The 56,258-nt window shown below is 61.3% G+C and carries 54 protein-coding genes (2 of these 54 running past the window's edge); 34 read left to right on the top strand and 20 right to left on the bottom strand.

The features are described 5' to 3' along the window. The 11 genes from rpmD to bfr all read left to right on the top strand — a co-directional run. Positions 1–147: the 3' portion of a 50S ribosomal protein L30 gene (rpmD, locus tag NRB16_RS17270; protein ID WP_045484089.1), read on the top strand. 30 nt of this gene lie to the left of the window's left edge; the window shows 147 of its 177 coding nt (coding positions 31–177); its start codon lies off the left edge, out of view; it ends in the stop codon at positions 145–147. A 3-nt stretch (positions 148–150) separates the two neighbouring features. Beyond that, positions 151–585: a 50S ribosomal protein L15 gene (gene rplO, locus NRB16_RS17265; RefSeq protein WP_045484086.1), complete on the top strand. Its 435-nt coding sequence runs from the start codon at positions 151–153 to the stop codon at positions 583–585. Next, positions 586–1,917, top strand: coding sequence for a preprotein translocase subunit SecY (gene secY / locus NRB16_RS17260; RefSeq protein ID WP_045484083.1), 1,332 nt, complete (start codon positions 586–588; stop codon positions 1,915–1,917). It begins immediately after the preceding gene. A 28-nt stretch (positions 1,918–1,945) separates the two neighbouring features. After that, a complete protein-coding gene (gene rpmJ / locus NRB16_RS17255) occupies positions 1,946–2,062 on the top strand; it encodes a 50S ribosomal protein L36 (protein WP_002555468.1) in 117 nt (38 codons plus the stop codon). Positions 2,063–2,192: 130 nt separating this feature from the next. Beyond that, on the top strand, positions 2,193–2,549 hold the full coding sequence (gene rpsM, locus NRB16_RS17250) for a 30S ribosomal protein S13 (RefSeq protein WP_045484080.1): 357 nt from the start codon (positions 2,193–2,195) through the stop codon (positions 2,547–2,549). A gap of 30 nt (positions 2,550–2,579) precedes the next feature. Continuing rightward, a complete protein-coding gene (gene rpsK / locus NRB16_RS17245) occupies positions 2,580–2,969 on the top strand; it encodes a 30S ribosomal protein S11 (protein ID WP_002555466.1) in 390 nt (129 codons plus the stop codon). A gap of 18 nt (positions 2,970–2,987) precedes the next feature. Continuing rightward, a complete protein-coding gene (gene rpsD, locus NRB16_RS17240; protein WP_045484076.1) occupies positions 2,988–3,608 on the top strand; it encodes a 30S ribosomal protein S4 in 621 nt (206 codons plus the stop codon). Between the two features lie 22 nt (positions 3,609–3,630). Further along, on the top strand, positions 3,631–4,632 hold the full coding sequence (locus NRB16_RS17235) for a DNA-directed RNA polymerase subunit alpha (RefSeq protein WP_045484073.1): 1,002 nt from the start codon (positions 3,631–3,633) through the stop codon (positions 4,630–4,632). A gap of 41 nt (positions 4,633–4,673) precedes the next feature. After that, positions 4,674–5,060, top strand: coding sequence for a 50S ribosomal protein L17 (gene rplQ / locus NRB16_RS17230; protein ID WP_045484071.1), 387 nt, complete (start codon positions 4,674–4,676; stop codon positions 5,058–5,060). 173 nt (positions 5,061–5,233) lie between these two features. Beyond that, the gene (locus tag NRB16_RS17225) at positions 5,234–6,682 is read left to right on the top strand and encodes a catalase (protein ID WP_253117956.1); all 1,449 of its coding nucleotides are present in this window, start codon (positions 5,234–5,236) and stop codon (positions 6,680–6,682) included. A gap of 155 nt (positions 6,683–6,837) precedes the next feature. Further along, positions 6,838–7,302, top strand: coding sequence for a bacterioferritin (gene bfr / locus NRB16_RS17220; protein ID WP_045484066.1), 465 nt, complete (start codon positions 6,838–6,840; stop codon positions 7,300–7,302). Positions 7,303–7,444: 142 nt separating this feature from the next. Here the strand turns inward: bfr and uvrA are convergent, their stop codons facing one another. Continuing rightward, positions 7,445–10,279 (bottom strand): excinuclease ABC subunit UvrA, encoded by a 2,835-nt coding sequence (uvrA, locus tag NRB16_RS17215; RefSeq protein ID WP_257106564.1) that lies wholly within the window; start codon positions 10,277–10,279, stop codon positions 7,445–7,447. A gap of 128 nt (positions 10,280–10,407) precedes the next feature. On the opposite strand from uvrA, the gene NRB16_RS17210 reads away from it, so the two are divergent. From NRB16_RS17210 to NRB16_RS17200, 3 genes are all read left to right on the top strand, one after another. Further along, the gene (locus NRB16_RS17210; protein ID WP_045484063.1) at positions 10,408–11,805 is read left to right on the top strand and encodes an MFS transporter; all 1,398 of its coding nucleotides are present in this window, start codon (positions 10,408–10,410) and stop codon (positions 11,803–11,805) included. A gap of 9 nt (positions 11,806–11,814) precedes the next feature. Then, positions 11,815–12,390: a single-stranded DNA-binding protein gene (locus NRB16_RS17205; RefSeq protein ID WP_045484060.1), complete on the top strand. Its 576-nt coding sequence runs from the start codon at positions 11,815–11,817 to the stop codon at positions 12,388–12,390. Between the two features lie 79 nt (positions 12,391–12,469). Beyond that, positions 12,470–13,237: an HAD-IIA family hydrolase gene (locus NRB16_RS17200; RefSeq protein WP_257106563.1), complete on the top strand. Its 768-nt coding sequence runs from the start codon at positions 12,470–12,472 to the stop codon at positions 13,235–13,237. A gap of 22 nt (positions 13,238–13,259) precedes the next feature. On the opposite strand, the gene NRB16_RS17195 is transcribed toward NRB16_RS17200, so the two are convergent. From NRB16_RS17195 to NRB16_RS17185, 3 genes are read right to left on the bottom strand one after another with little or no spacing between them, the layout of a single operon-like run. Next, positions 13,260–13,661 carry a hypothetical protein gene (locus NRB16_RS17195; protein WP_045484053.1) on the bottom strand — a complete coding sequence of 134 codons (402 nt, stop codon included), beginning with the start codon at positions 13,659–13,661 and terminating at the stop codon, positions 13,260–13,262. 33 nt (positions 13,662–13,694) lie between these two features. After that, positions 13,695–14,948 (bottom strand): MFS transporter, encoded by a 1,254-nt coding sequence (locus tag NRB16_RS17190; protein ID WP_045484050.1) that lies wholly within the window; start codon positions 14,946–14,948, stop codon positions 13,695–13,697. After that, complete coding sequence (locus tag NRB16_RS17185) at positions 14,945–16,243, bottom strand: 3-keto-5-aminohexanoate cleavage protein (RefSeq protein ID WP_253141560.1); 1,299 nt, start codon at positions 16,241–16,243, stop codon at positions 14,945–14,947. Before NRB16_RS17185 ends, NRB16_RS17190 begins: the two co-directional genes overlap by 4 nt. A gap of 201 nt (positions 16,244–16,444) precedes the next feature. Here NRB16_RS17185 and NRB16_RS17180 point away from each other — a divergent pair, with 201 nt between their 5' ends. The 4 genes from NRB16_RS17180 to NRB16_RS17165 all read left to right on the top strand — a co-directional run bounded on the left by NRB16_RS17180 (position 16,445) and on the right by NRB16_RS17165 (position 21,698). Then, positions 16,445–17,428 (top strand): LysR family transcriptional regulator, encoded by a 984-nt coding sequence (locus NRB16_RS17180; protein ID WP_253117387.1) that lies wholly within the window; start codon positions 16,445–16,447, stop codon positions 17,426–17,428. Between the two features lie 162 nt (positions 17,429–17,590). After that, on the top strand, positions 17,591–19,783 hold the full coding sequence (locus NRB16_RS17175) for a mechanosensitive ion channel domain-containing protein (RefSeq protein WP_253141561.1): 2,193 nt from the start codon (positions 17,591–17,593) through the stop codon (positions 19,781–19,783). A 108-nt stretch (positions 19,784–19,891) separates the two neighbouring features. Further along, positions 19,892–20,776: a sugar nucleotide-binding protein gene (locus NRB16_RS17170; protein WP_253117389.1), complete on the top strand. Its 885-nt coding sequence runs from the start codon at positions 19,892–19,894 to the stop codon at positions 20,774–20,776. Then, a complete protein-coding gene (locus tag NRB16_RS17165) occupies positions 20,769–21,698 on the top strand; it encodes an NAD-dependent epimerase/dehydratase family protein (protein ID WP_045484035.1) in 930 nt (309 codons plus the stop codon). The genes NRB16_RS17170 and NRB16_RS17165 overlap by 8 nt, the downstream gene beginning before the upstream one ends. A 75-nt stretch (positions 21,699–21,773) precedes the next feature. On the opposite strand, the gene NRB16_RS17160 is transcribed toward NRB16_RS17165, so the two are convergent. From NRB16_RS17160 to NRB16_RS17140, 5 genes are all read right to left on the bottom strand, one after another. Beyond that, positions 21,774–22,460: an OmpW family protein gene (locus tag NRB16_RS17160; protein ID WP_257106562.1), complete on the bottom strand. Its 687-nt coding sequence runs from the start codon at positions 22,458–22,460 to the stop codon at positions 21,774–21,776. Between the two features lie 149 nt (positions 22,461–22,609). Further along, on the bottom strand, positions 22,610–23,131 hold the full coding sequence (locus NRB16_RS17155; protein ID WP_257106561.1) for a DUF3299 domain-containing protein: 522 nt from the start codon (positions 23,129–23,131) through the stop codon (positions 22,610–22,612). An 11-nt stretch (positions 23,132–23,142) separates the two neighbouring features. Next, the gene (locus tag NRB16_RS17150) at positions 23,143–24,408 is read right to left on the bottom strand and encodes an FtsX-like permease family protein (RefSeq protein WP_045484010.1); all 1,266 of its coding nucleotides are present in this window, start codon (positions 24,406–24,408) and stop codon (positions 23,143–23,145) included. A 1-nt stretch (position 24,409) separates the two neighbouring features. After that, positions 24,410–25,117, bottom strand: coding sequence for an ABC transporter ATP-binding protein (locus NRB16_RS17145; RefSeq protein WP_253117393.1), 708 nt, complete (start codon positions 25,115–25,117; stop codon positions 24,410–24,412). Positions 25,118–25,183: 66 nt separating this feature from the next. Next, positions 25,184–25,786 (bottom strand): DUF2796 domain-containing protein, encoded by a 603-nt coding sequence (locus tag NRB16_RS17140; RefSeq protein ID WP_045484004.1) that lies wholly within the window; start codon positions 25,784–25,786, stop codon positions 25,184–25,186. Positions 25,787–25,919: 133 nt separating this feature from the next. Between NRB16_RS17140 and NRB16_RS17135 the strand changes: the two genes are divergently transcribed. Beyond that, positions 25,920–26,294, top strand: coding sequence for a hypothetical protein (locus NRB16_RS17135; protein ID WP_045484001.1), 375 nt, complete (start codon positions 25,920–25,922; stop codon positions 26,292–26,294). Here the strand turns inward: NRB16_RS17135 and trxA are convergent. The 3 genes from trxA to NRB16_RS17120 are packed head-to-tail and all read right to left on the bottom strand — an operon-like array spanning position 26,288 to position 28,323. Further along, positions 26,288–27,163 carry a thioredoxin gene (gene trxA, locus NRB16_RS17130; RefSeq protein ID WP_045483998.1) on the bottom strand — a complete coding sequence of 292 codons (876 nt, stop codon included), beginning with the start codon at positions 27,161–27,163 and terminating at the stop codon, positions 26,288–26,290. The genes NRB16_RS17135 and trxA overlap by 7 nt on opposite strands. 39 nt (positions 27,164–27,202) lie before the next feature. Next, positions 27,203–27,877 (bottom strand): 50S ribosomal protein L11 methyltransferase, encoded by a 675-nt coding sequence (locus tag NRB16_RS17125; protein WP_257106560.1) that lies wholly within the window; start codon positions 27,875–27,877, stop codon positions 27,203–27,205. Continuing rightward, the gene (locus NRB16_RS17120) at positions 27,874–28,323 is read right to left on the bottom strand and encodes a YbaY family lipoprotein (protein WP_045483993.1); all 450 of its coding nucleotides are present in this window, start codon (positions 28,321–28,323) and stop codon (positions 27,874–27,876) included. The genes NRB16_RS17125 and NRB16_RS17120 overlap by 4 nt, the downstream gene beginning before the upstream one ends. Before the next feature lie 163 nt (positions 28,324–28,486). Between NRB16_RS17120 and nrdR the strand changes: the two genes are divergently transcribed. From nrdR to NRB16_RS17070, 10 genes are all read left to right on the top strand, one after another. Next, a complete protein-coding gene (gene nrdR, locus NRB16_RS17115; RefSeq protein WP_045493887.1) occupies positions 28,487–28,951 on the top strand; it encodes a transcriptional regulator NrdR in 465 nt (154 codons plus the stop codon). Beyond that, on the top strand, positions 28,948–30,084 hold the full coding sequence (ribD, locus tag NRB16_RS17110) for a bifunctional diaminohydroxyphosphoribosylaminopyrimidine deaminase/5-amino-6-(5-phosphoribosylamino)uracil reductase RibD (protein ID WP_257106559.1): 1,137 nt from the start codon (positions 28,948–28,950) through the stop codon (positions 30,082–30,084). Before nrdR ends, ribD begins: the two co-directional genes overlap by 4 nt. Positions 30,085–30,141: 57 nt before the next feature. Continuing rightward, entirely contained in the window at positions 30,142–30,804 is a 663-nt protein-coding gene (locus NRB16_RS17105; RefSeq protein WP_253141570.1) for a riboflavin synthase, read from the top strand. 16 nt (positions 30,805–30,820) lie between these two features. Beyond that, positions 30,821–31,912 carry a bifunctional 3,4-dihydroxy-2-butanone-4-phosphate synthase/GTP cyclohydrolase II gene (gene ribBA, locus NRB16_RS17100; RefSeq protein WP_045483984.1) on the top strand — a complete coding sequence of 364 codons (1,092 nt, stop codon included), beginning with the start codon at positions 30,821–30,823 and terminating at the stop codon, positions 31,910–31,912. A 273-nt stretch (positions 31,913–32,185) separates the two neighbouring features. Next, positions 32,186–32,662, top strand: coding sequence for a 6,7-dimethyl-8-ribityllumazine synthase (gene ribE, locus NRB16_RS17095; protein ID WP_045483981.1), 477 nt, complete (start codon positions 32,186–32,188; stop codon positions 32,660–32,662). Beyond that, positions 32,659–33,156, top strand: coding sequence for a transcription antitermination factor NusB (gene nusB / locus NRB16_RS17090; RefSeq protein ID WP_045483978.1), 498 nt, complete (start codon positions 32,659–32,661; stop codon positions 33,154–33,156). The genes ribE and nusB overlap by 4 nt, the downstream gene beginning before the upstream one ends. A 26-nt stretch (positions 33,157–33,182) precedes the next feature. Continuing rightward, positions 33,183–34,148, top strand: a complete 966-nt coding sequence (gene thiL, locus NRB16_RS17085) for a thiamine-phosphate kinase (RefSeq protein ID WP_253141574.1) — start codon at positions 33,183–33,185, stop codon at positions 34,146–34,148. Further along, complete coding sequence (locus NRB16_RS17080) at positions 34,145–34,654, top strand: phosphatidylglycerophosphatase A (RefSeq protein WP_257106558.1); 510 nt, start codon at positions 34,145–34,147, stop codon at positions 34,652–34,654. The genes thiL and NRB16_RS17080 overlap by 4 nt, the downstream gene beginning before the upstream one ends. A 95-nt stretch (positions 34,655–34,749) precedes the next feature. Further along, the gene (ribA, locus tag NRB16_RS17075) at positions 34,750–35,367 is read left to right on the top strand and encodes a GTP cyclohydrolase II (RefSeq protein ID WP_045483968.1); all 618 of its coding nucleotides are present in this window, start codon (positions 34,750–34,752) and stop codon (positions 35,365–35,367) included. Then, positions 35,364–35,792, top strand: coding sequence for an MFS transporter (locus tag NRB16_RS17070; RefSeq protein WP_253141578.1), 429 nt, complete (start codon positions 35,364–35,366; stop codon positions 35,790–35,792). The genes ribA and NRB16_RS17070 overlap by 4 nt, the downstream gene beginning before the upstream one ends. 111 nt (positions 35,793–35,903) lie before the next feature. On the opposite strand, the gene dxs is transcribed toward NRB16_RS17070, so the two are convergent. The 4 genes from dxs to metC form a co-directional block, all read right to left on the bottom strand. After that, positions 35,904–37,802: a 1-deoxy-D-xylulose-5-phosphate synthase gene (dxs, locus tag NRB16_RS17065; protein ID WP_257106557.1), complete on the bottom strand. Its 1,899-nt coding sequence runs from the start codon at positions 37,800–37,802 to the stop codon at positions 35,904–35,906. Between the two features lie 155 nt (positions 37,803–37,957). After that, positions 37,958–38,845 carry a (2E,6E)-farnesyl diphosphate synthase gene (ispA, locus tag NRB16_RS17060; RefSeq protein ID WP_045483960.1) on the bottom strand — a complete coding sequence of 296 codons (888 nt, stop codon included), beginning with the start codon at positions 38,843–38,845 and terminating at the stop codon, positions 37,958–37,960. Beyond that, entirely contained in the window at positions 38,842–39,099 is a 258-nt protein-coding gene (locus tag NRB16_RS17055; protein WP_045483958.1) for an exodeoxyribonuclease VII small subunit, read from the bottom strand. Before NRB16_RS17055 ends, ispA begins: the two co-directional genes overlap by 4 nt. A gap of 169 nt (positions 39,100–39,268) precedes the next feature. Continuing rightward, positions 39,269–40,432 carry a cystathionine beta-lyase gene (metC, locus tag NRB16_RS17050; RefSeq protein ID WP_045483956.1) on the bottom strand — a complete coding sequence of 388 codons (1,164 nt, stop codon included), beginning with the start codon at positions 40,430–40,432 and terminating at the stop codon, positions 39,269–39,271. 191 nt (positions 40,433–40,623) lie between these two features. Between metC and NRB16_RS17045 the strand changes: the two genes are divergently transcribed. After that, positions 40,624–42,018 carry a contractile injection system protein, VgrG/Pvc8 family gene (locus NRB16_RS17045; RefSeq protein WP_257106556.1) on the top strand — a complete coding sequence of 465 codons (1,395 nt, stop codon included), beginning with the start codon at positions 40,624–40,626 and terminating at the stop codon, positions 42,016–42,018. Here NRB16_RS17045 and NRB16_RS17040 read toward each other — a convergent pair. After that, positions 41,920–43,260 carry an MATE family efflux transporter gene (locus tag NRB16_RS17040; protein WP_257106555.1) on the bottom strand — a complete coding sequence of 447 codons (1,341 nt, stop codon included), beginning with the start codon at positions 43,258–43,260 and terminating at the stop codon, positions 41,920–41,922. The two genes, NRB16_RS17045 and NRB16_RS17040, sit on opposite strands and share 99 nt — an antisense overlap. A gap of 395 nt (positions 43,261–43,655) precedes the next feature. On the opposite strand from NRB16_RS17040, the gene NRB16_RS17035 reads away from it, so the two are divergent. Further along, entirely contained in the window at positions 43,656–48,614 is a 4,959-nt protein-coding gene (locus NRB16_RS17035; RefSeq protein ID WP_257106554.1) for an alpha-2-macroglobulin, read from the top strand. A 95-nt stretch (positions 48,615–48,709) separates the two neighbouring features. On the opposite strand, the gene NRB16_RS17030 is transcribed toward NRB16_RS17035, so the two are convergent. Beyond that, complete coding sequence (locus tag NRB16_RS17030) at positions 48,710–49,003, bottom strand: hypothetical protein (RefSeq protein ID WP_045483941.1); 294 nt, start codon at positions 49,001–49,003, stop codon at positions 48,710–48,712. A 111-nt stretch (positions 49,004–49,114) separates the two neighbouring features. Here NRB16_RS17030 and pbpC point away from each other — a divergent pair, with 111 nt between their 5' ends. The 3 genes from pbpC (at position 49,115) to NRB16_RS17015 (ending at position 55,522) form a co-directional block, all read left to right on the top strand. Next, positions 49,115–51,451: a peptidoglycan glycosyltransferase PbpC gene (gene pbpC / locus NRB16_RS17025; protein WP_290447375.1), complete on the top strand. Its 2,337-nt coding sequence runs from the start codon at positions 49,115–49,117 to the stop codon at positions 51,449–51,451. A 526-nt stretch (positions 51,452–51,977) separates the two neighbouring features. Next, entirely contained in the window at positions 51,978–53,711 is a 1,734-nt protein-coding gene (locus tag NRB16_RS17020; RefSeq protein ID WP_257106553.1) for a collagen-like triple helix repeat-containing protein, read from the top strand. A gap of 128 nt (positions 53,712–53,839) precedes the next feature. Next, positions 53,840–55,522: a ShlB/FhaC/HecB family hemolysin secretion/activation protein gene (locus tag NRB16_RS17015; protein WP_045483932.1), complete on the top strand. Its 1,683-nt coding sequence runs from the start codon at positions 53,840–53,842 to the stop codon at positions 55,520–55,522. Between the two features lie 60 nt (positions 55,523–55,582). Here NRB16_RS17015 and NRB16_RS17010 read toward each other — a convergent pair whose 3' ends face one another. Then, positions 55,583–55,993, bottom strand: a complete 411-nt coding sequence (locus NRB16_RS17010) for a response regulator (protein ID WP_045483930.1) — start codon at positions 55,991–55,993, stop codon at positions 55,583–55,585. Between the two features lie 90 nt (positions 55,994–56,083). Continuing rightward, positions 56,084–56,258, bottom strand: the 3' portion of a protein-coding gene (locus tag NRB16_RS17005) for a Flp family type IVb pilin (protein WP_045483927.1). 20 nt of this gene lie beyond the right edge of the window; only the last 175 of its 195 coding nucleotides appear in the window; its start codon lies beyond the right edge, outside the window — the gene reads right to left on this strand; its stop codon occupies positions 56,084–56,086.

Here is a 56,258-nt window from a genome sequence, read left to right as displayed (position 1 = left end):
AGCGTCGCTGGCCGTCTGCCTAACCACAAACTGTGCGTTAAGGGTCTGGGTCTGCGTCGCATCGGTCACACCGTAGAAGTCCAGGATACTCCCGAGAATCGCGGGATGATCAACAAGGCTTACTACCTGCTGCGCGTCGAGGGTTAATCGATGAAACTCAATGATCTGAGTCCAGCTCCGGGTTCCCGTCCCGTGAAGCATCGTCCAGGCCGTGGTATCGGTAGTGGCCTGGGCAAGACCGGTGGCCGTGGTCACAAAGGTCAGACTTCCCGTTCCGGTGGCACCATTGCCCCTGGTTTCGAGGGTGGTCAACAGCCTCTGCATCGCCGTCTGCCCAAGTTCGGTTTCGTTTCCCTGAAAGCCATGGACCGCGCAGAAGTGCGTCTGTCCGAGCTGGCCAAAGTGGAAGGCGACGTCGTAACTGTACAGACCCTGAAAGATGCCAACGTGATCAACCAGAACGTTCAGCGTGTGAAAATCATGCTGTCGGGCGAAGTTACTCGCGCTGTCACTATCAAGGGAATCGCCGTCACCAAAGGTGCACGTGCGGCTATCGAAGCAGCTGGCGGCAAGTTCGAGGAATAAATGGCTAAGCAAGGTGCTCTCTCAGCGCTCAGCAAAGGCGGACTGTCCGAGCTCTGGGCTCGACTGCGTTTTCTGTTCCTGGCGATTATCGTCTATCGGATCGGTGCGCATATCCCAGTGCCTGGTATCAATCCGGACCGGCTGGCGGAACTGTTTCGACAGAATGAGGGGACCATTCTTAGCTTGTTCAACATGTTCTCCGGTGGCGCACTGGAGCGGATGAGCATCTTTGCATTGGGGATCATGCCGTACATTTCGGCATCGATCATCATGCAGCTGATGACCGCCGTCAGTCCGCAGCTGGAGCAGTTGAAGAAGGAAGGTGAAGCTGGCCGTCGCAAGATCAGCCAGTACACCCGCTATCTCACCGTCATCCTGGCTCTGGTTCAAGCTGTCGGCATGTCCGTCGGCCTGGCCGGTCAGGGTGTGGCGTTCGCTGCAGACTTCGGCTTCCACTTCGTGGCCGTTACCACCTTCGTGGCTGGTGCGATGTTCATGATGTGGCTGGGTGAGCAGATTACCGAGCGTGGTGTTGGTAACGGTATCTCGATGTTGATCTTCGCAGGTATCGTTGCTGGTCTTCCGAGGGCAATCGGGCAGTCTTTCGAGTCTGCACGTCAGGGCGATATCAACATTTTCGCGCTGGTTGCCATCGGTTTGCTGGCGGTAGCGATCATCGGTTTCGTGGTGTTCATTGAGCGTGGCCAGCGTCGTATTGCTGTGCACTACGCCAAGCGTCAGCAGGGCCGCAAGGTCTTCGCTGCACAGACCAGCCACTTGCCGCTGAAAGTGAACATGGCTGGTGTGATCCCGGCCATTTTTGCAAGCAGCATTCTGCTGTTCCCGGCTTCGCTGGGTTCCTGGTTCGGTCAGTCTGAAGGTTTGGGCTGGTTGCAGGACCTTTCGCAGTCGATCGCTCCTGGTCAGCCGTTGAACATTCTGCTGTTTAGTGCAGGGATCATTTTCTTCTGCTTCTTCTATACGGCGTTGATGTTCAATCCGAAAGACGTAGCGGAAAACCTGAAAAAGTCCGGTGCCTTTATTCCGGGCATTCGTCCAGGCGAGCAGTCGGCGCGCTACATTGATGGCGTTTTGACCCGTTTGACCCTGTTCGGTGCTCTTTATATGACGGCCGTTTGCTTGCTTCCCCAGTTCCTGGTGGTGGCTGCCAACGTTCCGTTCTACCTTGGCGGGACCTCGTTGCTGATCGTGGTCGTGGTTGTGATGGACTTCATGTCGCAAGTACAATCGCACCTCGTTTCGCACCAGTATGAATCCCTGATGAAGAAAGCCAACCTGAAGGGCTACGGCGGCAGCGGCATGCTGCGCTGAGAGACCCATAAGGTTCGAGGAGTTGGTGATGAAAGTTCGTGCATCGGTGAAAAAGCTGTGCCGTAACTGCAAAATTATTCGCCGCGAAGGTGTTGTTCGAGTAATTTGCAGCGCGGAACCACGTCATAAGCAGCGCCAAGGCTGATTGTGAGCTGTGCTTAAGCCCAGCAGCTAGTGTGCTGCTGGGTTGATTAATTGTTACTACAGCGATATTATCTCGCGCCCTATTTCTTGGCTTCCGGGGCGTAGGTAGCTGTCAACTGGAGTCCCACTGAATGGCCCGTATTGCAGGCGTTAACATTCCAGATAACAAGCATACTGTTATCTCGCTGACCTACATCTATGGTGTTGGTCGCACTACTGCACAGAAAATCTGTGCAGATGCCGGCGTAAACCCGGCTGTAAAAATCAAGGATCTGAGCGACGAGCAGATCGAACAGCTGCGTGGCGAAGTGGCGAAGATCACCACTGAAGGTGACCTGCGTCGCGAAATCAACATGAAAATCAAGCGCTTGATGGACTTGGGCTGCTACCGCGGTCTGCGTCACCGTCGCGGTCTGCCAGTACGCGGTCAGCGTACCAAGACCAACGCACGTACTCGCAAAGGTCCGCGTAAGCCGATCCGCAAGTAATCGCTCCAGCGTTTCGACAGGAAATTAGTCATGGCAAAACCTGCTGCTCGTCCTCGTAAAAAAGTTAAAAAGACAGTGGTTGATGGCATCGCCCACATCCATGCGTCTTTTAACAACACCATCGTCACCATTACCGATCGTCAAGGTAACGCCCTGTCCTGGGCTACCTCCGGCGGTTCGGGTTTCCGTGGTTCGCGTAAGTCCACCCCGTTCGCTGCTCAGGTAGCTGCCGAGCGTGCTGGTCAAGCCGCGCTGGAATACGGTCTCAAGAACCTCGACGTCAACGTCAAGGGTCCAGGCCCAGGTCGTGAGTCCGCTGTTCGCGCTCTGAACGGCTGTGGCTATAAGATCGCCAGCATCACCGACGTGACACCAATCCCGCACAACGGGTGCCGTCCGCCGAAGAAGCGCCGCGTGTAATCCAGGAGACTGTAAGAAATGGCTCGTTACATTGGTCCAAAATGCAAACTTGCTCGTCGTGAAGGCACTGACCTTTTCCTGAAGAGCGGTGTGCGCGCACTCGAATCCAAGTGCAACATCGAAGCAGCCCCAGGTATCCACGGCCAGCGCCGTGGCCGTCAGTCCGACTACGGCACCCAGCTGCGTGAAAAGCAAAAAGTACGTCGTATCTACGGTGTTCTCGAGCGTCAGTTCAGCGGCTACTACAAGCAAGCCGCTAGCAAGAAAGGTGCAACCGGTGAAAACCTGCTGCAACTGCTCGAATGCCGTCTGGACAACGTTGTATACCGCATGGGCTTCGGCTCGACTCGTGCTGAATCCCGTCAACTGGTTTCGCACAAGTCGATCAGCGTCAATGGTCAGACTGTAAACATTCCTTCGTACCAAGTACGTGCCGGCGACGTTGTTGCTGTCCGTGAAAAGGCGAAGAACCAGCTGCGTATTGGCCAGGCTCTTGAACTGTGTGCCCAACGTGGCCGCGTAGAATGGGTAGACGTAGACACTGAGAAGAAGTCGGGCGTTTTCAAAAGCGTTCCTGCTCGCAGTGATCTATCCGCCGACATCAACGAAAGCCTGATTGTCGAGCTCTACTCCAAGTAAGGGCTAGAAAATAGGTGCATCCATGCAGATTTCGGTAAATGAGTTTCTGACACCACGTCACATCGACGTTCAGGTTGTCAGTCCAACCCGCGCCAAGATTACGCTCGAGCCTCTCGAGCGTGGTTTCGGCCATACCCTGGGCAATGCGTTGCGTCGCATCTTGTTGTCCTCCATGCCCGGCTGTGCAGTAGTCGAGGCCGAGATCGACGGTGTACTCCACGAGTACAGCGCGATCGAAGGTGTACAGGAAGACGTCATTGAAATCCTGTTGAACCTCAAAGGCCTGGCTATCAAGCTGCACGGTCGAGACGAAGTTACGCTGACCTTGTCGAAAAAGGGTTCGGGGGTGGTTACCGCTGCCGATATTCAGCTGGATCATGATGTCGAGATCGTTAACCCCGATCACGTAATCGCTAACCTGGCGTCCAACGGCGTCCTGAACATGAAGCTCACCGTAGCTCGTGGTCGTGGTTATGAGCCGGCCGACTCGCGTCAGAGCGATGAAGACGAAAGCCGTAGCATTGGCCGTCTTCAGCTGGACGCTTCGTTCAGCCCGGTCCGTCGTATCGCATACGTGGTGGAAAACGCCCGTGTCGAACAGCGTACCAACCTGGACAAGCTGGTTATTGATCTGGAAACCAACGGTACTCTGGATCCTGAAGAGGCTATCCGCCGTGCTGCAACCATTCTGCAACAGCAGTTGGCTGCGTTCGTCGACCTCAAAGGTGACAGTGAGCCTGTTGTAATCGAACAGGAAGACGAGATCGATCCGATCCTGCTTCGTCCGGTTGACGATTTGGAACTGACCGTGCGTTCGGCCAACTGCCTGAAGGCGGAGAACATCTACTACATCGGTGATCTGATTCAGCGCACCGAAGTAGAGCTGTTGAAAACTCCGAACCTGGGCAAGAAGTCCCTGACTGAAATCAAGGACGTTTTGGCCTCCCGCGGTTTGTCACTCGGCATGCGCCTCGACAACTGGCCGCCGGCAAGTCTTAAGAAGGACGACAAGGCCACGGCCTGATCGTCGTAATCACCGAACGCGAGTTTGGTAAGGAATGAACCATGCGTCATCGTAAAAGTGGTCGTCACCTGAGCCGCACCAGCGCGCACCGCAAGGCCATGTTTCAAAACATGGCAGTGTCGCTGTTCGAGCACGAGCTGATCAAAACTACCCTGCCAAAAGCCAAAGAACTGCGCCGCGTTGCCGAGCCGCTGATCACTCTGGCCAAGGAAGACAGCGTTGCCAACCGTCGTCTGGCTTTCGACCGTACTCGTTCGAAGTCCGCTGTAGGCAAACTGTTCAACGATCTGGGCAAGCGCTATGCAACCCGTCCGGGTGGCTACCTGCGTATCCTGAAGTGCGGTTTCCGCGCTGGCGACAACGCGCCAATGGCGTACGTCGAGCTGGTTGATCGTCCAGTCGGTGCTGCTGCTGTAGATGCCGAGTAAGACGTCAGTCTGATCACAAGAAACCGGGCCTAGTGCCCGGTTTTTTGTTGTCTGTAGATTGGTAATTGCTATCAACGTTTAACAAGCAATCAATTTACCCTTGTAACGAATATGGACAATACTCTTCCTCAAGCCGTTTAAACGGATGCTTCAATGCCTGAGGAGGATTACCGATGAGCCAGACCAAGACCCTTACCACCGCAAGCGGCGCACCTGTTGCTGACAACCAGAACTCTCGCTCGGCAGGCCCTCGCGGCCCATTGTTGCTCGATGACTTCCACCTGATCGAGAAGCTCGCGCATTTCAACCGTGAGAACATCCCTGAGCGCCGTGTACACGCCAAAGGCTCGGGCGCGCATGGCACCTTTACGGTTACCCGCGACATCACTCAGTACACCAGCGCCAAGCTGTTCGAGGCGGTGGGCAAGCAGACCCCGATTTTCCTGCGTTTTTCTACTGTCGGTGGCGAGCGTGGCTCGGCCGACACAGAGCGTGACCCACGCGGCTTTGCGCTGAAGTTCTACACCGAAGAAGGCAACTGGGACATCGTCGGCAACAATACGCCGGTGTTCTTCATTCGTGACCCGCTCAAATTCCCGGACTTTATCCACACTCAGAAGCGCTTGCCGCAAAGTAACCTGAAAAGCGCGCAGATGATGTGGGACTTCTGGTCGCATTCGCCTGAGGCGCTGCACCAGGTCACTATTCTGTTTTCCGATCGCGGCATCCCGGATGGCTACCGCCATATGCACGGCTTCGGCAGCCATACCTACAGCCTGATCAGCGCTGCCGGTGAGCGGCATTGGGTGAAATGGCACTACAAGACCAGACAAGGCATCAAGAACCTTGCGCCGGCCGATGCTGCACGCATTGCCGGTACCGATCCTGACTACGCACAGCGCGATCTGTTCGAAGCCATTGAGCGCGGTGATTTCCCGAAATGGCAGGTCTGCATCCAGATCATGACCGAACAACAGGCCAATCAGCATCACGAGAACCCGTTCGACGTGACCAAGACCTGGTCGCAGAAGGAGTTCCCGCTGATCGAGGTCGGTGAGCTGGAGCTGAACCGCAACCCGCTGAACTATTTTGCCGAGGTCGAGCAGGCGGCATTTGGACCGAGCAACATGGTTCCAGGCGTTGGTCTGTCGCCAGACCGTATGCTGCAGGGCCGCGTGTTTGCCTATGCCGACGCGCATCGCTACCGGGTAGGCACCAACCATCAGCACCTGCCCATCAATGCGGCCAAGAGCCCAGTGAACACCTATCAGCGCGATGGCGCCATGGCCTATGGTGACAACGGTGGCGCCGCTCCGAATTACGAGCCCAACAGCTATGGCGATGCCCCTAAGCAGGCGCCGCGTTACGCAGAGCCGGCGCTGGCGCTCAGTGGCGCTGCGGACCGTCATGATCACCGTGAGGACACTGACTACTACAGCCAGGCCGGCAAGCTGTTCAACCTGATGAATGATGAGCAGAAAGCGTTGCTGATCAACAACATTGCCGGCGCCATGGCCGGGGTCAGCAGCGACGTTGTGCAGCGCCAGCTACAGCACTTCTACAAGGCTGACCAGGCTTATGGTGAAGGCATTGCCAAGGCGTTGGGTGTAACCGTTAGCTAAGTAATAGTGATAAACAGAACCGCCCTCATTTGGGCGGTTTTTCGCTTCTTGATAACCGATTTTCACTGCTTTTTATCGTTTTATTGCGCGAATGGCCGTGACCTCAAGAGAGGCTTGGTTCAAACTACAGCCTTTCTGTAGGGAGTAGTTTGGCGATGCAAGGCCATCCAGACGTCATTGATTACCTCAATACTTTGCTCACCGGCGAACTTGCTGCGCGTGACCAGTATTTCATTCACTCGCGCATGTACGAAGACTGGGGCTTCACCAAGCTCTACGAGCGCATCAATCATGAGATGGAAGAGGAGGCGCAGCACGCCGATGCGTTGATGCGCCGGATTCTCATGCTTGAAGGCACTCCGCGCATGCGCCCGGACGATCTGGATGTCGGTACGACTGTACCGGAGATGCTGGCCAGCGACCTGCGCCTGGAATACAAAGTGCGTGCTGCGCTGTGTAAAGGCATTGAGCTGTGCGAAAAGCACGGTGACTACATCAGCCGCGACATCCTGCGCCTGCAACTGGCCGATACCGAGGAAGATCACACCTACTGGCTGGAAAAACAGCAAGGCCTGATCAAATCCATCGGCCTGCAGAACTACCTGCAGTCGCAGTTCTGACAGGCAGTAAATCATTAAAAAGCCCCTGCACATTGCTGTGACAGGGGCTTTTTTATTGGACTGCAAGCTATAAGCGGCAAGCTGCAAGAAAGTGCGGTGTTGCTTCTGCTTGCAGCTTATAACTTGAAGCTTGTAGCTGCCCTTAGGCGCGATCACGCTCCAGCAACGGCTTGAGATAGTGGCCGGTATGCGATTGCTCCATGGCCGCCACGTCTTCCGGCGTACCGGTGGCGATGATCTGGCCACCGCGTGATCCACCTTCAGGTCCCAGGTCGACCAGCCAGTCTGCGGTCTTGACCACATCCAGGTTATGCTCGATTACCACCACGGTGTTGCCGTGGTCGCGCAGACGATGCAGCACGTCGAGCAACTGCTGGATATCGGCAAAGTGCAGGCCGGTGGTTGGTTCATCAAGGATATACAAGGTCTTGCCCGTGTCGCGCTTGGACAGCTCGCGTGACAGCTTGACCCGTTGTGCTTCGCCGCCGGACAGCGTGGTTGCTGACTGACCCAGCTTGATATACGACAGGCCGACGTCCATCAGGGTTTGCAGCTTGCGCGCCAGAGCAGGTACGGCATCAAAGAACTCGCGGGCATCCTCGATGGTCATTTCCAGCACCTCGTGAATGTTCTTGCCCTTGTACTTGATCTCCAGGGTTTCGCGGTTGTAGCGCTTGCTCTTGCACACATCGCAGGGCACGTAGATGTCCGGCAGAAAGTGCATCTCTACCTTGATCAGGCCGTCACCCTGACAGGCCTCGCAGCGTCCGCCCTTGACGTTGAACGAGAAGCGGCCGGGGCCATAACCCCGCGAGCGCGACTCCGGTACCCCGGCGAACAATTCGCGAATCGGCGTAAACAGCCCGGTATAGGTCGCCGGGTTGGAGCGCGGTGTGCGGCCGATCGGGCTCTGGTCGATATCCACTACCTTATCCAGATGCTGCAGGCCGTTGATGCTGTCGTGAGCAGAGGCTTCCAGCGTGGTGGCACCGTTGAGTGCAGTGGCGGCGAGGGGGAACAGCGTATTGTTGATCAGCGTCGACTTGCCCGAGCCGGATACGCCGGTCACACAGGTCAGCAGGCCGATCGGAATTTCCAGATTCACGTTACGCAGGTTGTTGCCGCGTGCGCCTTTTAGGGTCAGCAACAGCTTCTTGTTGCGCGCTGTGCGTTTGGCCGGGACTTCGATCTTCACTCGGCCTGACAGATATTTACCGGTCAGCGAGTCGGGATGCGCCATGACTTCGGCAGGCGTGCCTTCGGCAACGATCTGCCCGCCATGTACGCCGGCGCCAGGACCGATATCCACCACGTAATCGGCCAGGCGGATCGCATCCTCGTCGTGCTCGACCACGATCACTGTGTTGCCGATATCGCGCAGATGCTTGAGGGTTGCCAGCAGTCGGTCGTTATCGCGCTGGTGCAGGCCGATCGACGGCTCGTCGAGGATGTACATGACCCCGACCAGGCCGGCGCCGATCTGGCTGGCCAGACGAATACGCTGCGCCTCGCCACCCGACAGTGTGTCGGCGCTGCGGTCCAGGGTCAGGTAGTCCAGGCCGACGTTGACCAGAAATTGCAGACGCTCGCAGATTTCCTTGAGAATTTTCGCGGCGATCTCACCGCGCCGGCCTGTCATGGTCAGCCCGGCGAAATACTCGGCAGCGTCGCCAATCGGCATATTGGTCACGGCGGGCAGGGTCCGCTCACCGACCCACACATGCCGGGCTTCGCGGCGCAGGCGGGTACCACGACAGTCCGGGCAGGATTGGGTGCTGAGCAACTTGGCCAGCTCTTCGCGTACGGTGGCCGATTCGGTCTCCCGATAACGACGCTCCAGATTCGGCACGATGCCTTCGAACGGGTGGGCGCGCTTGACGATATCGCCGCGGTCATTGAGGTAGCGGAAATCGACACTCTGCGTGCCACTGCCATTGAGCAGCACCTTCTGGATATCGGCTTTCAACTCCTTGAACGGCACCTCCAGGCTGAACTTGTAGTGCTGGGCCAGTGAGCCAAGCATCTGGAAGTAGTAGACGTTACGTCGGTCCCAGCCGCGTATCGCCCCCTCGGCCAGGGTCAACTCGGCATTGACCAGGCGCTTGACGTCGAAGAACTGTTTGACGCCCAGGCCGTCGCAGCTCGGGCAGGCGCCGGCCGGATTGTTGAAGGAAAACAGCTTGGGCTCCAGCTCGCTGATCGCATGACCGCAGATCGGGCAGGCGAAGCGCGCCGAAAAGATCATCTCTTCGCCTGGCTCGTCATCCATCGGTGCGACCAAGGCGATGCCATCGGCCAGTTGCAGGGCGGTCTCGAAAGATTCGGCCAGGCGCTGCTGGAGGTCGCCACGCACCTTGAAGCGGTCGACCACCACATCAATGGAGTGCTTCTTCTGTTTGTCGAGTTTGGGGACTTCATCGAGCTCATACAGGGTGCCGTCGACCCGGGCGCGGACGAACCCTTGAGCACGCAGCTCTTCGAACACCGACAGGTGCTCGCCTTTGCGCTCGCGCACCACCGGGGCCAGCAGCATCAGTTTGCGGCCTTCAGGTTCGGCCAGTACCAGATCGACCATCTGGCTGACGGTCTGGGCCTCCAGTGGGATATCGTGGTCCGGGCAGCGCGGCTGGCCGACCCGCGCATACAAAAGGCGCAGGTAGTCGTAGATTTCGGTGATGGTGCCGACGGTCGAGCGCGGGTTGTGTGAGGTGGATTTCTGCTCGATGGAGATGGCGGGCGACAGACCTTCAATGGTGTCGACATCGGGCTTTTCCATCATCGACAGGAACTGCCGGGCATAGGCCGACAGCGATTCGACATAACGGCGCTGGCCTTCGGCATATAGCGTGTCGAACGCCAGCGAAGACTTGCCGGAGCCTGACAGCCCGGTGATAACGATCAGCTTGTCGCGAGGAAGGGTCAGGTCGATGTTCTTCAGGTTGTGGGTCCGAGCCCCACGAATCAGGATTTTATCCACTGCGGCCTCGCTGGCGGGCATAAACGACGGAGTATACGGCTCCACGCCATTACGCGGCAAAGCGCCGCGTATGTGCCGTACCTCGTTGGGACTGGTAGAATCGCCGCCGGTTCACACGAGGTTTTTCCATGCAAGACTCCCATAGCGAACGCATGAGTGGTGCCGAGACCCGCGCGGCGGGCGGGCTGGCGCTGGTGTTCGCCTTTCGCATGCTCGGCATGTTCATGGTCCTGCCGGTGTTGTCCACCTATGGCATGGACCTGGCGGGCGCTACGCCAGCACTGATCGGCCTGGCCATCGGCGCCTATGGCCTGACCCAGGCCATTTTGCAGATCCCGCTGGGCTTTATCTCCGACCGCATCGGCCGACGCCCGGTGATTTACCTGGGGTTGCTGGTATTCGCACTCGGCAGCCTGGTGGCCGCGGGTGCCGATTCCATCGAAGGGGTGATTGCCGGTCGTGTGTTGCAAGGTGCCGGGGCAATTTCAGCCGCCGTCATGGCCTTGCTCTCGGACCTGACCCGGGAACAGCACCGCACCAAGGCCATGGCCATGATTGGCATGACCATCGGCCTGTCGTTTGCCATTGCCATGGTGATCGGCCCGGTGCTGACCAGTGCATTCGGCCTGTCCGGTCTGTTTCTTGCCACCGGCGCCATGGCGCTGCTGGGGATCCTGATCGTGGCGTTCATGGTGCCCAGGTCTTCGGGGCCGTTGATGCATCGAGAGTCCGGGGTCGACAAGGCAGCCCTGGGCGCGACCTTGCGCCATCCAGACCTGCTGCGTCTGGACCTGGGAATCTTCGTCCTGCATGCCATGCTGATGTCCAGTTTCGTGGCCTTGCCGCTGGCGCTGGTGGAAAAGGCCGGCCTGCCCAAGGAAGAGCATTGGTGGGTGTATCTCACGGCGCTGCTGGTGTCGTTCTTCGCCATGCTGCCGTTCATCATTTATGGCGAAAAGAAGCGCCGCATGAAGGCCGTGCTGATTGGCGCTGTTACGGTGCTGATGCTCTCTGAAATATTCTTCTGGGCTTTTGGCGACACGCTGCGAACGCTGGTGATCGGCAGCGTGGTATTCTTCACCGCGTTCAACCTGCTGGAGGCCACACTGCCATCGCTGATCAGCAAGGTTTCGCCGGCAGGCGGCAAAGGCACGGCCATGGGGGTGTATTCCACCAGCCAGTTCCTCGGCTCTGCGGTCGGCGGAATCATGGGCGGCTGGCTATTTCAGCAGGGCGGGCTGGACGTGGTGTTTCTGGGCTGCGCAGCGCTGGCGGCCATCTGGCTGATCGTTGCCATGAGCATGCGAGAGCCGCCTTACGTGACCAGCCTGCGCCTGCCGCTGTCGCCTGAGGCACAGCGAGAAACAGGCCTGGCACAACGCCTGAAGTCCGTACCGGGCGTAACAGATGCCGTGGTGGTTGCCGAAGAGGCGGCCATCTATATCAAACTTGATACAAAACTATTGGATCGCGCGTCGCTCGAAAAGCTGGTCAACAGTCCAGCCACTCAAACGTGTGAAGTCTAGGAGAACGTTATGGCCCGTGGGGTTAACAAAGTCATATTGGTCGGTACATGCGGCCAGGATCCCGAAGTCCGTTACCTGCCTAACGGCAACGCCGTGACCAACCTGAGTCTGGCTACCAGTGAACAATGGACCGACAAGCAGAGCGGCCAGAAGGTCGAGCGTACCGAATGGCACCGCGTCTCGCTGTTCGGCAAGGTCGCGGAAATTGCCGGCGAGTACCTGCGCAAAGGCTCGCAGGTCTACATCGAAGGCAAGCTGCAGACTCGCGAATGGGAAAAAGACGGCATCAAGCGTTATACCACTGAAATCGTCGTCGACATGCAGGGCACCATGCAACTGCTCGGTGGCCGTCCGCAGCAGGGCGACAACCAAGGTGGTGGCAACTACGGCCAGTCGCGCCCGCAGCAGTCACGTCCGGCTCCGGCGCCACAGCAGTCCTACGATCAGTCGCCGCAGCATCAGTCTTACGACCAGTCGCCACAACAGTCGTACAGCCAGCCGCAGCGTGAGTCGCGACCAGCGCCAAAACCGGCTCCGCAGCCGGCGGCCGACTTCGACAGCTTCGATGACGATATTCCGTTCTGACAAGCAACTGACTGCAAGCTGCCCTACAGTGAAAGCCCCCGCCCAGCGGGGGCTTTCGCATTGTGTAGAGGATATAAAGATGAACTGCAAAGGACTGCTACTCGATATCGAAGGCACGCTGACCCATCAGGGGGCGCTGATTGCCGGCGCGGCCGAGTCACTGGCCTGGCTGCATGAGCAAGGGCTCGACTATCGCCTGCTGACCAATATCACGGCACGCTCGCCTGCAACCATCAGTGCCGAACTCGCCGCGCTGGGTCTTGCCGTACCGGCGCAGCATATCCAGACTGCCACCACCGCTTGTGTGGCCTGGTTGCGGGCCCGGCAAGGGTGTAGCAGCTATCTGCTGGTGCCCGATCCGGTTCGGCCGCTGTTCGATGGACTGCTCATCAATGAGCGCAACCCCGACTATGTGGTGATCGGCGATATCGGTCAGGCCTTTTGCTACGACAACCTGAATCGGGTGTTTCGCCTGCTGCGCGGCGGCGCACGGTTGATTGCCCTGCAAAAGAATCCGTTCTGGCTTGCGGCAGATGGCCCGAGCCTGGATTACGGCGCCTTCGTGGCGGCGCTGGAGTACGCCAGTGGGCAAACTGCGCAGCTTGCGGGCAAGCCCTCGTCATTGTTCTTTGAGATGGCCCTGCAGTCGATCGGTTGCCAGGCCCGCGAGGTGTTGGTGATTGGCGATGATCCAGGCACCGATATGGCGGGCGCGTCAGGCATCGGGGCGCGCAGTGTGCGGGTACTGACCGGCAAGTCCGCTGGGCTGCAGCGCGATGACAGTGGTTTGGCGAGTTACTGCCTGGCATCGATTGCCGGCCTGCCGCAACTGCTCGTGCAGCTCTGACTGTAATCTGGCAGACGGCTGATCAGGCTGGCAAAGGTGCATCCACGATCAGCGCCGGGTCCAGATAGCGAATCCTCGGTTCAATGTGATAAGCCCCGCTTTCCGAATAGCGCAGGTAGCAGCGCCCGCACAACAGACATTCAGACACCTTGCAGCGGTTGTAGGGGTAGTAACGGGGCGCAATGGGGGCCTGCGTTGACCAGTAATGGGTGCCTGACGGGTGATACTCGTTGATGGTCAGATCTTCCTCGTCGGCGTTGCTCAGCGTGCCGATGTCCAGTAGATGATGGGCATTGGACGAAACCAGTGGACTTTCCCAGCCGGTAAGGACCTTGGTATTACATCGGCAACTGACTTCGATATTGCTGGCGCGCTGTGCCCGTTCCAGCAATTCAGGGAAATCAATGTAGCGAAGGGCAGTCATTGCCAGTCTTCCTTTGAATGGTTACGCATCGGGTTATTTGCGTCCCCAGGCCAGCCTGGGAAAGCTCAAGGCATTGCGTGCGGAGATGACCAGCGCCACCAGCGTCATAACGATCAACAGGCTCCAGCCGGGAATGTAGCTGTGCGTCAGGTCTTTGAGTAAGCCCAGCGCAGGTGGCATGAGCACAATAGCGACCTGATTACAGGCCATGGCCAGTCCCAGTGCAAAACCGGTTTTGCTCGCCGGGGCGGACTCCGCGACATAGGCGACCCAGGGACCGTACCAGCCAAACCCGAAAAAGCCGAGCCAGCCTGCCAGCAGCGCCAGCAGGACGAAGGTATGCATAGGCATCCAGATCAGGGTCAACAGGCCAACGATAATGGCCAGCATGCAAGTCATAACGGGAAAGTAGCGCCCTGACTGACACCGGTCACTCCATGCCGCCAGGATGATCCGGCCCATTACCCCGGCCCCTTGGGCGATAAAGAGCAATGAGGCCGCCGCCGTGATGCTCAAGTCCAGTCGGTCGTACAGATACAGTGCGGTGAAAATCAGGATGCCGTATTGCACCGAGATCAGGCTGATCCCGGAGATCATGATCTGCTTCATCGCCGGCTCCTTCAGCATCGAGAAGCGCGATGCCAGGGTTGCCTTGAGATCCTGCGCAGCAGCTCGCGCCGGGCCTTGCTCGCCTGGGGCCGGGTTGGCGCTGCGGTAAAACAGCAGGAAGATCACGGCACCGGCAAGGGCCACCAGCCCGCCGGCCAGAAACGACCATTGCCAGCCCCAGCGGGTGGCAATATACGGCAGCATCGCGGCCGACAACGCGCCCCCCAGTGGCAGCCCGGCTTGGCGGATGCCCATCGCAAAGCCGCGCTGGTGCCTGGAGAACCAACTGGAAACCGATTTGCTGCCGCCTGGCTGAGCGGTGCTATAGCCGGCACCGACGATGATCAGAAACAGCAACAACATAAGGTAGCTGTTGGCGAACATCGCCGCACAGAGCGCCGCTGCCACAAGCAAGGTGCCGATACCGACAACCCAGCGCTCATCGAAACGATCCAGTAACTCACCCGCCACCAGCAGCCCCACTATCGGAATCAGCTGCGCGGCAGACACTAACAGGCCAATCTGCAAGACCGACAGGTGCCAGTCCTGTTGAATGAAAATCGCAATTGCGCCAATCCCTTGAACGAAGAAGCACGCACTGGCTTGGGCAATGGTGGCGATCAAGAGGATGACCCAGCGATAGTTTGATTGCTGGCGCGGGTTGTCTGTAGCGCTCATAGAACAGTTTCCTGATACAAGGAGGTCGGTCCACAGTCGCCCAGTGGCGTCTGGCGTTGGGTGGCCAGGTATTCCGTCCTGACCAGATCCAGCCCCATTCGATGAATGATGCTTTCCGGAGCCGTTTCTATGCTCGCGCCGTTGGCCGTGACCTGTTCAAGGGCGATATGCAGCAGTTGCAGATTATCGCCCATATGCACACGTCCCTCGTTATCCACGCTGTACGGCGTGTCCTCCATGCCCACACGAAGAATATCGACCTTGCTGTCGGGTTGCGCGGCATAGGTGGCCAGACGTCTGAGCGCACACATTGGCGTGCCTTTCTGTGGCCCTACATCGACAGGCTGGTAGTGCAGCTCGGCATGTTGTGGCATGACCGCAGCGCCAACAGTGATGGTCACCTTGCGCTTTATTTCGTTCGGGTTGGCCAGGTCGTATTCAAGGCTCTTGGCAATGTCGACGATATTGCAGAACTCTTCGTAGGTCTGAGGAAACGGCAGGCGACTCGAAAAACCGAACAGCAGGATGATATTCAACTGCCCCGAACTGCCCAGGCGCAGGGCCGGGTGTTCGACGGCAAATCGCGTCATGCCGTAACTGCGCGTCAGTTGCACCCATTCCACTTCATGGAACAAGCCCAGTTGTTGGCGTGCGGCAATGGCGTTGCGGTAGATCTGGAACTGGATCAACGGCGAGGTGCTGCCGTAATCGGCGCCTTTACTTGTAGAGTTTGTTTCCATGGTGGCTTTCACCACGCGGTCAGAGGGCGTGTAGCTGTTGATGTCCTGAGCAAACTGAGCGCTGGACAGGTACTCGATGTCAAACTTCCTCAGCTTTCTTTCCATGTCACAGATGACTTGCAGCTCGATGGCAGCCTGAATCGTCACGAAGTGGGCACCACCAAAGTGCAAAGGCAAGGCACACTGGCTGACGCGCTCCCATTCGCCGAATTTCTTGATGTTGTCTTGTACTTCACGACCATTGCGGCTGGCGCCAAAACTGAGCAGGGTGTCTTTGCAGGCGCGCTGAATGGTGCGGCTGACCGACTGATAAATCTCATTGTCGGTGGTCTGTTCCCGGGTCAGCGGGTTACGAGCGTGGTAGTGATAGTAGCGGCAGCCTGATTCATAGAGTTCGATCGCTTCGTCGACGATCGCTTGTTCGCTGGCATGAATGGTTGCCCCGGTGCAAATAGAGTCCAGCAGTTGATCACCCGTGATGTAATGATTGCGCGGCGTGAACTTGGCGCCCGTGGAAGCGCACCCGAGGATCAATGTCTTGTGTGGCGTACTCATCTGCACTTCCTTGTAAAAGTCATTCCATCTGACTGCCATCCGGGCAGCGTCCGCTTTTTAGCAGTACCGCTGACAGATGCCATTGCGGTTTTGGCAAGAGGCGTTGCAACAATGGCGGCGTCGGATGAGTGCGCAGCGCTTTGCCGCGCTGAATCGGTCATGCCATGATGCGGCGTCAACGGATATGGCGAGATTCGCAAGATGAGCGATCTTCGGACTTTGAAAGATTTCCTGGTGCTGGCGCGTATTCTCAGTTTTTCTCAGGCCGCTGAACGTTGCAATGTGACGACCTCAGGGTTGAGCCGACGCATAAACAGTCTTGAAGAGTGGTTGGGCGCACCGGTTTTTGATCGGTCCCGACACCGGCTTGAGCTGACCGATGCAGGCGAACAGTTACAGGCCGCTGCGCTTGAGGCGGTTGCGTTGCTGGACAACGCCAAAGCCGCAGTCGCCCGCGCCAGAGAGCACAAGCGCTTGCATATTTCCCTGGCAGCCCCGCATATCATGTCCAGGGCCTTCTTCCCTGACTGGCTGCCCAGAGTGCGCAATCAGTCGAGCGCTACACGGTTTTCGATTGACTTCGCCAACTTGCCTGGCTGTTTTCGCGCGTTATCTGATCGAAAGGCAGACTTCGTCGTCGCCTTTAGCGATGAGGGCAACGGTATCCGTGATTGTTTGTCAGGCGCCGTCGACTTTCAGCAGTTCGACATCCTGACGCTGGGCCATGAGCGCCTAGTCCCGGTCAGTGCCCCTGACATGCTGGGGGCGGCACTGAACAGTCTTGAGCCGGCGAGCGGTGAGGTATCTTATTTGCGCTATCAGCCTGAGTGCTCTCTGGGCTGGGCGCTGGAAAGAAAGCTCGATATCGCAAAAAACCTGCCGGTGCTCACTGCCATTCATGACAGCTCGCTGGCCGATGGCTTGCATTCCATGGCGCTTATGGGACTTGGCGTGGCTTGGTTGCCATGGGCAATTGTCATCCAGGACATGGAACGAAAAAGGCTGGTTCGAGCGGGCGGGGAAGAGCATGACATCACCTTGAGTATCGAGCTGATTCGCCTTAAGCAGCCTCTGGAGACTCAGGCAGAGAAGTTCTGGCAGCATCTTTGTGAGATGGACCCGTCAATCAAAAAAAGCCGTCAGGTTCTCAGGGAGGCAGTGCACAGATCTGCGGTAAGCGTCTGATGGGCGCATGCCTAACGGCAACCTCCCGCTGTTGTCCTTGAAATGTCCTGCATCGCAATATCAGCCAATTTCTTGCCCACTCAGGCGAACTTTGCGGGTCGCGCAGGGATCAGTTCCTTGGGGATAAGCCCCATCGGATATCTGGATGGAGGAGAGTGCAGCGTGGCGGTTCAGTTAAAGACCCTGATTCTGTTAGTGGTGCTTTCGTTTGCGGGCAACCTGACCGTGCACGCTGCTGAAGTCCCGGCCCTGCCGCTCGGCGCTGCTGCTGCCGACAAGCCCGATGACAAGGCCGCCTCCGGGCCTGCCGAGAAAGCTCCGGTCGAGGAGAAAAAGGAGCCTGAAACCGACAAACCCGCCGAGGCGGAACCGCCAGCCGCTGAAATCCTTGTCGAGGGCGGCCTGCTGGGGGCTCTGAGCAGCAGCATCGACGATGTTCAGCGAGCGCTGAATCTCAACGGTGACCTGGTCGATACCTGGCGGCTGCGTGCAGACCGGGCCGCCACAGAGCTCGACAAGCTGGTCAACAAGCCTTCGCAACGCAGCGCCTGGCAGATGGTGGGCGACTTTCTGGTGCTGTCGGTGGTCTGGATCGGTACATTTGTGCTGCTCCATGGTCTGGGGCGCTTTATTGCCAAACGCTTGAACCGGCGAGCCTTCATGAGGACCCGAACGCGCAGTCAGGCGCTGCTCAAGTACGTATTGCCGTTCACGGTTCCAGCGCTGATCTGCCTGCCCTTGACCCTGTATGTCAGCCAATTTCTACCGTCTTCGATTGGCCGGGCGCTGGCTTTGTGTTTTGCCTACGCCACCAGCAGCGGTGTGTTTTCGACCTCGGTACTGCTGTGCGTGATTGTCATGTTCAATGCCGGGCACAAGCGTACGGCGGTGAAGATCCTGCGTCGTTACACGCCGACGCCGCTGTTCGTCATCGGCTTTCTGGCGGCGCTCAGCGATGCCCTGACCAGCCCGCAGATCGCGCGGCAGATTGGCAGCAACGTCACGACCAGCATCGCGGTGTTCACTGGCCTGTTTGCCTCTGCGGTGTTCTGTGTGTTGGTTATCCGCATGCGCCGCCCGGTGGCACACCTGATTCGCAACCGGGCGCTGAGCAGCCGTATGCGCCAGCCAGCGCTGCAACAGTCGCTGAAGATCTTCTCCAACCTGTGGAATCTGCCGATTCTGTTGATGATCATGGTCTCGGCAATCAATCTGATCGGCGCTGGTGAGGACAGCCAAGAGACCCTGCGCTGCGCGCTGTTCACAACCTTGTTGCTGATTGCCACGGTGTTTCTCAGTACCGTGTTCCAGCACTTCTTCAAGCAGCCCTCGGACCCTGCGGTACGCACCGGCCATGCTTATAAAGCGCGCTTGCTCAGCCTGGTGTATGCCTGCCTGCGCATCGTGCTGGCGGTGACCTTCATTGAGGTGTTGGGGCGTATATGGGGCTTTTCGCTGTTCGAGTTCGCCCAGCGCAACAGCCTCGGCAGGGCGATCAGCGATTCGCTGAGCAGTATTGGCCTGATTTTCCTGGTGACCTGGCTGCTCTGGGTGGTCCTTGATACGGCGATTCAGGAAGCGCTCAAGCCGCCGGTCAACCATCGCTCCGGCCGCCAGCCCAGCACCCGGGTCAAGACCATTTTGCCGCTGCTGCGTAATGCGATAAAAATCATCCTCGTGGTGATCTGCGCCATTACCACCATGGCCAATTTGGGCATCAACGTTGCGCCATTGCTGGCGGGTGCCGGTGTCGTGGGCCTGGCAATCGGTTTCGGCTCGCAGCAACTGGTGCAAGATGTGATCACCGGCCTGTTCATCATCATCGAAGACACCTTTTCGGTCGGCGACTGGGTGGTGCTCAGCACCGGCCATTCAGGTACGGTCGAAAGCCTGACGATCCGCACGGTGCGCCTGCGTGACGGCAAAGGCTTTGTGCACTCGGTGCCGTTCGGCCAGATCAAGGCAGTCACTAACCAGTCGCGGCAGTTTGCCTATGCGTTCTTCTCGGTGCAGTTCACTTATGACACCGATATTGACGAGGCGCTGGCGCTGATCCGCGAGACCGGTCATTCGATCACTGAAGACATCCTGCTCAAGAACAACCTGCAAGGTCCGTTGGAGGTCTTCGGTGTCGACCGTATGGACCTCAACGGCGTGGTGCTGACCGCGCAGTTCCGCACCTCTTCAGGCGGGCAATACAGCGTTGGCCGAGCCTTTAACGAACGGCTCAAAAAGCGCGTTGACCAGCATCCGAAGGTCCACTTCGCCCAGACTTACCCGCAGATGGTCATGAACCCCGGAGCCGCGCACCGCCCGCCGGCGCTAGAAGGGCCACCAGCCCCTGCTGGCGCATGACGGCAAGGGCAGCGCACAACTGTTGGGCACCGGCGGGCAACGTGTTATGTTTGCAGGCGTTTTGAACCTGATGATTTGATAAAAACCGAGACCGAGCCTGCTGACTCTATGCGAATGCGCCTTATGCTGTTGGGCGGCGGGAATGCCCTCGGGCAGGCGCTGATACGACTGGGTGCCGAGGAAGATATCGCGTTCCTCGCACCGCGTCCGCCGCAAGACGGCTGGGACGCAGCCAGCCTCACGCAACTGCTCGACGACACCCGCCCCGACGCCCTGATCAACCTGGCCTATTACTACGACTGGTTCCAGGCCGAAACTGTCAACGAAGCGCGCCTGGACGCCCAGGAACGCTCCGTAGAGCGCTTGGCCGAACTGTGCCAGCATCACGGTATTACCTTGCTGCAACCGTCCAGCTACCGGGTCTTCGACGGCTCGCGAGCGACTGCCTACAGCGAAAAGGACGAGCCGGTGCCGCTGGGCCTGCGCGGCCAGGCACTCTGGCGGATCGAGCAGAGCGTTCGCGCCGCGTGTCCGCAGCATGTGCTGGTACGCTTTGGCTGGCTGCTCGACGACAGCCCGGATGGCGTGCTCGGGCGTTTTCTGAGCCGCGCCAAGGACGCTGAAGAGTTGTTGCTGGCCGATGACCGACGCGGTAATCCGACGCCCGTCGATGACGCCGCGCGGGTCCTGCTCTCGGTGCTCAAGCAGCTCGACTGCGAGGCACCTCTGTGGGGCACCTATCACTACGCCGGCCACGAAGCCACCACGCCGATTGCCCTGGGCCAGGCGATTCTTACCGAGGCGCGGCTGTTGCACCCGCTGGCCATCGAAGCACCGACCGCACAGGCTCACGCGGCGCGGCCCGATGCAGCTGAAGAGCCGCAGCACGCGGTGCTGGCCTGCAAGAAAATCCTTCATACCTTCGGGATCAAGCCACGCGCCTGGCGCGCCGGGTTGCCCGTTCTGCTAGACCGGTATTATCGGCATGTCTGACGCTCCTATCCTGATTACCGGCGGTGCCGGTTTCATCGGCTCACATCTGGCCGACGCCCTGTTGGCCAAAGGTTACCCGGTCAGGATTCTCGACGACCTGTCCACCGGCAAGCGCAGCAACCTGCCGCTGGATAACCCCAACGTCGAACTGATCGAAGGTGATGTGGCTGACGCGGCACTGGTCGCACGTGCTGCCGTGGGTTGTCAGGCGGTAGTGCATCTGGCCGCTGTGGCTTCGGTACAGGCTTCGGTGGACGACCCGGTAAAGACGCACCAGAGCAACTTCATCGGGACCCTGAACGTCTGTGAGGCCATGCGCGAGGCGGGCATCAAGCGGGTGGTGTTCGCCTCCAGTGCTGCTGTGTACGGTAACAATGGCGAAGGCGAGCCGATCAGCGAAGACACCCCCAAGGCGCCGCTGACTCCCTATGCCAGCGACAAACTGTCCAGCGAGCATTACCTGGATTTCTATCGCCGTCAGCATGCGCTGGAGCCGGTGGTGTTCCGCTTCTTCAACATCTTCGGGCCACGCCAGGACCCGTCCTCGCCGTACTCGGGGGTGATCAGCATCTTCGCCGAGCGCGCCACCCAGGGTAAGCCGATCAGTGTGTTCGGCGATGGCGAGCAGACCCGCGATTTCTTCTACATTGGCGATCTGGTCAAGCTACTGGTCCAGGCACTGGAGCAGCCGACAGTTGAAGAGGGCGCGATCAACGTCGGCCTGAACCAGACCACCTCGCTCAATCAGTTGCTGGCGGCTCTGAAGGATGTGGTTGGCAGCCTGCCAGAGGTGAGCTATCAGCAGGCGCGCCCTGGTGATATCCGCCATTCCCGGGCCAATAACCAGCGCCTGTTGCAGCGTTTCACCCTCGAAACGCCGATGCCGCTGACTGACGGCCTGGCCAGGCTGTTGGGGCGCTGAATAGCGCTTGATGCAACGCTACAAAAAAGGCACTTCATCACTGAAGTGCCTTTTTTATTTATCCGGTGTGCCGGCTCAGAACTTGTAACCCACACCCACCATGTAAACCCACGGGTCGATATCCACATCCACCTTGGTCTTGCCAACACTCAGCGCTGACGGACCGTCGACGCTGGCCTTGGTGTCGATGTCCACGTACCACACCGAGGCGTTGAGCATGACGTGATCGGTCAGTTGGTAATCCACGCCCACCTGACCGGCCAGGCCCACCGAGTCCTTGAGCTTAAGGTTGCTGAAGCCCTGGTCCTTGCGGTTACCCGCCAGGTCGGTATCGAAGAATTTGGTGTAGTTGATGCCCACGCCGACATACGGCTGGAAGGCAGACGAGGCGGCCATTGGGTAGTACTGCAGCGACAGGGTTGGTGGCAGTTGCTTGATATCGGCCAGCTTGCCATCCAGACCTGGGCCGAGGCCATGAACCGAGACGGTGTGGCTGAACGGTGTAGCGGCCAGCAACTCGATACCGACATGCTCGCTCAGCATGTAGGCAAAGGTCAGGCCCAGTTGGTTTTCGCCATCAACCGAGGCTTTGGTGCCGGAAACCTTGCTGCCATCCAGACGCACTTCACCGCTGTCTTCATGCGGGTCGACGTGGGCAACGCCGGCACGCACGATGAAATCACCGGCCTGGTGAGCATGGGCAACCAGCGGGGCGGCGAGGGCGAGTGCACAAAGGGATGCGCACAGCAGGGACTTGTTCATCAAAGGCTCCAGAGCGGTTAAAAAGTCTGGAGCCATGTTAAAAAAGCGTCTGCGTCGCGGTTTTGACTCAGCTCAATGAAAGTGTGATGACACTCAGAGGGTGTCTACAAAATGGCTGCACTCGGCAACACTGCGTTGAAATCGACCTTTCAGGAATCCGACAGTTCGTAGACAAAAATCTTGTCTGCCACCATCTGGTAGCCGGCCTCGGCCAGTTCGCTGCTGGTATGTTTGGCCTGCATCGGTCCTTCGATCCAGTACGGCTGGTACAGCTCTTCGACCTTCACGCCCAGCTCGCTGGTGACATGCACGATCTGATTGGCCGGTGGTGGTGGTACGTGGATGCAGGCGCCAAAGAACGGCACCAGCAGAAACTCGGTCACCCGGCCTTCCTCGCTGACTTCCAGTGGCACGATATAACCCGGCAGGCGCACCAGTTTGCCGTCCAGCGCTTTGACCACCGGCGCGTCGGGGGCTTGCTGGTGGGCGGCGGGGGCTGATTCCATGCTCAGCGCGTCGGCCATTTTCGACAGGTCATGGATCGGCTGGGTGATTGGCGTCACCGGCGGCGCGTCTGCTGGAATCATGTCGTTCCAGGTCAGCACGCGGGGCTCGGCCGCCCAGGACGACAGGGGGGCCGAAAGCAACAGGGCAAGCAGCAGGCGCCGCATGATCAACATCCTCATAAACGAATCGAAAGCCCGTCGGCCAGTGACTGGCGATAGGCACGCCAGGCTGGCACCACACCCATCACCAGCGCAGCGCCCAGAATGCCAGCAAGCAGGCTCCATTCATATTGGCTGGGCGAGGAAAGCGGCAGATACAGACCGTATTCGGACTGGACGTAACCTTGCGCGGCGGCGATGCCGGTGTACAACAGCGCAAGCCCAGCCAATACGCCAATCAGGGCCAAGGCAAAGGCTTCCAGAATCAGCAGGCTGGCGACATGCCAGGGGCGTGCGCCCACCGAGCGCAGGATCGCCATTTCCCGGCGCCGCTCGTTGAGGCTGGTCAGGATGGCCGTAAGCATGCCGATCAGCCCGGTCAGCACCACGAACAGCGAGATCACGAACAGCGCTTTCTCAGCCGTGCCCATCAGGCTCCACAGCTCCTGCAAGGCCACGCCCGGCAGGATCGCCAGCAGCGGTTCACCCCGGTACTCGTTGACTTCACGCTGCAGGGTAAAGGTCGAAATCTTGCTGTTCAGGCCGAGCATCATGGCGGTGATCGCCGTGGGCGTCAGGTCCATATTGCGCGCCTGGTCGGCGGAGATTTGTTGGTTGCCGCGCGCGGGTACGCCGTTGTGCCAGTCGATGTGAATCGCCTCCATGCCGCCGAGGCTGATGTGCAGGGTGCGGTCCACCGGCGTGCCGGTGCGCTTGAGAATGCCCACCACGGTAAAGGGCTTGTCGTCGTGCTTGACCAGGCTGATGGTGGCCACACCATGGGCCAGCACCAGTTTGTCGCCCAACTGGTAATGCAGCGCCTCGGCCACCTCGGCGCCCAGCACCACCTCGAAAGGGTCGGTCTGGAATGCGCGGCCCTGGGCCAGTTCCAGCGGTTGCTGGCGGCCGTAGCGGTAGTGCTCGAAGTACGCCTCGCTGGTGCCCATCACCCGATAGCCACGGTGCGAGTCGCCCAGGGAAATCGGAATTGCCCACTTTACCTGACGATGCTGGGCGAAGTGTTCGAAGCTCTCCCAACGAATATTGTTGGTCGCGTTGCCAATGCGGAACACCGAGTACAGCAGCAGGTTGACCGAGCCGGAGCGGGCGCCAACGATCAGATCAGTACCGCTGACGGTGCTGGCGAAGCTGCTGCGGGTCTCGGTGCGTACCCGTTCCACGGCCAGCAGCAGGCACACCGACAAGGCGATGGCGAAGGCGGTCAGGAATGCGGTGAAGCGGCGGTTGGCCAGGCTGGCCATGGCCAGGCGAAACAGATACATCTCAATTCTCCACGGCGGCGGCGCGATTGAGTTCGGCCAGCGACAGGCTGCGGTCGAACAGCGGCGCCAGGCTCTGGTCATGGCTGACGAACAACAGGCTGGAGCCGGCGGCACGGCACTCGGCGAACAGCAGTTGCAGGAAGGCCTCGCGGGCGTCGGCGTCCAGCGCCGAGGTCGGCTCGTCGGCGATTACCAGCTCCGGCTGGCCAATCAATGCGCGGGCGGCGGCGACCCGCTGTTGCTGGCCGATCGACAGCGAGTCGGCGCGACGTTCCTGCAAGGTCGCATCGTGCAGGCCCAGATGGCTCAGCAGCTCGCTGGCTGCCTTGGCCACTGACCCATGACGCTGGCTGGCGCGACCTGCACGGACTTTGGAAAAGTGGCAGGGCAGTTCGACGTTCTCCCGTACCGACAGAAACGGCAGCAGGTTGAACTGCTGAAAAATATACCCGGTGTGGTCGACCCGGAAGCGGTCGCGAGCGGCGGCTGACAGCCCGGTCAGCTCTTGCCCCAACAGCCGGACACTGCCGCTGACCGGCGTCTGCACACCGCCCAGCAGGCCCAGCAGAGTGGTTTTGCCGCTGCCACTGGGGCCTTTGAGAAACAGTGTTTCGCCAGCCTCCAGACGAAAAGCCGGGATGTCCAGCAACTGTGGTTGGCCGGGCCAGTTAAAGCCCAGTTCGCTCAGCTCGATAAGTGCCTGGTTCATGCCCTGACTCTCAAATGGGGAAAACGAAACGACCGGGCAAGCCCGGTCGCTGATACAGCCACAGACTCAGAACTTGACGCTCGGATTGGCTGCGATGACCTCGGCACCGGACTGGCCGCCAGGAGAAATCAGCTGCACCTGGAGCTTCTTGGTGTCAGGGAAGGTCTTGAAGACCTGGCTCAGGTCGAGTTTCTTCAGAATGGCCGGTGCATCGCAAGTGAAGATGTAGTTGGCGTGGATTTCACTGTGTTCGTGCTCGCCGCTCTCGGCCGGTTTCGCGTGATCGTGATCCTTGGCGTGGTCATGTTCATCTGGCTTGTCGCCAAACAGCGGGCTTTCCAGCTTCACCGAACGGGCCGAGCAATGGGCGGCTTCAGAGATGCTGAACAGCGCGTTGGGCTTGAGCAGATATTCGCGGGCCTTGGCGACTTTGGCTTTGTCTTCAGCGCTGCTCGGGGCGTGCTCGAAGCCGACAATGTTCATCGCCGGGCTTTCGAATTGCACTTGCAGCGTCTTGCCTTCAAGTACCACATCCAGGCGACCGACACCGTGTTCATGGGCGCCCAGGCTGCCGTGGTCGTGCTCATGGTCATGATCGTGCTCCGCTGCGGCCTGGGCGAAAGCCAGCGGCAGCAGGGCGAAGGGCAGGGCGAGCAACAGACGGCGCATAACGGACTCCGGCGGGATGACTTGAAATGTAATGTAATCTTATAACAGAGGTCGGCAATGATAGCGGTTTTTTTTGCCGCTGCCGAGGGCAGCTGTGGGAGCATGCGTATCTGATTGTTGGAAGGGGCAGACCATGCTGCGGATTCGCGGAAGCATCGGCCAGTGGCCGGTGGACCTTGAGATTGAAATGGATGAAGGCGATTGGGCGAGGTTGTTTGCCGGGTTCGGCACCGCGCAGCCAGGCAATGGCCAGCAGGCTGCGACGTCCGAGGACGCCCGGCCTACGGCGACCAGCCAGCCGCTCAACCAGGACGACCGGCTGTGGCAACACGCCCAACAGCTGCTGCAACAAGCCGGTGCATTGAGCGGCCCGGACCTGCTCGGGCAACTTGAAAGCCTGGCCGGCAGCGCCGCAGCGGCCAAGCGCTTGCTGGTGCGGCTACGCCACAACGCCCAGGTCAAGGTCGAAAGCGGCGCTGATGCGCCGCTGTACAGCTGGGTTCAATAAAGTGCGGCGAACAGCTTGCGACGGTAGGTCGTGACCAGAGGGTGGTCATTGCCGAGCAGATCGAACACTTGCAGCAAGGTCTTGTGCGGCAGGCCTTCGCTGTAACCACGGTTGCGGACAAACAGCTTGAGCAGGCCTTCGAGTGCCGCCTCGTACTGCTGGCGCGCCAGTTGCTGGACGGCCAGCTGGTAAGCGGCTTCGTCGTCCTGCGGGTTCTGCGCCAGGCGGCTCTTGAGCTCAGCGCTTTGCGGCAGTTGCGCGGCCTGGCCGAGGAAGGTCAATTGCGCTTTGGCACCGGCCAGTTCGGCCTTGTGTGCATCGTCGCTGTTGACCGCATCCAGTACGGTGCGTGCCTCGCCCAGTTCACCGCGCTCAGCCAGGCAGCGTGCATACAGGATCAGACCCTTGGCGTTGCTGTTGTCTTCACTGAGCAGCACCTTGAGCTGCGCTTCGGCTTCGGCAAACCGGCTTTCGGCAAACAGTTGCCCGGCCAGTTGCAACGGGTCGGCAGCCGCCGGTGCCGGCAGTTGCACGTGTGGCTCCAGGAATTTGCGGATTTCCGACTCCGGTTGCGCACCGGCAAATCCGTCGACCGGCTGGCCGTCCTTGAACAGCACGATGGTCGGCAGGCTGCGGATGCCGAAGCGGCCGACGATTTCCTGTTCGATGTCGCAGTTGACCTTGGCCAGTATCAGATTGCCCTGATAGCCCTCGGTGATCTGTGCCAGCAGCGGCATCAGTACCTTGCATGGCGCGCACCACTCGGCCCAGAAATCGACCAGTACCGGTTGCTGGAAGGACTTCTCGATGACCTGTTGATCGAAGGTGGCGACGGTTACGTCGTAGATATAAGGCGTGTCCTGGCTCATTGCGCGTCTCGCATCTCGGGATGCTGCCAACTATAAAGGTCACAAGGCATTGCTGAAAGCTGTGTGCTCCGAGCGGCTGGCGTGATACAGGCTGACATGGCGAAATTCATGGGGCTCGGCCAGGTCCGGCAAGGTCAGCGCCTGCAGGTTGGCCAGGCGCTGGTAGGACCGATGCTGGAAGTCGCGCACCCGTGAGTCGGCCACCAGTGCCTGATGGCCGCGGCTGAGAAAATGATCCAGCAGTGGCAGGTTGGCGCGGTCGTAGAGCACGTCAGCGACCAGAATCAGGTCGAAGCGGTCGGCCTCGGCAAAGAAGTCTGTCGAGTAACTGAGCTTCACGTCATTGAGTGCGGCGTTGGCTCGGCAGGCATGAAGGGCCAGCGGGTCAAGGTCGCAAGCCACCACCTCCAGTGCCCCGGCCTTGGCCGCAGCAATGGCCGCCACTCCGGAGCCAGAGCCGAAATCCAGCACCCGCTTGCCAGCCACCCAGTGCGGCTGCTCGGCCACAAAGCGCGCCAGTGCCAGGCCGCTGGCCCAGCAGAAACCCCAATAGGGCGGTTGTTCGAGAATGCGCCGGGTTTCTTCCGGGCTGAATGCCCGGTCCATGTTCTGCTCGTCGATCAGCCACAGGCTCAGGTCGGTGCCCGGCAGCGGCGTGACCACCAGCCGGGCATCGCCAAGTAATTGGCTTAATGCGTGCTGCAGGACTTTCACGGCGCCTTGACGAGTTGCAGCGGGCCGAGTGCCTGGGTATTGGGCTGCTCGATGCGCAGCGCAGGCAGATGCAGGATCAACTGGCCGGACTGGCTGGCACGCCCGCGCAGCTCGACCCGCGCGCCGGCCGGGAACGCCTCGGGGTTGAAGCGCACCTGGAACGGCAGCGACTGGCCGTTGCCCTGGAGTTTGGTACTGGCCAGCAGCTTCTGCGGCCGACCGCGCTCGTCGATCACCAGAATCGCCAGTTCGACTTCCGCGCCTGCCGGGATGCCCAGCAACTGGCCGCTCAATTCACGCTGATGTGGCAATAGCGGGCCTGGACCTTCCGGCTTCTTGACGACGGCTTGCGCCGGGCGGGCCGGGGTCGGCTCCGGTGCTTCATTGCTGCTGCAGGCGCCCAGCAGTGCAACCAGGCCTAGCACGGCGAAATGTCTTGGTGACATGAATACTCCAGCTAAAACAGTGGAGGAGCACGCATCGGCTCCGGCATCGGGTAAACGTGACGGCAGTTTCATATTGCCGTGGCGCTGTGTCCAGCGCTCTGAGTCTTGTCTTGGCGACGAGATGCGCTACCATGGCGCTCCCCTTTTTCAGTGGCTTGCCACCATGCACTGTCCCTTCTGCGCTGCCAATGACACCAAAGTCATCGACTCGCGCCTGGTTGCCGAAGGCGAGCAGGTCCGTCGCCGTCGCGAGTGTCTGGCCTGCGGCGAGCGTTTTACCACCTTCGAGACCGCCGAACTGGTCATGCCGCGGCTGATCAAGCAGGACGGCAGACGTCAGCCTTTCGATGAAGAAAAACTGCGGGCCGGCATGCAGCGGGCGCTGGAAAAGCGTCCTGTCAGTGTTGAACGCCTGGAAGCGGCGCTGGTGCATATCAAGCACAAGCTGCGAGCGACCGGCGAGCGTGAGCTCAAGTCGCTGGTGGTGGGTGAGCTGGTCATGGGCGAGTTGCAAAAGCTCGATGAGATTGCCTACATCCGCTTTGCTTCGGTGTATCGGCGCTTTCAGGACCTCAACGAATTTCGCGAAGAGATCGAGCGCCTGGCTCGTGAGCCGGGCAAGGAATGAGCGCGCAGCAAGCGGTACTCGACGCCGGTTACATGGCTCGCGCGCTGGAGCTGGCACGCAAGGGGCGTTACTCCACCCATCCCAACCCGCGGGTCGGTTGCGTGATCGTGCGCGATGCTCAGGTGGTGGGCGAAGGCTGGCATGTACGGGCCGGTGAGCCGCATGCCGAAGTGCATGCCCTGCGTCAGGCCGGTGAACAGGCCCGTGGGGCCACCGCCTATGTCACTCTTGAACCGTGCAGCCATCATGGCCGCACCCCACCGTGCGCTGACGCATTGGTCAAGGCAGGCGTGGGGCGGGTGGTGGCGGCGATGCAGGACCCCAATCCGCAAGTGGCCGGGCGTGGCTTGCAGCGCCTGCACGACGCTGGCATCGAAGTCCACAGCGGTGTGCTGCAAGCCGAGGCGCGTAAGCTGAACAAAGGCTTTATCAAACGTATGGAAAGCGGCCTGCCTTATGTGCGGGTCAAGCTGGCCATGAGCCTGGACGGGCGCACGGCGATGGCCAGCGGCGAAAGCCAATGGATCACAGGTCCCGAGGCGCGTGCCGCCGTCCAGCGTTTGCGCGCCCAATCGAGCGTAGTGCTCAGCGGTGCCGACACGGTACTCACCGACAACGCACGGCTGACAGTGCGCCCCGAACAACTGGCTCTGGACCCAGAGCAGACCGCTCTGGCCGCCAGCCGGGCACCATTGCGGGTCCTGGTCGATGGCCGCTTGCGAGTGCCTCTGGACACCGCTTTCTTCCAGGCTGGCCCGGCGCTGGTGGCGGCTTGTGCGGGCGCCGATGCCGTGGCGCATTACCAGGCGCAGGGCCATGAATTGCTCAGCCTGCCCGGTGCGCAGGGGCATGTCGATTTACGCGCTTTGCTGCTTGAGCTGGGCGCGCGCGGTGCCAATGACGTGTTGGTCGAGGCCGGCCCACGACTGGCCGGGGCCTTCGCTCAGCTTGGCCTGGTCGACGAATACCAGATCTTCATCGCCGGCAAGTTCCTCGGCTCCAGCGCCAGGCCGTTGCTGGATTTGCCGTTGTCGCGAATGGATGAAGCCCTGGAGCTCAATATCGTGAAAATGCGTGCAGTTGGCAGCGATTGGCACGTCATTGCTCTGCCTGCGCCCAGACGCGGCGTATAATTTCCGGCTTTGCCCTGGCGCCTGTTGGCGTGCAGCCTGTTCCTGCGGAGGATCCCCATGTTTACCGGCATCATCGAATCGATCGGCAGCATCCGTGCACTGACTCCCAAAGGCGGCGACGTTCGGGTGTATGTGGAGACCGGCAAACTCGACCTGAGCGATGTCAAGCTCGGCGACAGTATCGCGGTCAACGGCGTGTGCCTGACCGCGGTTGAACTGCCAGGCGACGGTTTCTGGGCCGATGTCAGCCGCGAAACCCTCGACGTCACCGCATTCGTCGACCTCAAGACCGGCAGCCTGGTCAACCTGGAAAAGGCCCTGACTCCCAGCTCACGGCTGGGCGGCCACTTGGTCAGCGGTCACGTCGATGGCGTGGGCGAGATCGTTTCGCGGGAAGAAAACGCCCGGGCGATCCAGTTCCGTGTGCGTGCGCCGCGTGAGCTGGCCAAATACATCGCTCACAAAGGCTCGATCACCGTTGATGGCACCAGCCTGACCGTCAATGCCGTGCACGGCGCCGAGTTCGAGCTGACCATCGTGCCGCACACCCTGGCCGAGACCATCATGGCTGACTACCGCCCGGGGCGTAAGGTCAACCTTGAAGTCGACCTGCTGGCGCGTTATCTGGAGCGCCTGCTGTTGGGCGACAAGGCCGCCGAACCGACCCAAGGCGGTATCACCGAAAGCTTTCTGGCCGCCAACGGCTACCTGAAATCCTGAATTAAGGGGGTGCCGCGTGGCGCTCAACACGATTGAAGACCTGATCGAAGACATTCGTCAGGGCAAGATGGTCATCCTCATGGATGACGAAGACCGCGAGAACGAAGGCGACCTGATCATGGCCGCCGAATGCGTCAAGCCTGAGCACATCAACTTCATGGCCCGCTACGCGCGCGGCCTGATCTGCATGCCCATGAGCCGCGAGCGTTGTGAAACGCTCAAGCTGCCGCTGATGGCGCCGCGCAACGGTTCTGGCTTCGGCACCAAGTTCACGGTGTCCATCGAAGCCGCCGAAGGCGTGACCACCGGTATCTCTGCTGCCGACCGTGCACGCACTGTGCAGGCGGCAGCGGCCAGGGATGCCAAGGCTGAAGACATCGTCAGCCCCGGCCATATCTTCCCGCTGATGGCCCAGCCTGGCGGCACCCTGGCGCGTGCCGGGCACACTGAGGCCGCCTGCGACCTGGCGCGGATGGCCGGTTTCGAGCCGTCCGGGGTGATCTGCGAAATCATGAACGACGACGGCACCATGTCGCGTCGCGCCGAGCTGGAAGCTTTCGCCCTTGAACATGACATCAAAATCGGCACCATTGCCGACCTGATTCACTATCGCATGACCCACGAACGTACCGTTCAGCGGATTGCCGAGCAGCCGATGGACAGCGAAGTGGGGCACTTCAACCTGGTGACCTACCGTGATTCGGTCGAAGGCGAAGTGCATCTGGCCCTGACCCTGGGCAAGATCTGCGCCGAAGAGCCGACTCTGGTGCGGGTCCATAACATGGACCCGCTGCGCGACCTGCTGCTGGTCAAACAGCCCGGCCGCTGGAGCTTGCGCGCCGCCATGGCAGCCGTGGCAGAGGCCGGCAGCGGTGTCGTGCTGCTGCTCGGTCACCCGCTTGATGGCGATGTGCTGTTGGCGCATATTCGGGAAACCGCCGGGCAACAGCCGATCAAGTTGCCGAGCACCTACAGCACGGTGGGCGCCGGTTCGCAAATCCTGCGCGACCTCGGTGTGCGCAAGATGCGCCTGATGAGTTCGCCAATGAAGTTCAATGCGATATCCGGTTTTGATCTGGAAGTTGTAGAATACGTGCCATCGGAATGACAACTCGCGCGCAGATAGAGCAAAAACCCAGGTTTTTGCCGTCTGCGCGTCGTGCTTTTTGATTGATGACCTAATGGGCACCTCGAAAAATGTAGGCGAGTCAGTCAGCGCAAGGCGAGAACCGGCGAGAAAGCGGAGTTTACGGGGTGTAAATGAGCATTTTGAGCCGGTTTTCAATGCAGCGATGGCAACGCAGGTAGTTTTTAGAGGTGCCCTGACATTTTCAATGTTCGCCACTGAGGCGAACCCGCTCTTTATACGGGACTCAAGCGCATGACCCTGAAGACCATCGAAGGTACCTTCATCGCACCACAAGGCCGCTACGCCCTTGTGGTTGGCCGTTTCAACAGTTTCGTAGTGGAAAGCCTGGTGAGCGGTGCTATCGATGCGCTGGTTCGCCACGGCATCAAAGAAAGCGACATCACCATCATCCGCGCGCCGGGTGCCTTCGAAATCCCGCTGGTCGTACAGAAAGTCGCCCAGCGCGGCGAATTTGCCGCCATCGTTGCTCTGGGCGCGGTGATTCGCGGTGGTACCCCGCACTTTGAATACGTGGCCGGCGAATGCGTCAAGGGCCTGTCCCAGGTCTCCATGGAGTTCGGCGTACCGGTTGCCTTCGGCGTCCTGACCGTCGACACCATCGAGCAAGCCATCGAGCGTTCCGGCACCAAGGCCGGTAACAAAGGTGCTGAAGCGGCCCTGTCGGCTCTGGAAATGGTCAGCCTGCTGGCGCAGTTGGAGGCCAAGTGATTTCCGACGAAAGCGACAAGTTCAACCCGCGCGAACCCAAGTCACCGGACGTCGCCAAGAGCAAGTCCGCCAAGCGCCGCGAAGCACGGCAACTGGCGACCCAGGCGTTGTACCAGTGGCAGATGGCCGGTCATTCGCTGAACGAGATCGAAGCGCAGTTTCGCGTCGATAACGACTTCAGCAATGTTGACGGCGGTTATTTCCGCGAACTGCTGCACGGCGTGGCCAGCCACAAGGGCGAGATCGACACCGCGCTCAAGCCGTGCCTGGACCTGACCATCGAAGAACTCGACCCGGTTGAACTGGCCGTGCTGCGGCTGTCCACCTTCGAACTGCTGCGTCGCATCGACGTGCCGTATCGCGTGGTGATCAACGAAGCGATCGAACTGGCCAAGGTCTACGGCTCCACTGACGGCCACAAGTTCGTCAACGGTGTGCTGGACAAACTGGCGCCAAGCCTGCGTGCTGCTGAAGTCAAAGCTCACAAGCGCTGATCGGCTTGTCGATAAGGCAGGCTGTCATGGGTGAGTTTGAACTGATCCGTCACTACTTCGCCGCCGCGCCCTGTGCGCGTCCCGGCGAGTCGGTCGCGCTGGGCATCGGTGACGATTGCGCCTTGCTCAGCCTGGCGGCGGGCGAGCAACTGGCGGTGTCTACCGACACCCTGGTGGCCGGGGTGCACTTTCCGGTTGTCTGTGATCCCTTCCTGCTTGGCCAGCGCGCCCTGGGTGTTTCCGCCAGCGACCTGGCGGCGATGGGCGCCCGGCCGATTGGCTTCACCCTCGCGCTGACCCTTCCTGACTTCACGGCCGACTGGCTCAAAGCCTTTGCCGAAGGTCTCAATCGGATGGCCGAAGCCTGCGGGCTGCGCCTGATCGGTGGCGACACCACCCGTGGCCCGCTGAGCCTGACCCTGACAGTTTTTGGCGCTGTGCCTGGCGGCCAGGCGCTGACCCGTGGCGGCGCGCAGATTGGCGAGCTGCTGTGTGTCGGCGGGGCGTTGGGCGATGCGGCGGGCGCCTTGCCGCTGGTGCTGGGCGAGCGCAGCACTGAGCCTGCTGTCAGCGAGCCACTGCTGGCCCGCTACTGGTCGCCACAACCGCAGTTGGCGCTGGGTATGGCCCTGCGCGGCAAGGCCACGGCCGCGCTGGATATTTCCGACGGCTTGCTGGCCGACTGCGGGCATATCGCCAAGGCGTCAGGCGTGCGCCTGCTGGTTGAACGCGACTGTTTGCCGATGTCCAGTGCACTGCTCGACCTGTTGGGCGACGTTGCTGCGCAACAGGCAGCCCTGAGCGGCGGTGACGATTATGTCCTGGCTTTTACTCTGCCAGCCCCTCAGCTGGCCGGCTTGCAAGCCGCTGGTTGGCCGATCACTGTCATCGGTCAGGTGACTGCCGGCGAAGGCGTTGCGCTGATCGACCGAGACGGCCAGGACATCACCCCGGCAGTGCGCGGTTATCAACATTTTCGAGATTCACAGTGAATAACAATCCCGACAAGATTTCTGCCGAGTACGTGCCGCCTTCGGTATGGACCAACCCTTGGCATTTCATGGCGTTTGGTTTCGGTACCGGAACCCTGCCCAAGGCACCGGGCACCTGGGGTTCGCTGATCGCCCTGCCGTTCATTCCCCTGTGGCAGATGCTGCCGGGCTGGGGCTACGGCCTGATGCTGGCGATCACCCTGATCTTCGGTTGCTGGCTGTGTGGCAGAGTCGCCGATGATCTGGGCGTGCACGATCATGAAGGCATCGTCTGGGATGAGATTGCCGGCATGTGGATCACCCTGTGGCTGGTTCCCGAGGGCTGGCACTGGCTGCTCGCAGGTTTTGTGCTGTTTCGGTTTTTCGACATTCTTAAACCCTGGCCCATTTGCTGGTGCGACCGGAATATCCAGGGCGGCATCGGCATCATGTTCGACGACGTACTGGCCGGTGTGATGGCCTGGTTGTCGCTACAAGGGCTGGTGTGGATCGTCGACTTCATCTAGTTTTCTGATATTGACGTACGAAAATTCGGCATAAGCGAGTGTCAAACCTGCTGTTACAATGCCGGCTTGCCTGATTTCACATTTAGGAGCACAGGGTGCCCGTCGTTTTTGTCGCCGCTTCCAAATTGCCCACGCCTTTTGCGCAATTCACCATGCACGGCTTTCTTGAGTCGGCCACCGGGCGTGAACACGTTGTCCTGAGCCTTGGCGAGATCGCCGATGGCGCGCCTGTGCTCGGCCGGGTGCATTCCGAATGCCTGACAGGTGATGCGTTGTTCAGCCAGCGTTGCGATTGCGGCTCCCAGCTCGAAGCAGCCCTGCGGGCGATTGCTGAAGAAGGCCGTGGTGTGTTGCTGTATTTGCGCCAGGAAGGCCGAGGTATTGGCCTGATGAACAAGATCCGCGCCTATGAGCTGCAGGATGGTGGTGCCGATACCGTCGAGGCCAACGAGCGCCTGGGCTTTGCCGCCGACATGCGTGAGTACGGCATCTGCCTGCCGATGCTTGAGCACCTTGGCGTGGAGTCGCTACGGCTGATGACCAATAACCCGCGCAAGGTCAAGGCGCTGACCGACATGGGCATCAAGGTTGCCGAGCGGGTGCCGCTGCACACCGGGCGCAATCCGCATAACAAGCTGTACCTGGCTACCAAGGCCGGCAAGCTGGGCCATATGATGGGCAATGAGCATCAGAGCGAGGTCGATCCGGCGTGACCCGGGGCGAGGTGTATCAGCGACTGGAGCTGGCCTGGTGGCGGCAACTGGGCCTGACCCTTGCGCCGCTGCTGCTCGCCTGCCTGTTCTTCAAGGCTTCGGAGCCGGGGATCATGGCGTTGCTGTTGTTTGCAATGGGCGCTGGGTCGTTGTTGATCAGCGTCAGGACCCATGGCGTCTACAAGCGTGCGCTGGAAACCACCCGTACTCACCTGGATACACCGCAGGAACCCGCTGCCTGGCTGAACCTGGCGGCGGTGCGGCGTATCGCGTTTCTGGCGGCCAGTACCCCGGCGTGGTTTGCGGCGATTGGCGTGTTGTTCAGCCTGAACGCCGCGCTGGTGTTCCTGCTGGCGTTTGCCAGTATCGGATTGTTGTTCCTGTACCGTATTCCACGTCTGGTGCCGCCGCAGCCTGCGGCCTAAGCGGTAAAGATCGATACACCGAACCGGATCGTTCGCGGCTGAAGCCGCTCCTGCAAGGTTTGTGAAACCGTAGGAGAGGCCGGGCGGCGATCCGCTTCAGCCGCGAAGGCGTCAGTTACCCATCAACTCCAGGCGCCGCGCAATCGCCGCCGCGATCCCTTCGGCATCCAGGCCGCATTCAGCCAGCATTTGCGCCGGCTTGGCGTGCTCTACATAGGTGTCCGGCAGCCCCAGATGCAGTACCGACTTGAGAATATTGGCCTGGGCGAGGAATTCGCTGACCGCAGCGCCAGCGCCACCCATCACCGAGTTCTCCTCGACAGTCACCAACAGCTCATGACCAGCAGCGATTTCGCGCAGCAGCGCTTCGTCCAGCGGTTTGACGAAGCGCATGTCGACCACGGTCGCATCAATCGGCTCAGCGGCTTTTAGCGCGTCGGCCAATTGCACGCCAAACACCAGAATCGCTACGCCGTTACCCTGGCGACGGATCACACCCTTGCCAATCTCGATCGGCGCCAGACCCGCCTCGATGGCGGTGTTCGGACCGGTGCCGCGTGGATAGCGCACCGCCGCCGGGCCTTCGTGCAGGTAGCCGGTGGTCAACATCTTGCGCAGCTCGTTCTCATCGCTCGGGGTCATGATCAGCATGCCCGGGATGCAGCGCAGGTAAGACAGGTCGAAACTGCCGGCGTGGGTCGGGCCGTCTTCGCCCACCAATCCTGCGCGGTCGATGGCAAACAGCACATCGAGGTTCTGCACCGCCACGTCATGCACCAACTGGTCATAGCCGCGTTGCAGGAAGGTCGAATAGATCGCCACCACCGGCTTGCTGCCCTCGCAGGCCATGCCGGCGGCCAGGGTCACCGCGTGCTGCTCGGCAATCGCCACGTCGAAATAACGCTGCGGGAAACGCTCGGCGAAATCCACCAGGTCAGAGCCTTCCTTCATGGCCGGGGTGATGCCCACCAGCCGCTGGTCCTGGCTGGCCATGTCGCAGATCCACTGGCCGAACACTCCGGCGTACTTCGGCCCACCGGGCTTCTTGGGCGCGGCGGCCGGAGCGTCCAGCGGGTCGAGTTTGGTGATCGCGTGGTAACCGATGGGGTCGACTTCCGCCGGGGCGAAGCCCTTGCCCTTTTTGGTGACCACATGCAGGAACTGCGGCCCTTTGAGGTCGCGCATGTTACGCAGGGTGGCGACCAGAGTCGGCAGGTCGTGGCCATCGATCGGGCCGATATAGTTCCAGCCCAGCTCTTCGAACAGCGTGCCAGGCACCAGCATGCCCTTGGCGTACTCTTCGGTACGACGGGCGATTTCCCAGGCACCGGGCAGGCGCGACAGCACTTTTTTGCTGCCTTCGCGCATGCTGGTGTACGTGCGGCTGGAGAGGATCTTGGCCAGGTAGTTGGACAGGCCGCCGACGTTGCGCGAGATCGACATGTCGTTGTCGTTGAGGATCACCAGCATGTCGGCGTTGACTTCCGGTGCATGGTTCAACGCTTCGAAGGCCATCCCGGCGGTCAGCGCGCCGTCGCCGATCACGGCAATCGACTTGCGCTCGATGCCTTGCAGACGAGCGGCAACGGCCATGCCCAGCGCGGCGCTGATCGAGGTGCTGGAGTGGCCGACGCCGAACGTGTCGTACTCGCTTTCGCTGCGCCGCGGGAATGCCGCAATGCCGTCCTTCTGGCGCAGGCTCAGCATGCGCTGGCGACGGCCGGTGAGGATCTTGTGCGGATAGGCCTGATGACCGACGTCCCAGACCAGGCGGTCATCGGGCGTGTCGAACACGTAATGCAGGGCGATGGTCAGTTCGATGACACCCAGACCTGCGCCAAAGTGGCCGCCGGTCTGGCCTACGCTGTAGAGCAGTTCAAGGCGCAGTTCATCGGCCAGGGTTTCCAGCTCGGCTTCGCCGAGGCGGCGCAGGGCGTCCGGTGTGCCAGCACGGTCGAGCAACGGCGTGACGGGGCGCTCGCGGGGAATCTCTTTGAACGTCTTGGGCATCAGGCGAATCGTTATAAGTAGAAGACGCGGCAGTTTACATCAAGCATGGCAGGCTGCCCATGAAGCGCGTCGTGGATGAGTAATGCTGTACGTTTCGACGTGGCAGATCAGTATTGATTCGCTAGCGGGAAACATACGGCGACAGGCGGTGCCAGTCAGTTACGTCGCTCGACAATGTACTGGGCCAGCGCGCGCAACGGTTCGGCGGCCGCGTCGAATGGTCGCAGGGCTTCAAGTGCCTGGTCACGCAGCTCCAGCGCATAGGCCTTGGCGGCGTCCAGCCCCAGCAATGCAGGGTAGGTCGGCTTGTCGCGGGCGATATCGGCGCCTTGGCGTTTGCCCAGCGTTGCCGTGTCGCTCTCTACATCGAGAATGTCGTCCTGAACCTGAAAAGCCAGACCGACGGCGCGCGCGTAGACCTGCAAGGCCGCCAGCCGCTCGCTGTCGGCGTGGCCGCTGGCCAGGGCACCGAGGCGTACACTGGCTTCGATCAGGGCGCCGGTCTTGTGCCGGTGCATGTTCTCCAGTGCAGCCTGATCAAGCTTCAGACCCACCGAACCCAGGTCGATGGCCTGGCCGCCGACCATGCCGGCGGGACCGGCAGCACGGGCCAGGGTCTCGACCATCTGCAGGCGGGTTTGCGCATCGCGCACGTTCAGTTGCGGGTCGGTCAGGGCACTGAATGCCAGGCTTTGCAGACCGTCGCCGGCAAGAATCGCGCAGGCTTCGTCGAAGGCCTTGTGGGTCGTTGGCTGGCCGCGCCGCAGGTCGTCATCGTCCATGGCTGGCAGGTCGTCATGGACCAGCGAGTAGGCGTGAATCAGTTCCACCGCACAGGCTGCGCCATTGGCGTGTTCCGGGATGCCGCCCATGGCCTCGCAGGCCGCGTAGGCCAGTAGCGGGCGAACCCGTTTACCGCCGTTCATCACGCTGTAGCGCATTGCCGCATAGATGCGGTCCAGCTCGGCGGTCGGGGCCTTGAACAGCGGTTCCAGAGCACGGTCCACGCGGGCCTGGCTCAGTGCTTGGTAGGTTGCGATCATTGCGCTTGATCCGCTTGGAGTGAGTCACTTTCAAACGGTGCTTCGGCCAGTTCGCCATCACGCTCAAGCAGGATCTGGACCTTCTGTTCGGCCTGGGCCAGCGCACTCTGACAATCGCGGGTCAGGCGCACGCCTTGTTCGAACGCCGTCAGGGAGTCCTCCAGCGACAACTCGCCATTTTCCAGACGCTCTACCAGCGTTTGCAGATCGGCGAGAGACTGTTCGAAATCCAGTGCAGCTTTCTTGCGAGCCATGAGCTATTTCCGGTCAGGGTGAACCGGCGCGACACTAGCAGAGCCGCGCCATCGGGGCAAATTGCACAGCCGGGCGAACCGCTGTCAGCCTGCAGTCGCAAAAGGGCGCCTCTAAAAACGGAGGCGATGGCGCGCGTAGCGCCGCAGGCGCCCAGCCAGCAGGTAGTTTTTAGAGGTGTCCAAAGCCGGCCTGCAAATCAGCGATCAGATCATCGGGATTTTCCAGGCCGATCTGCAAGCGCAGCACCTGCCGGCTACGGCCATCAGTAAACAGGTAGACCTCGCTGACCAGGCTTTCGAAGCCGCCCCACGAATAACCGATGCCAAATAACTTCAGGGCGCTGACAAAACGGTCGGTGGTGCCTGCCGCATCGCTGTTGAATTCAAAGCTGAGCAGGCCATTGCAGCCGTGGAAGTCGCGTTGCCACAGGGCATGACCTGGGTGCTCCGGCAACGCCGGGTACATGACCTGCGCGACCTGGGGCTGGGCCTGGAGCCATTGCGCCACCTGCAAGGCATTGCGCTCATGCATGGCCAGCCGTGCGGCCAGGCTGCGGGCACCGCGCAGCACCAGATAGGCGTCGTCCGGGCTGACGGTACTGCCCATGGCAATCTGCATGGTCTTGAGGGTCTTGAAGTGCGCTTGCGTGGTGCTGACGCTGCCCATCATCACGTCCGAATGGCCGGCCACGTATTTGGTCAGGGCCATCAGCGAGATATCTGCGCCCAGTTCCAGTGGCTTGAACAGCACCCCCGAGCCCCAGGAGTTATCCACCGCCAGCAACAGCTCGCGGGTTTTACACAACCGGGCCAGGGCCGGCAGGTCGCACAGCGCGAAGGTCTGCGAACCTGGGACTTCGGCGTAGATCATCCGTGTGTTGGGCTTGATCAGGGCTTCGATATCGCTGCCATCAGCGGCGTAGTAATCGAATTCGATATCGAAGGCGGTCAGCAGCGTGCGCGCCAGACGCCGTACGGGCGGATACACCGCCTCGGTAATCAGTACGTGCTGGCCGGGGCGCAGAAAAGCCTGAAACATCTGCCCAACCGCGTTCAGCCCGGTGGGGTACAGGCAGGTGCCGTGGGCGCCTTCGAGTTCATTGATCAGGTCCTCCAGCGCAAAGGCGGTGGGGTTGCCATTGGCCGCGTAGGTCAGCGAGCGTTCGCTTTGCGCCCGCAGCTCTTCGGCTTCGCGCAGGCTGGCCAGGCTGTCGAACAGCACGGTGCTCATGCGTACCACCGGCGGATTGACCGACAGCCCGGCGCCACTGGCTGCGCTGCGACCGCCCTGGCTGAGCGCGGTATGGGCACGAGGGTCTTTGGCGATAGGCATGGCAGGCTCCGAAGCTCTGGAAGACGGGCACTCATACTACATGCACTGCACTGTTCCCCGTCAGGGCGTAGTGCATTTGTAGGAAACATCCCCGCATGGCGTAGGCGCCATCTGGTTGTTTGCCCGGCGCTCTACCTGATCGTGCTTCTCGACCAGAATCGCCGCTCATCCCGCGATGCAGAGAGTCCTCAATGACCGATTCCTCGACCTATCGACTGGACGTTGCCGGCTTGCACGAGCCGCTCGCCGTTGCGTCCTTTTTCGGCACCGAGGCCATCAGTCGGCCCTTTGTCTTTGAGCTGACGCTGGGTGAGGGGTATCTCCATATATCCGCCGAGCAGCTGATGTACCGTTCGGCCTTTCTCGCCCTGGGCGCTGCCGGGGCCGGCTTGCACGGGCAGATCCAGAGCGTGCAACGCTGTGTCCAGGGGACGGGCGTTGTCTGCTACCGCCTGACGCTCGGACCACGCCTGGCCTGTCTGGCGCAACGCTATACGCCACGGGTGTTTCAAGACATGAGTGCGACGCAGATCATCACTCAGGTGCTCAGTGAGCATGGCATCGGGACCGATAGCCACCGCTTTCATTTGCAGGAGCCCTGTGCCACGCGGGCGTTCTGTGCGCAGTACCTGGAGAACGACCTGCAATTGCTACAGCGGTTGTGTGCCGAAGAGGGCATTCACTATCACTTTGTTCATGCGCGGCAAAACCATCAGTTGGTCTTCGGCAGTGGCTTGTTCGGTGCCCGGCGCATGGCGCCGGCCCCATGCTGTGAGGATCGGCAGGGCGCTGGCGTGAGCGACTTTGCCCTGACCGGTCCGCAGGCCGGCAGACGGCGCGATGGCAAGGGGCGCAGCACGCTGATGGCGCTGGGCTGTGGGCAACTATTGCCATTGACCGGGCATCCGCGTGCCGAGTGCAATCAGCTCTGGCGAGTGGTTCAGGTCGAGCATCATGGCGAGTCGTTCTACAGCAACCGCTTTGTCGTGCGTTCGTGGGAGGCGCCGGTGCATGTGCCAGCGGTGCCGACGGTCAGTTTCCCGGCCTTGCTGCGCGCCTGGGTGGTCGGTCTTGACGGGCAGCTGGCCGAGCGCGATGCGCGCGGGCGGGTGCGGGTCCAGTTCGACTGGGTCATGCAGGGAGAGGGGGCACGTTTCGCCGATTGCTGGTTGCCGGTGCAGGCCGCTGTGCAGGTGCCACTGTGTGGTGGCATGCCGGTGCTGGTCAGCCCGTCCAGCGAAGCTGGCCGCGAACCACTGGTGATCGCCTGTTTGGAGCATCAGCCGCCCGAGACGGCCCCAGAGCATGTCGAGGCTCACTTTCCGATCGACTGGCTAACCGGTGCCCAGGATCGCCTGTGGCTCCAGGGCGACCAGCAACTGCAACTGGACGCTGGCGCCAGATTGACCTTGCAGGTCGGCGCCAGCCGTCTGCATCTGGATGACGATGGCCTGACCCTGAGCGCCCCGCGCCTGAGCTTTAGCCCATCAGTGGGCGAACCAGCCATCGCTGCGGTTCAGGCGCCAGGCAATGATCCCAAGGGTCAGGCCACGCAGCAGCATGAACAGCAGGAAGGTCAGCCATAGCGCATGATTGTCCAGTGTCGAGGCCAGCGCTGCGAAGGGCGCCAGTAACACCACGCTGACCAGCATTGCATTACGCATTTCCCGGGCCCGGGTGGCGCCGATGAACAGCCCGTCGAGCAGGTAACTCCAGACCCCGAGCAACGGTGTAAGTGCCAGGTAAGGCAGGTAGGTGAGGGCCGTCTCGCGGATCTGGGCAATGTCGGTCTGCATGAATACAAACCAGTGCCCGCCGAGGGTAAAGGCCAGGGCGAACAGCAGGCTGGCAATCAGCGACCAGCCGCCGGCCACTACCAGGCTGCGGCGCAGGGTGGTGCGATCGCGGGCACCGATGGCGTGGCCGCACAGCGCTTCGACGGCGTGGGCCAGGCCGTCCAGGGCGTGGGCGGTCAGCAGCAAGCCATTGAGCAGCAGCGCATTGGCCGCCACCGTCGCATCGCCCAGGCGCGCGCCTTGCGCAGTGATCATGAACATCACCGATTGCAGCGCCAGGGTGCGCAAGAAAATATCGCGATTCACCCCCAGCAGTGGCCGCCAGTTATGCCAGCGCGCCAGGGCCTGCCAGAGCATCTGCCCCGGCCACAGACGCAGGCGGCGCCAGGCCAGCACCAGCCCCAGCAGCACGCCCAGCCATTCGGCGAGTACCGAGGCGCGGGCCGAGCCGACCACGCCCCAGTCCAGGCCAATCACGAACCACAGGTTAAAAGCGATATTGGCCAGGTTGGTGACCAGCAGGATCGCCAGCGGTGCCCTGGCGTTCTGGGTGCCGAGCAACCAGCCGACCAGCGCGAAAATGGCCAGGGTTGCCGGCAGGCCGTACAGCCGGGTGTAAAAGAACTCCAGGGTCAACTGATGCAAGTCGGGCGAAGCCTGCATCAGGTTCATCGCCGCCTGGCTGAACGGCAGCGCCAGGGTGATCAGCCCGATGGACAGGATCAGGGCCAGCAACAGGCCTTGCAGCAGAATTTGCCGCAGTGCAGCGCCATCTGCGCGGCCGGTGGCCTGGGCGGCAAAACCGGTAGAACCCATGCGCAGGAACACCATGCCCGAGGCCATGAAGCTGTACAGCGTCGAGCCTACCGCCACGGCGCCTAGTTGATGGGCGTGGGGCAAGTGGCCGATGACGGCGGTATCGACCAGCGCAACCAGCGGGACCGAGATATTCGACAAGATCATTGGCGTCGCCAGACCCCAGACCCGTTTATGGGTAGGGCGGTGACGCCAGTCGTGGATGAGGCTGGGCATGAGGATTCCTGGCAAGCGGCCTAGGGGCTGTTGACGTTTCATCACAACCGCGCCGAGGTCTGTTTTGTCGGCCTGCATAGGCTTTACTCTGTTGAAGTGTGTGTGACAAAACAGCCACGGCCCTGCGGGTTGCGCCCCAAATCGCGCCATGCTTCGTTGAAGGACTTGAAAAGGGAGCGACCATTTCCTGCGTCCTTCGCCTCGCCTGACACGATTTGGCGCTGCAACGAGGCCTGCGCTGAAACGTCAACAGCCCCTAGTGTAACGACTGGCCCGTTGGCATGTCGTGCTGAGAACGAAGTCACAAAGCCGCGGTCTATTGCCGCGATCTGCGCTGTATCTGACCGTGACTGCTATATAGTCACCCCTTTCCCATTGCTCCCGACGAGTGCCCCATGCTCAACAAAGGACTGTTCCTGGCTTGCGCGCTTGCGCTGCTTAGTGCCTGTGATTCCTCCTCGCCTGACAAACCTGCCGCGCCGCCCGCGCAGACATCGACGCCTGCCGCCGCTGCGACGACCAAGCCGAAACCGGCGGTTGATCTGCCAGCGCTGGCCAAGCGTTATACAGGGCGTGAAGTGAGCGTGGTGGATGTCTCGGAGATTCAGGTTGAAGGCGCCAGCACCTTGTCGGTGAGCTTCTCCGTGCCGCTGGACCCGGAGCAGAAATTCGCCGAAAAACTACACCTGGTCGACAGCAAGACCGGCAAGGTCGATGGCGCCTGGGAGCTGTCGGATAACCTGATGGAGCTGCGCCTGCGCCACCTTGAGCCGCAGCGCAAGCTGGTGCTGACCGTCGACGCCGGCGTGCGCGGGGTGAATAACAATACTCTGGCCAGCGAGTTCAGTGCCCGTCTGGAAACCCGCGACCTGCAGGCCACGGTCGGCTTTGCCAGCCGCGGCAGCCTGCTGCCGACCCGCCTGGCCGAAGGCCTGCCGGTGATCGCGCTGAACGTCGACAAGGTCGATGTGGAGTTTTTCCGGGTCAAGCCTGATCAGTTGCCCAACTTCCTGACCGAATGGGAAGGCTCGTCGAGCATGTCGGCGTATCGCTCCGAACAGCTGCTGCCGATGGCCGATCTGGTCTACGGCGGGCGCTTCGACCTCAAGCCTGCGCGTAACACCCGCGAAACCCTGCTGCTGCCCATCGGTGGCATCAAGCCCCTGCAAGAGCCGGGCGTGTACCTGGCCGTGATGCGCGCCTCGGGCAGCTACAACTACACCCTGCCGGCAACCCTGTTCACCTTGAGTGACATCGGTCTGTCGGTGCACCGTTACAGCCAGCGCCTGGACGTATTCACCCAGGCCCTGGAAGGCGGCAAGGCGCAGAGTGATGTGAACGTCGATGTTTACGACAACGACGGCAAGGTGGTTGCTCAGGGTAAAACCGACGGCAAAGGCCACGCGCAATTGCCGCTGCCCAACAAGGCTGCCCTGATTCTCGCGCACAAGGGCGAACAGACCAGCCTGCTGCGCCTGAACAGCCCGGCGCTGGATCTGGCCGAGTTCGACATCAGCGGTCCGCAGGCCCACCCGTTGCAGTTTTTTGTCTTCGGCCCCCGCGACCTGTATCGCCCCGGCGAGACCGTGCTGCTCAACGGCCTGCTGCGCGACCAGGACGGCAAATCCGTCAAGACCCAGCCCATCAATGTCGAAGTGCGCCGTCCTGATGAGCAGGTGAGCCGCAAGTTCGTCTGGGAACCGGACGCCAGCGGTTTGTACCAGTATCAATTGCAACTGGCCGACGAAGCCCCCACCGGGCGCTGGCAGTTGGTCTACGACCTGGGCGACGGCAAGCCGCAACTGTATGAATTCAACGTCGAAGACTTCCTCCCGGAACGTCTGGCGCTGGACCTGAAGGGCAGCGAGACGCCAATCTCGCCGGAGCAAAACCCGCAGTTCGAAATCACTGGCCGCTACCTGTACGGTGCGCCGGCCTCCGGCAACAGCCTGACCGGCCAGTTGTATGTTCGCCCGCTGCGTGAGGCGGTGGAGAAACTGCCGGGCTATCAGTTCGGTTCGATTACCGAAGAAGACCTCAAGTTCGACCGCGAGCTGGACGCCACCACCCTGGACGCCAACGGCGAAGCGGTACTGGACGTACAGACCGAATGGGCCAAGGCCCGCTCGCCGCTGAACGTGATTTTGCAGGCCAGCCTGCAAGAGTCCGGTGGCCGCCCGATCACCCGTCGCGTGGTTCAGCCGGTCTGGCCTGCCGAGCGCCTGCCTGGCCTGCGTGCGCTGTTTGGCAGCAGCACCGGCGAAGATGATTATGGCTACGGCGCTGCACGGGGCGAGGCCCAGACGGACGGCGACGGTCCGGCCGAGTTCGAAATTCTGGTGGCTGACGCCGCCGGTAACAAACTGGCTGCCAACGATGTGAAGGTGCGGCTGGTACGCGAGCGCCGCGACTACTACTGGACCTACTCGGACAGCGATGGCTGGAGCTACAACTACAACGAGAAATTCCTCAACCTCAGCGAAGAAACCCTGACCATCAACAAAGACGCCACCGCCAAGGTCACCTTCCCGGTGGAGTGGGGTCCGTACCGCGTCGAGGTTGAAGATCCGGCCACCGGTCTGGTCAGCAGCCTGCGCTTCTGGGCCGGCTACCGCTGGCAGGACAACGCCGAAGGCGGCGCGGTGCGTCCGGACCAGGTCAAGCTGGCGCTGGACAAACCGGCTTATGCCGATGACGCCACCGCCAGGGTCACCGTCACGCCGCCCGCCGCGGGCAAGGGCTACCTGCTGGTTGAGTCCAGCGAAGGTCCGCTGTGGTGGCAAGAGATCGACGTGCCGGCCGAAGGCAAGACCTTCGATATCCAACTGGACAAAAAATGGGCGCGCCATGACCTGTACGTCAGCGCCCTGGTGATTCGTCCCGGCGAGCGCAAGGCCAACGTTACGCCCAAGCGTGCCGTGGGTGTCCTGCACCTGCCGCTGGATCGCTCGCAACGCAAGCTGGGCCTGACCGTTACGGCACCGGAGAAGATGCGTCCCAAGCAGCCATTGAAGCTGAAAGTGGCTGCCAAGAACGCCGACGGCAGTGTGCCCAAGCAGGTTCAGGTACTGGTCTCGGCGGTCGACGTGGGGATTTTGAACATCACCCGCTATGCCACACCTGATCCGTTTGCCAGCCTGTTTGGTCGCAAGGAATATGGCGCCGACCAGCTCGACGTGTACGGCCAGTTGATCGAAGCAGGGCAAGGCCGGCTGGCCAGCCTGGCGTTCGGTGGCGATGCCTTGGCCAAGGGCGGCAAGCGCCCGGACACCAGTGTCACCATCGTCGCTCTGCAAAGCGCCCCCGTTGTCCTGAACGAGCAGGGTGAAGGCGAGGTCAGTGTCGATATTCCTGACTTCAACGGCGAACTGCGGATCATGGCCCAGGCCTGGACCGACGAGCGCTATGGCATGGCCGAAGCCAAGACGGTGGTCGCCGCGCCGCTGATTGCCGAACTGTCGACGCCGCGCTTTCTCGCCGGCGGTGACCAGACCAGCGTGGCGCTGGACTTGGCTAACCTGTCCGGCAAAGCCCAGAAACTTGATGTGCAGTTGTTCGCCGAAGGCCAACTGAGCATTCCGGGCGGCGACCAGAGCAAGACCGTGCAACTGCAACAAGGTCAGCGCACCACGCTGAAATTCCCGGTCCAGGCACAAGGTGGTCTGGGTCAGGGCAAGCTGCGGGTCAAGGTCGATGGGCTGGTCATTCCGGGCGAGGACCTGCCGCCGCTGTCGCGGGAATGGACCGTGGGCGTGCGCCCGGCCTACCCGGCGATGTTGCGTCATTTCCGCGCCGTGCTGGAGCCAGGCCAGGAGTGGAGCCTGCCCGAAGGCGCACTGCAAGCCTTTGAGCCGGCCGGCCGTGAGGCGCTGATGTCGTTGTCGAGCCGTCCGCCGCTGAACCTGGGGGAGCAGATCCGCGCCCTCAAAGCCTACCCGTATGGCTGTGCCGAGCAGACCGCCAGCGGCCTGTACCCGTCGTTGTATGCCGACGCCGCGACCCTCAAACGGCTGGGCCTGGCCGGCGAGCCGGATGCCGAGCGCAAGCGCAAGGTCGAAATCGGCATCGAGCGGCTGTTGGGCATGCAGCGCTACAACGGCAGCTTCGGCCTGTGGGGCGCCGATGGCGAAGAGGAATACTGGCTGACCGCCTACGTCACCGACTTCCTGCTGCGCGCCCGCGATCAGGGCTTTGCCGTGCCGGCTGAAGCCTTGAAGAAAGCCAACGAACGCTTGATGCGCTACCTGCAGGATCGCGGTCAGGTGCTCAACTACAGCCAGAACGCTGAGCACACCCGTTTCGCCGTGCAGGCCTACGCCGGTCTGGTGCTGGCGCGCAGTCAACAGGCGCCGCTGGGTGCCCTGCGCACCCTGTTCGAACGGCGCAGCGATGCACGCTCCGGCCTGCCGCTGGTGCAACTGGCTGTGGCGCTGGAAAAAATGGGCGACAAACCCCGTGCCGAGCAGGCCCTGCGTGCCGGTCTTGCGGCCGGTCGCAAGCCCAATGAGTGGCTGGCCGACTACGGCAGCCCGCTGCGTGACCAGGCACTGATCCTGGCCTTGCTGGAAGAAAACAACCTGGGTGGCGAGGCGCGTAACCAGCGTCTGTTCGACCTGGCCGATCAACTGGCGGCCAGCCGCTACCTGTCGACCCAGGAAAGCAACTCGCTGTTCCTGGCCGGCCGCAACCTGCTGGGCAAACCGGAGAAAGACTGGACCGCGCTGTTGTCTTCGGCCGGCCAGAACCTTGACCTGAGCAACCGCCAGCCGGGGCAGAAACTTGCCGGTGCAGTGCTGGCCGCACCGCTGGCGCTGCACAACCAGAGTGGCGAAACGCTGTACCAGCAGTTGACCCTGTCCGGTTACCCGACCCAGGCACCGCTGGCCGGTGGCGAGAACCTGACAATCAGCCGCGAGTACCTGAGCCTGTCCGGCCAGCCGCTCAACGTCGAGGCATTGAAGACCGGCCAACTGGTGCTGGTGCACCTGCAAGTGTCGGCGCGTCAGCGGGTACCGGATGCGCTGATCGTCGACCTGCTGCCGGCGGGCCTGGAACTGGAAAACCAGAACCTGGCGCAAAGCGCGGCCAGCCTGGAAGATGCCAGCGAGTCGATCAAGGGGTTCCGTGAGTCGATGGAGAACGCCAGCCTCAAGCACCAGGAGTACCGTGGTGATCGTTATGTCGCGGCGCTGGACATCGAAGGCAGTACCCGTCCGGTGCACCTGCTGTACCTGGCCCGTGCAGTAACCCCGGGTATCTACAAGGTGCCGCCGCCGCAGGTCGAATCGATGTACCGGCCGAACTGGCAGGCTCTGGGCGAAGCCCCGGCGCAGATGGTGGTCAGGGCTAAATAAACCTGACCCCGCAGGAGCCGCTTTAGCTGCGAAGCTTTCGCGGCTAAAGCCGCTCCTACGAGGACGGTTACGGGATTATGGTTACGGGGTTGTAGTTACGAAATGATCCAGCTCAACAACCACAGCCCCAGCGCCAGCCAGATGATGCCGAGGATGATCGAGGCGCGCATGAAGGCGCGGATCGCCGAATAAAGAAACAGCAAGCCGGCGATCAGCGCCAGAATGCTGACCAGCGATGTATCCATGCCCAATGCCCGTGACAAGCCATCGACGAAGTTGCCCCCGGCATGCACGAACAGATTGAAAAACCACGCCAGACCATCGACCACAAAGCGGATCACCGCGCCGATCGCTTGGCCCAGCCACTCGAAGAAGCCTTCTACTTGCATGGATAATGTCCTGATTGAAAGGGGAACCTGTTTGCTTTGGCTGTCGGCCACTATCGCTGGTTCCCTGAGGGCGGGAGAGTCTTTGCTGTGAAATGGTTTTTTGTTGAGCGCCTGGGGCCGCGTAGCCGGCGCTGGTTACCGCTCATCTTGCTGGTTGTGCTGTTGCCGCCGCTGCTGTTGTGGCTGGCTGACCGGATCTGGCCGTTGCCATTGCCCAAGGATGATCTGGCCAGGGTGGTGCTGGCCGAAGACGGTACGCCGCTGTGGCGCTTCGCCGATGCTGATGGTGTGTGGCGCTATCCGGTAAGCAGCAGCCAGGTTTCGCCCTATTACCTGGAGGCGCTACTGACCTACGAAGACCGCTGGTTCTATAGCCACCCTGGTGTTAACCCGCTGTCGCTGGCCCGCGCCAGCTGGCAAAACCTCAGCGGTGCCCGTGTGGTGTCGGGCGGCAGCACCCTGTCGATGCAGGTGGCGCGTCTGCTCGACCCGCATGCGCGGACCGTACCGGGCAAACTGCGTCAATTGTGGCGCACCGTGCAACTGGAATGGCACCTGTCCAAGCCGCAAATCCTCGAAATCTACCTCAATCGCGCGCCGTTCGGCGGCACCCTGCAAGGCGTGGCGGCCGCCAGTTGGGCGTATCTGGGCAAGTCACCGCAACACCTGACCCGCTCAGAAGCTGCAATGCTTGCGGTGCTGCCCCAGGCGCCCAGCCGCCTGCGTCCGGATCGCCATCCGGAGCGGGCCCAGCACGCACGGGACAAAGTGTTGCGGCGGCTGGCCGAGTTCGGTGTCTGGCCGCAGTCCGGAGTCGATGAGGCACTGCAAGAGCCTTTGTTGCTGGCGCCCCGTCAGGAGCCGAGCCTGGCCCCCTTGTTGGCCCGCCGCCTGAACCGGCCGGATAGTCCGCCATTGATTCGCACCACCCTCGACGCCAGCCTGCAGCGGCGTATGGAAGACCTGCTGATGGGCTGGCGCGCACGGCTGCCGGAGCGCACCTCGGCAGCCATTCTGGTGGTTGAGGCCGAGAACATGGCGGTGCGTGCCTATGTCGGCTCGGTGGACATCAACGACACCAAACGTTTCGGCCATGTCGACATGATCAGCGCCCTGCGCTCACCGGGCTCGACCCTCAAGCCGTTCCTGTATGGCATGGCCATGGATGCCGGGCTGATTCACTCTGAATCGCTGTTGCAGGATGTGCCACGGCGTTATGGCGATTACCGGCCCGGCAACTTTTCGGCGGGGTTCGGCGGGCCGATTGCCGCCAGCTCGGCGTTGTCGATGTCGCTCAACCTGCCGGCGGTGCAACTGCTGGAGGTCTATGGCCCGAAGCGGTTTGCCGCCGAACTGCGCAACGGCGGGATTCCCCTGACCTTGCCGCCGCTGGCCGAACCGAACCTGGCGCTGATTCTGGGCGGTGCCGGCACGCGTCTGCAAAACCTGGTCGCCGGCTACAGTGCATTCGCGCGCGGTGGGGTCAGTGCCGATATTCGCCTGCAACCACAAGACGCCTTGCGCGAGCGACGCATGATGTCGCCGGGTGCGGCATGGATCATCCGGCGCATTCTCAGCGGCCAGTCACGGCCGGACCTCGACCCGCACGCTGAACTGGTGCAGCGCCCGCAACTGGCCTGGAAAACCGGCACCAGCTACGGCTTTCGCGATGCCTGGTCGATTGGCGTCGGGCCGCGCTTTCTGGTCGGTGTATGGATCGGCCGCCCCGATGGCACGCCAGTACCCGGCCAGTTCGGCCTGGCCTCGGCCGCACCGCTGATGCTGCAGGTCCACGATGTGCTGGCCAACCGCGACAGCCAGCGTGGGATCAATACCCCGGTGGCACCGGTGCCCTTCAACGTCGGCGTAGCGGCTATCTGTTGGCCGCTGGGCCAGCCGATGAGCAAGAGCGACCCGAACTGCCGCCGGCAGCGCTTTGCCTGGACCCTGGAGGGCACCACCCCGCCGACCTTGCAGGCCGCCGACCAGCCATTGGGCCTGGGCCTGCTGGAAAAAGTCTGGGTCAACGCCGAAGGCTTGCGGGTCGATGCCAGCTGCGCTGGCGCCGTGGCCCGCGACATCGCCCTATGGCCGGCGCCACTGGAACCCTGGCTACCGCGCGCCGAACGCCGCGAAGCGCGCCTGCCTGCCATCGACCCTGGCTGCCCGCCGCAAGGCATCAGCATGGTCACGCCGCTGAGCATCGTCGGCGTGCGCGAGGGCGACAACCTGCGCCTGCCCGCCGGCAGCCGCCAGGCCCTGCACCTGAAACTCTCGGCACTTGGCGGCAGCGGCCGGCGCTGGTGGTTCATCGACGGTTCACCGGCGGCCGACACCGACAACCAGCAAGACTTCAACACCACCCTCAACCGCTCCGGGCATTACCAACTCAGCGTGCTGGACGAAAGCGGCCAGACCGCCCAGGTGCAGTTCAACGTCATCGATTGAGTTGGTTGTAAACGCTCAAGTAAGCGGTTTGAAAACAGTCGGGTGAATCAATTGTAGACCCAATACTGTTCAGTTAACTCGGTGGGAGTTGGCTTGCCGGGGTGCCGGACCACAACGAAGGCAGCGGCCCATTCGCAGCAGATGCTGTGACTTTACCGGCCTCTTCGCGACCAAGGTCGCTCCCACAAAGGCATGCGGCGGGTATGTGAACAGTATGGGTTGTAGACCATATACCGAATACCAAAATGTGGGCGGCTGCAAAACAACAGGAACGCCCCATAAATTAGTCATATATAACGTTCGTGCAGCCTGCAGATTATGGGCTTCACAAACTTCCCGGTGGCCCATTTTTATTGACTTGCGTGCATTGAAAACAGCAGGCCAAAGATCAGGATATATATCCGGTTAATACCAATTCGAGAGTTGAGAGCGTTTAGCCAGAAGCGTGAGATGCCCCCAGGGACGACATGTTAAGGGGACCCCGGAGTCGGTGGGGTAAGCAATCACTTGCTGGATGGATTCGCTCATGAACACTCAACATTTCTGGAAGGCAGGCACAGCACTGATATTGGCCCTGAGCCTTGGATTGACCGGTTGCAGCAGCGGCGGTGGCGGCTCGAAAAGCCATGTAGATGGCTCGGGTAGCGCAGGCGGCACTGCGGGCACCGATGGCAGCGGTGCCGGCAGCGGCGGTTCTGGCAGTTCGGGCGGAACCGGCGCTACTGACGGTGGCGGTGGCGGTGGTAGTGGTAGCAGTGGCGGGACCGGCGGTATCGATGGCGGTGATGGCGGCGGCACCGGCGGCACCGGCGGCGGTACTGGCGGCGGTGGCTCTGGCGGCAGCGCCGGCACCGGCGGTAATGGAGGCGGTAACGGCGGTGGTGGTGGCGGTGACGATGACGGTGGCGTACAGATCAGCAGCCTCGCCACTGCGCAAACCGCTTCTGAAGGCGGCAATGCGCTCAGTGGTCTGGGCGATGCGGTAATCGGTATCGGCGAGGCATTCTCCACCCTCTCCCTCGGTGACAGCACCGACCTGACCGGTGGCGCCGGCGGTCTGATCGCTTCGGTCGGCATCGCCACCAACAGCCTCGGCGGCTCCGTGACCCAAGGCCTGGGTACTCTGGGCACTGACAGCAACGCACTGGGCATCACCTTGTCGGGTGCCGGCAAGGCCACTGCTGATCTGGGCGGCGGTGTCTCGGCGCTGGGCAGCGGCGTAGCGGCATTCGGTGCATCGTCGCAAATCGAACAGGTTCCGCTCGTGGGCGGTGTACTGAGCAAGACCGGCCAAGTGGTTGATGGGGTAGGGCAGCGCGTCACCATGCTCGGCAACACCCTGAGCGCTGCGACCACCAGTGGTCCTCTGGGCAACCTCACCCAACAAGTGGGCGATCGCCTGGTTCCAGTGGTCGCCATGGTCGAATCCACCACTGACAAACTGGGCACCGCTACAGGCCTGGGTGCGCCGGTCAGCGGTGTGCTGCAACAGGTCAAAGGTACGCTGAACAACCTCGGCACCGGTCTGGCCAATTCCACCGGTGGCGACAGTCCGGTCACTGCGGGGCTGGGCAACACCGTTGCAGCCTTGGGCAACACCCTTGGCAATGCTGGCGGGCTGGTCAATGCCGGCTCCATCGGCACCGGTACACCCGCCCCTGGCGGCAGTGGCGGTCTCGGCGGTGCCCTTGGCGGTATTGGCGGCGGCGGCATTGGCGGTGCCGGTGGTATCGGCCTGGTGGAAACCGTCGGAGGCGTGGTGTCCGGGGCCGGCAGCGGGCTGGCCAGCAGCACCGCTGGGGTCCTCAACGCCGTGGGCGTCAACGGCAACGCCATCGGCGGCTCGGTCGCCTCGCTCGGCACCGTGTTGGGCGGTAGCGGTACGCCTAATGCCGCAGTGGCCGCGCCGGTCGCCGGCCTGACCAACAGCGTGGGCGCTGCGGTGGCACCGGTGGTCAGCAACGTGGTCAGTGTCACCCAGCAAGTCGGCGGTGCCACCGGTATCGGCGCACCGGTCAATGGTCTGCTGACCCAGGTCGGCGGTGCCGTGAACAATCTGGGCAGTCAGGTCGCCGGTACAGGCAACAACGCGGTCAGCAGTGCGCTGGGCAATACCGTCAGCAGCGTCGGCGCCACTGTGGCCCAAATCGGCACTGTGGTGAATGCCCCTGGTGCGACACCAGGCACCGGTACTGCGACCGGTCTGGGCGGTGTGCTGGGCAATGTCACCGGGGCGCTGGGCGGGCTGGGCCGGCAGTAGCTTTTGAGCGGCGAGCCGGTAGCGGCTTTTCACACAGCGCCTAAGCTGATTTCAGGCAGGGGAGTCGGAATGATCCCCTGCCTTTTTCTATATGAGATGCCGCTGTTGTATGGTCATGGAGTGTCCCTATGCGTGCATGTGTCCGGGTTCTGGTTCTGGGGGCTGCGGTTTGCCCCTGGCTGGTTCAGGCAGAGACTCTGCCGAGCTTTCTCAATAGCAATGATCGGCAGAACAACCTGCCGGTGCCCAATCTGCCTGCCGACGCTTATCGCCCTGCCGCGCCGGCCTTGCAACTGCCTGCTCCTGCACCGCCTGAAGCGGCGCCGCTGATGATGAGCACCAAAGTCGCGGTGCGGCGGATTCGCATCGAAGGCGGCAGCGTTTACCCACTTGAAGAACTGGCTGGCGGGTTCAAGCCGATGATCGGCCGCGACGCGACGCTGGGTGAACTGATCGAGGTCACTCGTGCACTCACTCAGCGTTATCAGCAGGACGGTTACCTGCTGTCTTACGCCTTTTTGCCGCCGCAGGACTTCAATGACGGGCTGGTGCGGGTGGTGCTGGTCGAAGGCTATGTGCGCGATTACCAGCTGCAAGGGGAGCTGGGCCGGGTGTCAGCGTATCTGCAACAGCTGGTCGACAAGATTCGTCAGGAGCGACCACTGACCCGCAAGACCTTCGAGCGTTACACCACCCTGATGAGCCGCGTGCCGGGGGTGACCCTGCAGGCCAGTGTGCCGCCGCCGGGCACGACCGACGGCGCCACCACGCTGATTGCCACAGCGTCACGCAAGCCGTTCACCAGCAGCCTGGGGCTGACCGATGACAACCGCAAGGGCATGCAGGCGCTGCTCGGTCTCAACAGCAATGCACAGACGGCGATGGCCGAACAACTGAGCCTCAGCGGGCTGTTTCCGCCCGGCGATGACAAAGAGCACTACTGGCGGCTGGACTATAGCCAGTACCTCAACGCAGAAGGCACTCAGTTGAGCCTGTGGGGCTCGCGCTACAAGGCCGACCCGCACACCCGGCTGGCGCTCGATAACGGTCTGGAACTGAGCCAGCACCGCGAGAACGACCGCCTTTCGCTGGGCATCAGCCACCCGCTGATTGCGGCCGCCAACGAGTGGTTGAGCGTCGGTACGCGCTTGTATGCGGTCAACGACAAGACCCGTTTCCAAGTGGTCGGCCTGCCGTTGAGTATCGAAACCCGCACCGACTTGCGCGCCCTGGCGGTCGAGGGTGACTGGCGCAAATCCACGGATCGGCAGTTGCGCATTCTCAGTGCCGGTGTCTATCAGGGCATTGATGGGATGGGGGCGAAAACCACCGATGAGCTGTTCGACCTGGATTTTTTCCGCCTGCGCGTCTCCGGGGTGCAGAGCGACCGCTTTGGGCAGCACTGGCAGGGGGTGTTGTCGGCAGCGCTGTACTGGAGTGACGACAATTTGCCCGACAGCGAACGGGCGCAGTTTGGCGGGCAGAACTTCGGCCGCGGTTACCCCAACGACCAGGCCACCGGTGACAAGGGCTGGGGGGTGGCCTATGAGCTCAACTACAGCTTCAACCGCGATGATGGCCGCTGGCTGAAAGTCATCCAGCCTTATGCGGTGCTCGACGCTGCACGCACCTCGTTCAATGCCTTGCCAGTCAAGGACGCAAAAATGTCATCGGCGGCGCTGGGGGTGCGCTTTGGTGATTCGCGTTATTACAACATTGCCCTGGAAGCCGCCAAGCCACTGTCCGACCCCGGCCTGGACAGCTTCAACCGCAACCCACGCTTCACCCTGAGTTTCAGCTACCAGCTTTGATCAACAATAAGATCCGCCGGTGCAAACACGTTTGCACCGGCGGATGGTTGTGCAGTGTGATCAGGGGCTGACCTGATAAAGCTTCGGTTCGGGGAACAGGCTGTTGAGGGTTTCGATCAGACGCACGTGATAGATCGGTTTGCGGAACAGATCCAGCACCTGCAAACGCAGCAGGTCGCTGACATCTTCCATATCGGCGTGGCCGGAGGTGACGATCACCGGCAGGTGCTGGCGTGAGGTGTGTTCGCGCAGGCGCTTGATGAGCTGGATGCCGCTTTCTTCCGGCATGCGCAGGTCGGTAATGACCAGCGCGATATCCGGGTGGCGGGTCAGTTCTTGCAAAGCCTGTTTGACCGAGGACGCAGTGAAGCAGCAGAACCCCTCGCCTTCGAGCAGCTCTGCCAGTTCTTCATTGGCGTCCTCTTCATCGTCAACCAATAACAATTGTTGGCGGGCAGGTTGGACAGCCATTTGTATTTATCTCTCTGCAGGAGGCGAAAAATGGCCCACGCTGGCACCTTTGCACGGGACTGTCAGCAACGACCTCAGCATCAGGGTGTTTTAGGGGGTCAGGCCATCTTTAATACTGGTGAAGATGTTCCCGACCTGTGTGCCGATGTCGCCCATAAAACCGACGATGACCACTGCCACCATGGCAGCGACAATCGCATATTCAATCGCCGAGGCCGCTTCCCGGTTTTTCATGAAAGCAAGGATGCTCACATAGGCGCGTACA

Origin of the sequence: Pseudomonas sp. LJDD11, assembly GCF_024584215.1 — a bacterium.
GTDB lineage: Bacteria > Pseudomonadota > Gammaproteobacteria > Pseudomonadales > Pseudomonadaceae > Aquipseudomonas.
Note: the sequence above shows the minus strand (reverse complement) of the source record. Positions and strands in the feature narration are given on the sequence as shown.

Excerpts from the sequence above, each read along its gene's own strand:
- rplO (WP_045484086.1), top strand. The coding sequence starts at position 151 with ATGAAACTCAATGATCTGAGTCCAGCTCCGGGTTCCCGTCCCGTGAAG.
- secY (WP_045484083.1), top strand. The coding sequence starts at position 586 with ATGGCTAAGCAAGGTGCTCTCTCAGCGCTCAGCAAAGGCGGACTGTCC.
- rpmJ (WP_002555468.1), top strand. The coding sequence starts at position 1,946 with ATGAAAGTTCGTGCATCGGTGAAAAAGCTGTGCCGTAACTGCAAAATT.
- rpsM (WP_045484080.1), top strand. The coding sequence starts at position 2,193 with ATGGCCCGTATTGCAGGCGTTAACATTCCAGATAACAAGCATACTGTT.
- rpsK (WP_002555466.1), top strand. The coding sequence starts at position 2,580 with ATGGCAAAACCTGCTGCTCGTCCTCGTAAAAAAGTTAAAAAGACAGTG.
- rpsD (WP_045484076.1), top strand. The coding sequence starts at position 2,988 with ATGGCTCGTTACATTGGTCCAAAATGCAAACTTGCTCGTCGTGAAGGC.
- NRB16_RS17235 (WP_045484073.1), top strand. The coding sequence starts at position 3,631 with ATGCAGATTTCGGTAAATGAGTTTCTGACACCACGTCACATCGACGTT.
- rplQ (WP_045484071.1), top strand. The coding sequence starts at position 4,674 with ATGCGTCATCGTAAAAGTGGTCGTCACCTGAGCCGCACCAGCGCGCAC.
- NRB16_RS17225 (WP_253117956.1), top strand. The coding sequence starts at position 5,234 with ATGAGCCAGACCAAGACCCTTACCACCGCAAGCGGCGCACCTGTTGCT.
- bfr (WP_045484066.1), top strand. The coding sequence starts at position 6,838 with ATGCAAGGCCATCCAGACGTCATTGATTACCTCAATACTTTGCTCACC.
- NRB16_RS17210 (WP_045484063.1), top strand. The coding sequence starts at position 10,408 with ATGCAAGACTCCCATAGCGAACGCATGAGTGGTGCCGAGACCCGCGCG.
- NRB16_RS17205 (WP_045484060.1), top strand. The coding sequence starts at position 11,815 with ATGGCCCGTGGGGTTAACAAAGTCATATTGGTCGGTACATGCGGCCAG.
- NRB16_RS17200 (WP_257106563.1), top strand. The coding sequence starts at position 12,470 with ATGAACTGCAAAGGACTGCTACTCGATATCGAAGGCACGCTGACCCAT.
- NRB16_RS17195 (WP_045484053.1), bottom strand. The coding sequence starts at position 13,661 with ATGACTGCCCTTCGCTACATTGATTTCCCTGAATTGCTGGAACGGGCA.
- NRB16_RS17190 (WP_045484050.1), bottom strand. The coding sequence starts at position 14,948 with ATGAGCGCTACAGACAACCCGCGCCAGCAATCAAACTATCGCTGGGTC.
- NRB16_RS17185 (WP_253141560.1), bottom strand. The coding sequence starts at position 16,243 with ATGAGTACGCCACACAAGACATTGATCCTCGGGTGCGCTTCCACGGGC.
- NRB16_RS17180 (WP_253117387.1), top strand. The coding sequence starts at position 16,445 with ATGAGCGATCTTCGGACTTTGAAAGATTTCCTGGTGCTGGCGCGTATT.
- NRB16_RS17170 (WP_253117389.1), top strand. The coding sequence starts at position 19,892 with ATGCGAATGCGCCTTATGCTGTTGGGCGGCGGGAATGCCCTCGGGCAG.
- NRB16_RS17165 (WP_045484035.1), top strand. The coding sequence starts at position 20,769 with ATGTCTGACGCTCCTATCCTGATTACCGGCGGTGCCGGTTTCATCGGC.
- NRB16_RS17160 (WP_257106562.1), bottom strand. The coding sequence starts at position 22,460 with ATGAACAAGTCCCTGCTGTGCGCATCCCTTTGTGCACTCGCCCTCGCC.
- NRB16_RS17155 (WP_257106561.1), bottom strand. The coding sequence starts at position 23,131 with ATGCGGCGCCTGCTGCTTGCCCTGTTGCTTTCGGCCCCCCTGTCGTCC.
- NRB16_RS17150 (WP_045484010.1), bottom strand. The coding sequence starts at position 24,408 with ATGTATCTGTTTCGCCTGGCCATGGCCAGCCTGGCCAACCGCCGCTTC.
- NRB16_RS17145 (WP_253117393.1), bottom strand. The coding sequence starts at position 25,117 with ATGAACCAGGCACTTATCGAGCTGAGCGAACTGGGCTTTAACTGGCCC.
- NRB16_RS17140 (WP_045484004.1), bottom strand. The coding sequence starts at position 25,786 with ATGCGCCGTCTGTTGCTCGCCCTGCCCTTCGCCCTGCTGCCGCTGGCT.
- NRB16_RS17135 (WP_045484001.1), top strand. The coding sequence starts at position 25,920 with ATGCTGCGGATTCGCGGAAGCATCGGCCAGTGGCCGGTGGACCTTGAG.
- trxA (WP_045483998.1), bottom strand. The coding sequence starts at position 27,163 with ATGAGCCAGGACACGCCTTATATCTACGACGTAACCGTCGCCACCTTC.
- NRB16_RS17120 (WP_045483993.1), bottom strand. The coding sequence starts at position 28,323 with ATGTCACCAAGACATTTCGCCGTGCTAGGCCTGGTTGCACTGCTGGGC.
- nrdR (WP_045493887.1), top strand. The coding sequence starts at position 28,487 with ATGCACTGTCCCTTCTGCGCTGCCAATGACACCAAAGTCATCGACTCG.
- ribD (WP_257106559.1), top strand. The coding sequence starts at position 28,948 with ATGAGCGCGCAGCAAGCGGTACTCGACGCCGGTTACATGGCTCGCGCG.
- NRB16_RS17105 (WP_253141570.1), top strand. The coding sequence starts at position 30,142 with ATGTTTACCGGCATCATCGAATCGATCGGCAGCATCCGTGCACTGACT.
- ribE (WP_045483981.1), top strand. The coding sequence starts at position 32,186 with ATGACCCTGAAGACCATCGAAGGTACCTTCATCGCACCACAAGGCCGC.
- thiL (WP_253141574.1), top strand. The coding sequence starts at position 33,183 with ATGGGTGAGTTTGAACTGATCCGTCACTACTTCGCCGCCGCGCCCTGT.
- dxs (WP_257106557.1), bottom strand. The coding sequence starts at position 37,802 with ATGCCCAAGACGTTCAAAGAGATTCCCCGCGAGCGCCCCGTCACGCCG.
- ispA (WP_045483960.1), bottom strand. The coding sequence starts at position 38,845 with ATGATCGCAACCTACCAAGCACTGAGCCAGGCCCGCGTGGACCGTGCT.
- NRB16_RS17055 (WP_045483958.1), bottom strand. The coding sequence starts at position 39,099 with ATGGCTCGCAAGAAAGCTGCACTGGATTTCGAACAGTCTCTCGCCGAT.
- metC (WP_045483956.1), bottom strand. The coding sequence starts at position 40,432 with ATGCCTATCGCCAAAGACCCTCGTGCCCATACCGCGCTCAGCCAGGGC.
- NRB16_RS17045 (WP_257106556.1), top strand. The coding sequence starts at position 40,624 with ATGACCGATTCCTCGACCTATCGACTGGACGTTGCCGGCTTGCACGAG.
- NRB16_RS17040 (WP_257106555.1), bottom strand. The coding sequence starts at position 43,260 with ATGCCCAGCCTCATCCACGACTGGCGTCACCGCCCTACCCATAAACGG.
- NRB16_RS17035 (WP_257106554.1), top strand. The coding sequence starts at position 43,656 with ATGCTCAACAAAGGACTGTTCCTGGCTTGCGCGCTTGCGCTGCTTAGT.
- NRB16_RS17030 (WP_045483941.1), bottom strand. The coding sequence starts at position 49,003 with ATGCAAGTAGAAGGCTTCTTCGAGTGGCTGGGCCAAGCGATCGGCGCG.
- NRB16_RS17020 (WP_257106553.1), top strand. The coding sequence starts at position 51,978 with ATGAACACTCAACATTTCTGGAAGGCAGGCACAGCACTGATATTGGCC.
- NRB16_RS17015 (WP_045483932.1), top strand. The coding sequence starts at position 53,840 with ATGCGTGCATGTGTCCGGGTTCTGGTTCTGGGGGCTGCGGTTTGCCCC.
- NRB16_RS17010 (WP_045483930.1), bottom strand. The coding sequence starts at position 55,993 with ATGGCTGTCCAACCTGCCCGCCAACAATTGTTATTGGTTGACGATGAA.